This window comes from Pedobacter nototheniae, assembly GCF_004335085.1.
In the GTDB taxonomy this organism is placed as follows: Bacteria; Bacteroidota; Bacteroidia; order Sphingobacteriales; family Sphingobacteriaceae; genus Pedobacter; species Pedobacter nototheniae.
Map to the genome: position 1 here is coordinate 1 of NZ_RQRS01000014.1, position 57671 is coordinate 57671.

52 protein-coding genes and 1 riboswitch are annotated in these 57671 nt (G+C 34.9%); of the genes, 20 read left to right on the forward strand and 32 right to left on the reverse strand.

Annotated features, from left to right (window positions below):
• Positions 1 to 612: 612 nt before the first annotated feature.
• From EHC72_RS13195 to EHC72_RS13205, 3 genes are read right to left on the reverse strand one after another with little or no spacing between them, the layout of a single operon-like run.
• The gene (locus EHC72_RS13195) at positions 613 to 1254 is read right to left on the reverse strand and encodes a peptidase associated/transthyretin-like domain-containing protein (RefSeq protein ID WP_131538181.1); all 642 of its coding nucleotides are present in this window, start codon (positions 1252 to 1254) and stop codon (positions 613 to 615) included.
• Between the two features lie 52 nt (positions 1255 to 1306).
• Positions 1307 to 1552 (reverse strand): NifU family protein, encoded by a 246-nt coding sequence (locus EHC72_RS13200; protein ID WP_131538182.1) that lies wholly within the window; start codon positions 1550 to 1552, stop codon positions 1307 to 1309.
• Between the two features lie 34 nt (positions 1553 to 1586).
• Positions 1587 to 2663, reverse strand: a complete 1077-nt coding sequence (locus EHC72_RS13205; protein ID WP_131538183.1) for an Mrp/NBP35 family ATP-binding protein — start codon at positions 2661 to 2663, stop codon at positions 1587 to 1589.
• 131 nt (positions 2664 to 2794) lie between these two features.
• On the opposite strand from EHC72_RS13205, the gene EHC72_RS13210 reads away from it, so the two are divergent.
• Together EHC72_RS13210 and hpt are read left to right on the forward strand one after the other, a co-directional pair.
• The gene (locus EHC72_RS13210) at positions 2795 to 4948 is read left to right on the forward strand and encodes a transglycosylase domain-containing protein (protein ID WP_131538184.1); all 2154 of its coding nucleotides are present in this window, start codon (positions 2795 to 2797) and stop codon (positions 4946 to 4948) included.
• A 41-nt stretch (positions 4949 to 4989) separates the two neighbouring features.
• A complete protein-coding gene (hpt, locus tag EHC72_RS13215) occupies positions 4990 to 5529 on the forward strand; it encodes a hypoxanthine phosphoribosyltransferase (protein WP_131538185.1) in 540 nt (179 codons plus the stop codon).
• Here hpt and EHC72_RS13220 read toward each other — a convergent pair.
• The 3 genes from EHC72_RS13220 to EHC72_RS13230 all read right to left on the reverse strand — a co-directional run bounded on the left by EHC72_RS13220 (position 5526) and on the right by EHC72_RS13230 (position 9333).
• On the reverse strand, positions 5526 to 8087 hold the full coding sequence (locus EHC72_RS13220) for a carboxypeptidase-like regulatory domain-containing protein (RefSeq protein ID WP_165585825.1): 2562 nt from the start codon (positions 8085 to 8087) through the stop codon (positions 5526 to 5528). The genes hpt and EHC72_RS13220 overlap by 4 nt on opposite strands.
• A gap of 61 nt (positions 8088 to 8148) precedes the next feature.
• Complete coding sequence (locus tag EHC72_RS13225; protein WP_131538187.1) at positions 8149 to 8955, reverse strand: GLPGLI family protein; 807 nt, start codon at positions 8953 to 8955, stop codon at positions 8149 to 8151.
• 102 nt (positions 8956 to 9057) lie between these two features.
• Positions 9058 to 9333, reverse strand: coding sequence for a hypothetical protein (locus EHC72_RS13230; protein ID WP_131538188.1), 276 nt, complete (start codon positions 9331 to 9333; stop codon positions 9058 to 9060).
• 192 nt (positions 9334 to 9525) lie between these two features.
• On the opposite strand from EHC72_RS13230, the gene EHC72_RS13235 reads away from it, so the two are divergent.
• Positions 9526 to 10185 carry a phosphatidylserine decarboxylase family protein gene (locus EHC72_RS13235; RefSeq protein WP_131538189.1) on the forward strand — a complete coding sequence of 220 codons (660 nt, stop codon included), beginning with the start codon at positions 9526 to 9528 and terminating at the stop codon, positions 10183 to 10185.
• Positions 10186 to 10262: 77 nt separating this feature from the next.
• Here EHC72_RS13235 and EHC72_RS13240 read toward each other — a convergent pair whose 3' ends face one another.
• The 5 genes from EHC72_RS13240 to EHC72_RS13260 form a co-directional block, all read right to left on the reverse strand.
• Positions 10263 to 11435, reverse strand: a complete 1173-nt coding sequence (locus EHC72_RS13240; protein WP_131538190.1) for a mechanosensitive ion channel family protein — start codon at positions 11433 to 11435, stop codon at positions 10263 to 10265.
• A 69-nt stretch (positions 11436 to 11504) separates the two neighbouring features.
• Positions 11505 to 11852, reverse strand: a complete 348-nt coding sequence (rplS, locus tag EHC72_RS13245) for a 50S ribosomal protein L19 (RefSeq protein ID WP_131538191.1) — start codon at positions 11850 to 11852, stop codon at positions 11505 to 11507.
• Positions 11853 to 11990: 138 nt separating this feature from the next.
• Complete coding sequence (gene trmD, locus EHC72_RS13250; protein ID WP_131538192.1) at positions 11991 to 12665, reverse strand: tRNA (guanosine(37)-N1)-methyltransferase TrmD; 675 nt, start codon at positions 12663 to 12665, stop codon at positions 11991 to 11993.
• A 35-nt stretch (positions 12666 to 12700) separates the two neighbouring features.
• Positions 12701 to 13228 (reverse strand): ribosome maturation factor RimM, encoded by a 528-nt coding sequence (rimM, locus tag EHC72_RS13255; RefSeq protein WP_131538193.1) that lies wholly within the window; start codon positions 13226 to 13228, stop codon positions 12701 to 12703.
• Positions 13229 to 13411: 183 nt separating this feature from the next.
• On the reverse strand, positions 13412 to 13984 hold the full coding sequence (locus EHC72_RS13260) for a 30S ribosomal protein S16 (RefSeq protein ID WP_131538194.1): 573 nt from the start codon (positions 13982 to 13984) through the stop codon (positions 13412 to 13414).
• Between the two features lie 144 nt (positions 13985 to 14128).
• Between EHC72_RS13260 and EHC72_RS13265 the strand changes: the two genes are divergently transcribed.
• Positions 14129 to 14650: a 5' nucleotidase, NT5C type gene (locus tag EHC72_RS13265; protein WP_233166973.1), complete on the forward strand. Its 522-nt coding sequence runs from the start codon at positions 14129 to 14131 to the stop codon at positions 14648 to 14650.
• 200 nt (positions 14651 to 14850) lie between these two features.
• On the opposite strand, the gene EHC72_RS13270 is transcribed toward EHC72_RS13265, so the two are convergent.
• Entirely contained in the window at positions 14851 to 17883 is a 3033-nt protein-coding gene (locus tag EHC72_RS13270) for a VIT domain-containing protein (RefSeq protein ID WP_131538195.1), read from the reverse strand.
• Positions 17884 to 18108: 225 nt separating this feature from the next.
• On the opposite strand from EHC72_RS13270, the gene EHC72_RS13275 reads away from it, so the two are divergent.
• Positions 18109 to 18435 (forward strand): heavy metal-binding domain-containing protein, encoded by a 327-nt coding sequence (locus tag EHC72_RS13275; RefSeq protein ID WP_131538196.1) that lies wholly within the window; start codon positions 18109 to 18111, stop codon positions 18433 to 18435.
• 124 nt (positions 18436 to 18559) lie between these two features.
• Here the strand turns inward: EHC72_RS13275 and pfkA are convergent, their stop codons facing one another.
• The 4 genes from pfkA to EHC72_RS13295 form a co-directional block, all read right to left on the reverse strand.
• Positions 18560 to 19543 carry a 6-phosphofructokinase gene (gene pfkA / locus EHC72_RS13280; RefSeq protein ID WP_131538197.1) on the reverse strand — a complete coding sequence of 328 codons (984 nt, stop codon included), beginning with the start codon at positions 19541 to 19543 and terminating at the stop codon, positions 18560 to 18562.
• Between the two features lies 1 nt (position 19544).
• Positions 19545 to 21227 carry a protein-disulfide reductase DsbD family protein gene (locus EHC72_RS13285; RefSeq protein ID WP_131538198.1) on the reverse strand — a complete coding sequence of 561 codons (1683 nt, stop codon included), beginning with the start codon at positions 21225 to 21227 and terminating at the stop codon, positions 19545 to 19547.
• 145 nt (positions 21228 to 21372) lie between these two features.
• A complete protein-coding gene (locus tag EHC72_RS13290) occupies positions 21373 to 21822 on the reverse strand; it encodes a protein-disulfide reductase DsbD domain-containing protein (protein WP_131538199.1) in 450 nt (149 codons plus the stop codon).
• A gap of 9 nt (positions 21823 to 21831) precedes the next feature.
• Complete coding sequence (locus tag EHC72_RS13295) at positions 21832 to 22608, reverse strand: biotin--[acetyl-CoA-carboxylase] ligase (protein WP_131538200.1); 777 nt, start codon at positions 22606 to 22608, stop codon at positions 21832 to 21834.
• Between the two features lie 45 nt (positions 22609 to 22653).
• Between EHC72_RS13295 and rsfS the strand changes: the two genes are divergently transcribed.
• From rsfS to EHC72_RS13315, 4 genes are all read left to right on the forward strand, one after another.
• Complete coding sequence (rsfS, locus tag EHC72_RS13300) at positions 22654 to 23028, forward strand: ribosome silencing factor (protein WP_131538201.1); 375 nt, start codon at positions 22654 to 22656, stop codon at positions 23026 to 23028.
• Positions 23029 to 23059: 31 nt separating this feature from the next.
• On the forward strand, positions 23060 to 25165 hold the full coding sequence (gene ftsH, locus EHC72_RS13305) for an ATP-dependent zinc metalloprotease FtsH (RefSeq protein ID WP_131538202.1): 2106 nt from the start codon (positions 23060 to 23062) through the stop codon (positions 25163 to 25165).
• A 93-nt stretch (positions 25166 to 25258) separates the two neighbouring features.
• Positions 25259 to 25903 carry a LutC/YkgG family protein gene (locus tag EHC72_RS13310; RefSeq protein WP_131538295.1) on the forward strand — a complete coding sequence of 215 codons (645 nt, stop codon included), beginning with the start codon at positions 25259 to 25261 and terminating at the stop codon, positions 25901 to 25903.
• A 221-nt stretch (positions 25904 to 26124) separates the two neighbouring features.
• On the forward strand, positions 26125 to 27192 hold the full coding sequence (locus tag EHC72_RS13315; protein WP_131538203.1) for a 3-oxoacyl-ACP synthase III family protein: 1068 nt from the start codon (positions 26125 to 26127) through the stop codon (positions 27190 to 27192).
• Between the two features lie 3 nt (positions 27193 to 27195).
• Here the strand turns inward: EHC72_RS13315 and EHC72_RS13320 are convergent, their stop codons facing one another.
• The 5 genes from EHC72_RS13320 to EHC72_RS13340 all read right to left on the reverse strand — a co-directional run bounded on the left by EHC72_RS13320 (position 27196) and on the right by EHC72_RS13340 (position 31539).
• On the reverse strand, positions 27196 to 28677 hold the full coding sequence (locus EHC72_RS13320; RefSeq protein ID WP_131538204.1) for a tetratricopeptide repeat protein: 1482 nt from the start codon (positions 28675 to 28677) through the stop codon (positions 27196 to 27198).
• A gap of 152 nt (positions 28678 to 28829) precedes the next feature.
• Entirely contained in the window at positions 28830 to 29573 is a 744-nt protein-coding gene (locus EHC72_RS13325) for a zinc ribbon domain-containing protein (protein ID WP_131538205.1), read from the reverse strand.
• Complete coding sequence (locus tag EHC72_RS13330) at positions 29573 to 30670, reverse strand: Nif3-like dinuclear metal center hexameric protein (protein WP_131538206.1); 1098 nt, start codon at positions 30668 to 30670, stop codon at positions 29573 to 29575. The genes EHC72_RS13325 and EHC72_RS13330 overlap by 1 nt, the downstream gene beginning before the upstream one ends.
• Positions 30671 to 30863: 193 nt before the next feature.
• Positions 30864 to 31232, reverse strand: coding sequence for a TM2 domain-containing protein (locus EHC72_RS13335; RefSeq protein WP_131538207.1), 369 nt, complete (start codon positions 31230 to 31232; stop codon positions 30864 to 30866).
• Positions 31233 to 31236: 4 nt separating this feature from the next.
• Entirely contained in the window at positions 31237 to 31539 is a 303-nt protein-coding gene (locus tag EHC72_RS13340; protein ID WP_131538208.1) for a DUF2752 domain-containing protein, read from the reverse strand.
• A 232-nt stretch (positions 31540 to 31771) separates the two neighbouring features.
• Between EHC72_RS13340 and mfd the strand changes: the two genes are divergently transcribed.
• A complete protein-coding gene (gene mfd, locus EHC72_RS13345) occupies positions 31772 to 35110 on the forward strand; it encodes a transcription-repair coupling factor (protein WP_131538209.1) in 3339 nt (1112 codons plus the stop codon).
• 11 nt (positions 35111 to 35121) lie between these two features.
• Positions 35122 to 35340: a DUF3820 family protein gene (locus EHC72_RS13350; RefSeq protein ID WP_131538210.1), complete on the forward strand. Its 219-nt coding sequence runs from the start codon at positions 35122 to 35124 to the stop codon at positions 35338 to 35340.
• Positions 35341 to 35349: 9 nt separating this feature from the next.
• Here the strand turns inward: EHC72_RS13350 and EHC72_RS13355 are convergent, their stop codons facing one another.
• Positions 35350 to 36066 carry a DsbA family oxidoreductase gene (locus EHC72_RS13355; protein ID WP_131538211.1) on the reverse strand — a complete coding sequence of 239 codons (717 nt, stop codon included), beginning with the start codon at positions 36064 to 36066 and terminating at the stop codon, positions 35350 to 35352.
• An 85-nt stretch (positions 36067 to 36151) separates the two neighbouring features.
• Positions 36152 to 38848, reverse strand: a complete 2697-nt coding sequence (locus tag EHC72_RS13360; protein WP_131538212.1) for a M14 family metallopeptidase — start codon at positions 38846 to 38848, stop codon at positions 36152 to 36154.
• A gap of 147 nt (positions 38849 to 38995) precedes the next feature.
• Positions 38996 to 39197: riboswitch (cobalamin riboswitch) on the forward strand.
• Between the two features lie 205 nt (positions 39198 to 39402).
• On the opposite strand from EHC72_RS13360, the gene metE reads away from it, so the two are divergent.
• From metE to EHC72_RS13375, 3 genes are all read left to right on the forward strand, one after another.
• On the forward strand, positions 39403 to 41703 hold the full coding sequence (gene metE / locus EHC72_RS13365; RefSeq protein WP_131538213.1) for a 5-methyltetrahydropteroyltriglutamate--homocysteine S-methyltransferase: 2301 nt from the start codon (positions 39403 to 39405) through the stop codon (positions 41701 to 41703).
• A 107-nt stretch (positions 41704 to 41810) separates the two neighbouring features.
• Positions 41811 to 42197, forward strand: coding sequence for an acyl-CoA thioesterase (locus EHC72_RS13370; RefSeq protein WP_131538214.1), 387 nt, complete (start codon positions 41811 to 41813; stop codon positions 42195 to 42197).
• Positions 42198 to 42267: 70 nt separating this feature from the next.
• The gene (locus tag EHC72_RS13375; protein ID WP_131538215.1) at positions 42268 to 42939 is read left to right on the forward strand and encodes a class I SAM-dependent methyltransferase; all 672 of its coding nucleotides are present in this window, start codon (positions 42268 to 42270) and stop codon (positions 42937 to 42939) included.
• Here EHC72_RS13375 and EHC72_RS13380 read toward each other — a convergent pair.
• The 3 genes from EHC72_RS13380 to EHC72_RS13390 are packed head-to-tail and all read right to left on the reverse strand — an operon-like array spanning position 42936 to position 44897.
• On the reverse strand, positions 42936 to 43745 hold the full coding sequence (locus EHC72_RS13380; RefSeq protein WP_131538216.1) for a phosphatidate cytidylyltransferase: 810 nt from the start codon (positions 43743 to 43745) through the stop codon (positions 42936 to 42938). The two genes, EHC72_RS13375 and EHC72_RS13380, sit on opposite strands and share 4 nt — an antisense overlap.
• 38 nt (positions 43746 to 43783) lie before the next feature.
• Positions 43784 to 43990 (reverse strand): putative signal transducing protein, encoded by a 207-nt coding sequence (locus EHC72_RS13385; RefSeq protein WP_131538217.1) that lies wholly within the window; start codon positions 43988 to 43990, stop codon positions 43784 to 43786.
• Positions 43971 to 44897 carry a CPBP family intramembrane glutamic endopeptidase gene (locus EHC72_RS13390; RefSeq protein WP_131538218.1) on the reverse strand — a complete coding sequence of 309 codons (927 nt, stop codon included), beginning with the start codon at positions 44895 to 44897 and terminating at the stop codon, positions 43971 to 43973. The genes EHC72_RS13385 and EHC72_RS13390 overlap by 20 nt, the downstream gene beginning before the upstream one ends.
• Before the next feature lie 44 nt (positions 44898 to 44941).
• Between EHC72_RS13390 and dusB the strand changes: the two genes are divergently transcribed.
• Together dusB and apaG are read left to right on the forward strand one after the other, a co-directional pair.
• Positions 44942 to 45949, forward strand: a complete 1008-nt coding sequence (gene dusB / locus EHC72_RS13395) for a tRNA dihydrouridine synthase DusB (RefSeq protein WP_131538219.1) — start codon at positions 44942 to 44944, stop codon at positions 45947 to 45949.
• 37 nt (positions 45950 to 45986) lie between these two features.
• A complete protein-coding gene (gene apaG / locus EHC72_RS13400; protein WP_131538220.1) occupies positions 45987 to 46373 on the forward strand; it encodes a Co2+/Mg2+ efflux protein ApaG in 387 nt (128 codons plus the stop codon).
• 162 nt (positions 46374 to 46535) lie between these two features.
• Here the strand turns inward: apaG and EHC72_RS13405 are convergent, their stop codons facing one another.
• Entirely contained in the window at positions 46536 to 47231 is a 696-nt protein-coding gene (locus EHC72_RS13405; RefSeq protein ID WP_131538221.1) for a zinc metallopeptidase, read from the reverse strand.
• 83 nt (positions 47232 to 47314) lie between these two features.
• On the opposite strand from EHC72_RS13405, the gene EHC72_RS13410 reads away from it, so the two are divergent.
• Positions 47315 to 48451: an NAD(P)/FAD-dependent oxidoreductase gene (locus tag EHC72_RS13410; protein WP_211660312.1), complete on the forward strand. Its 1137-nt coding sequence runs from the start codon at positions 47315 to 47317 to the stop codon at positions 48449 to 48451.
• Positions 48452 to 48453: 2 nt separating this feature from the next.
• On the opposite strand, the gene purU is transcribed toward EHC72_RS13410, so the two are convergent.
• Positions 48454 to 49296: a formyltetrahydrofolate deformylase gene (purU, locus tag EHC72_RS13415; RefSeq protein ID WP_131538223.1), complete on the reverse strand. Its 843-nt coding sequence runs from the start codon at positions 49294 to 49296 to the stop codon at positions 48454 to 48456.
• Between the two features lie 112 nt (positions 49297 to 49408).
• Here purU and rmuC point away from each other — a divergent pair, with 112 nt between their 5' ends.
• The gene (rmuC, locus tag EHC72_RS13420; protein WP_131538224.1) at positions 49409 to 50782 is read left to right on the forward strand and encodes a DNA recombination protein RmuC; all 1374 of its coding nucleotides are present in this window, start codon (positions 49409 to 49411) and stop codon (positions 50780 to 50782) included.
• On the opposite strand, the gene EHC72_RS13425 is transcribed toward rmuC, so the two are convergent.
• The 4 genes from EHC72_RS13425 to nadA all read right to left on the reverse strand — a co-directional run bounded on the left by EHC72_RS13425 (position 50779) and on the right by nadA (position 55002).
• A complete protein-coding gene (locus tag EHC72_RS13425) occupies positions 50779 to 51465 on the reverse strand; it encodes a GNAT family N-acetyltransferase (protein ID WP_131538225.1) in 687 nt (228 codons plus the stop codon). The genes rmuC and EHC72_RS13425 overlap by 4 nt on opposite strands.
• 97 nt (positions 51466 to 51562) lie before the next feature.
• Positions 51563 to 52603 carry a thiamine-phosphate kinase gene (gene thiL, locus EHC72_RS13430; RefSeq protein ID WP_131538226.1) on the reverse strand — a complete coding sequence of 347 codons (1041 nt, stop codon included), beginning with the start codon at positions 52601 to 52603 and terminating at the stop codon, positions 51563 to 51565.
• A gap of 104 nt (positions 52604 to 52707) precedes the next feature.
• Positions 52708 to 53937: a dicarboxylate/amino acid:cation symporter gene (locus tag EHC72_RS13435; RefSeq protein ID WP_131538227.1), complete on the reverse strand. Its 1230-nt coding sequence runs from the start codon at positions 53935 to 53937 to the stop codon at positions 52708 to 52710.
• Positions 53938 to 54009: 72 nt separating this feature from the next.
• On the reverse strand, positions 54010 to 55002 hold the full coding sequence (nadA, locus tag EHC72_RS13440; RefSeq protein WP_131538228.1) for a quinolinate synthase NadA: 993 nt from the start codon (positions 55000 to 55002) through the stop codon (positions 54010 to 54012).
• Positions 55003 to 55458: 456 nt separating this feature from the next.
• Here nadA and nadB point away from each other — a divergent pair, with 456 nt between their 5' ends.
• Positions 55459 to 57045 (forward strand): L-aspartate oxidase, encoded by a 1587-nt coding sequence (gene nadB, locus EHC72_RS13445; RefSeq protein WP_131538229.1) that lies wholly within the window; start codon positions 55459 to 55461, stop codon positions 57043 to 57045.
• A gap of 55 nt (positions 57046 to 57100) precedes the next feature.
• Complete coding sequence (locus EHC72_RS13450) at positions 57101 to 57610, forward strand: gamma carbonic anhydrase family protein (RefSeq protein WP_131538230.1); 510 nt, start codon at positions 57101 to 57103, stop codon at positions 57608 to 57610.
• The last annotated feature ends 61 nt before the right edge of the window (positions 57611 to 57671 follow it).

The window sequence follows — 57671 nt, forward strand, 5'->3', positions numbered from 1 at the left end:
TAAGATTAAACACCAAAAAGTGGGAAATACCAAGGTCAATTATAACTATTTAATTCTGTAATAACACACAAAACCAATAATTATATTGCGCAGCCAGTATTTAAAAAACTACATCTTTCATTTTCAACCTTACAAAGGTCTTGTATATTAAAAAACTGTTTAAATTTCAGTAAGCGTTTTACTCCGTCACCCTGAATTTTTCAGTAGCAGTTATTGTTGCTTTTGTCTTCAAGAGGACTACGTCGTTTAGTTCAGGGTCTTTCAAGATAGATTCTGAAACAAGTTCAGAAGGACAATCATTTTTGACAAAATTTAAACCGTTTCTAAAAAGTATTTATAACCTGAGTTAGTATTTTGTATAAAAAATACTTTTGGGCTTTAGAACAACCACCCAATCCTTTGAAGGCATGAAGCCTGCCTGACGGAGACAGGCAATCTTTATCGCTAGTAGACATGGCAAGACAATTCTTTTTCAGCTGCAGCGGGGCTTCTTTCTTTTTGGCATCAAAAGTGCCAGCTCGCAATTTTTCTTTTTAAGGCAATCGGGTGGAGACCACCAAACTAACAGTTCTGGCTGATAAAATCTGAATAAACTAGAAGCCTAATCAACCTCTAGTTATCCGTATTTCTTTTCTTATCGCCGTCGAAGATTTGTTGCATCAATTTACCCCATGCAAAAGGGTTTAACAAAGGATTAGTTTGAACCATGTTCTTATTAATCATTCTGTCGAAATTGTAGCGGTAGTTTTGGCTACCAATTTCCTGCCCATCACGAGGCAGGGTTTGAATTAAACCATCAATAGATGACCTTGAAAGGTTCTTTTTGGCAATAGCCATATCATCATCCGCGAGTTTCATTGTTAAAAACTCACGGGTAAACTCTTCTGTAGTTGCCCAAGGAAAAACCCTTACCGAAGGTAAATTAATTACTTCAGCCTTTAGTTTTACCATGATCGTATACTTACTATCAGGCTGACTTTGCGGGATTACTGTAGAAAATTTTTTGTAACCAATTGCGGTAAATAAAATGGTATCACCTGGGTTTACAATAAAAGTAAAATAGCCACGATAATCTGCAGCAACTCTTTTACTTTTAGCCGAAAGGTTGGTAATGGTTACGTAAGGAATTACGTTTGTACTATCAATATCCGTAATAATACCCGAAAACTGGATAAGTTTATCCTGAACTGGCTTTTGTTGTGCAAAAGCAGTTACCGAAAAAATAAGCAAAAGAAGGGTAATACAATATCTCATTAATACAAAAGTAATTTTATTACTTAAAACTGCCTGTTAAATATTGTTAAAGCTAATCTTGTTCAGCCATGTTGACAGCTACAACCGAGGTAATTTCAGGAACAGCTTTCATAATAGCCTGTTCAATACCTGATTTCATGGTCATAAAGCTCATTTTGCAAGAACCGCAATTACCCAAAAGTTTTAGTTTTACTACATTATCTGATGTAATTTCCTCAACAGAAACATCCCCACCATCAGCAATTAAATATGGTCTTATGGTTTCTAATGCCTGTTCTACCTGCTCTGTTAAATTCATTATATGTTTTTTAAAGTATAAAAATAGTAATTTTTTAGCAATTAGCCGGCAGTGCGTTGTTTATAGATATCTGCTGTGCTATTTTGCCTGCAATATCTCCAAATACAGCATCCAGCAAAGGATTTTGATTCAAAGCCACTGGTTTACCGCTATCGCCTGCTTCTGCAATGCTTTGTATAATCGGAATTTCACCTAAAAAAGGAACATCAAAATACTCGGCAAGTTTCCTTCCGCCACCGTTTCCAAAGATGTAATATTTATTATCCGGCAATTCTGCTGGGGTAAAATAAGACATATTTTCTATTACGCCCAAAACCGGAATGTTTATTCCTGGCATTTTAAACATCGCCAATCCTTTTTTCGTATCAGCCAAAGCCACTTGTTGTGGCGTAGTAACTACCACTGCGCCAGCAATTGGAAAACTTTGGGTAATGGTAATGTGAATATCGCCCGTTCCCGGTGGAAGATCAACAATTAGATAATCTAATTCTCCCCAGTTGGTATCATTAAATAATTGTTTAATCGCATTTGATGCCATTGGCCCACGCCATGGCACAGGTTGATCTGGATCTGCAAAGAAACCTAATGACAATAACTTTATACCGTATTTTTCAATAGGCAAAATCTTGGTTTTACCATCAGCCGTTTCAACAGCGCCCGGTTTTGCGTTAACCAAATCGAACATAGTTGGTACGGATGGACCATAAATATCTGCATCAATTAAGCCAACTTTAGCACCATCTTTTGCCAAAACAACAGCCAAATTACTCGCTACAGTTGATTTACCTACGCCACCCTTGCCAGATGAAACTAAAATAATATTCTTTATGTTATCCAAAGAAGAAGAACTGATAGATTGAGTAACCCTCGAAGTAACCTTAATTGAAACTTCAGCATCTGCCAAAACAAAATGCTTAATGGCATTGGTGCAGGCATTCGTCAACATATCCTTCATTGGGCATGCTGGCGTGGTTAATTCAAGTGTAAAACTAATCTGTTTATCAACGATATGTAAATCCTTAATCATGTTTAAGGTAACCAAATCTTTTTTCAGATCAGGATCTTCAACATTTTTAAGGGCATCTAAAACTTGCTGTGAGCTAATTTGCATTGTATAAATTTAAATTCAAAATTAACAAAACATAGCCATATATACTTTTATTTAGGGTTTTTAACTGTAATTTTAACACGAAATAAACATTTAATTGTTACGTTTAAGCAATTAACCATTTTTACGACTATATGCGGATACCAAAAATTAACATTCCTAAAAAATATTTAAAAATCGGGGCCTGGGTTTTGGGTGTTTTTTTAATTGTTTGCATGGCTTTAGGGGCGGTTGCTTATAGTAAAAGAGAGGCGTTACTAAAAAAAATGATGGCGAAAGCCATTGCAAAGGCTGATAAAGATTATGGCCTGGATATTAAAATCGGTTCTGCTGGCTTCACGGGGTTAAGTACCGTAAAAATGACTCAAATAACAGTTGTTCCGAAGGATCGTGATACACTATCTCACATTAGTGAACTGAGCGTTGGCGTTAAATTATTCCCACTTATTTTTGGCAATGTTAAACTATCCGAAGTAAAATTAAATGATGGTTTTGTAAGCATTGTACTTAAAGACTCCACAACCAATATAGATTTTCTACTCAAAAGAAAAAAGAAAGACAATACTGAAAACAAAGGAAAAGCAGATTTATCTGAAATTGCCAGCAACATATTAAACCAGGTTTTATACAAAATTCCTGACGATATGGATATGAAAAACATGGTTTTTAGGGTTAATGATAATGATACTGCTAAACTTTCTTTTGCTACTACCGCAACAATTGATGGCGGCGATTTAAAATCAAGCATCAACGTTAACAATGGCGAAGCAACCTGGCATGTAGATGGACTGGTAAAACCGGGCAAAAAGAAATTGAGCTTTAGGGCTTATGCTGACGGCAAAAAATTAGAATTGCCTTATTTAAATAATAAACTGCATGCTAAATTAAGCTTTGATACACTGCAAACCGAATTAAAAGATGCAGGTTATAGTGGTGATGATTTTAAAATTTCTGGTTCATGGTCTGTTAAAAATATGCTGATTAACCAGCCCAGAATTGCCAGCAATGATATTATTGTACAAAGCGCTAAACTTGATGCAGATGTATTAGTTGGTAAAAATTATGTGGCTTTGGATAGCACTTCGACTGCCTTTTTAAAAAATGCATCCATCCATCCTTATGTAAAATATACGCTAAGCCCTAATAAAATTTATGAACTGAAATTAAAGGCAGAGGAGCAAGATGCGCAATCTGTTTTTGATGCTTTTCCGCAAGGTTTATTCGAATCTTTGGACGGTTTAAAAGTTAAGGGCAAAATTAAATATAACTTAAACTTTTATTTAGATAGCAAAACGCCAGATAGTGTTCGCTTTAATTCTACATTAACACCGGTGGATTTCAAAATTTTGCAGTGGGGTAAAACAAATCTGCAAAAAATTAACAACACATTTGTATACACACCTTATGAGTATGGCAAACCTATGCGTGATATCACCATTGGCCCGCCAAATCCTAACTTTACACCACTTACCTCTATTTCTTCAAACTTTAAAAATGCGGTATTAACGGCCGAAGATCCTTCCTTTTTTACACACAATGGTTTTGTTGAAGAATCTATCCGAAAATCAATTGCGGTTAATTATAAAGAGAAAAAATTTAAGCGTGGCGGAAGTACTATTAGCATGCAATTGGTTAAAAACGTCTATTTAAGTCGTCAAAAAACACTTGCCCGTAAAGCGGAAGAGATTTTAATTGTTTGGCTAATAGAACACAATCACTTGGTAAGTAAACAGAGAATGCTTGAGGTTTACTTCAACATTATGGAACTTGGTCAAAATATTTATGGTATTGGCGAGGCTTCAAGATATTATTTTGGTAAACAGCCTGCGGATTTAACCATTGGCGAAGGAATATTTTTGGCTAACATTGTACCTAAACCAAAGGCTGCCATGTACAAATTTGGTGGCGATGGGGGATTAAAGCCATACTTATTTAACTATTTCAGGTACATGGGTAATATTATGGCCAGAAGAGGTTTAACTCCTGCAGATACTTCTGGTTATGGTTTTTACAATGTTAGATTGCGTGAGGGATTGCGCAAATATTTAACACCTGATACCGTTGCTATTGATACCAATGCCTTTGATGAGGATGGCGATACACCACCGGTAATTATGCAGGATCATAACAAAAATCTTTTTGATCGTATTTTTGGTGGTGGCTCTAAAAAGGATACTGTGACTAAACAAATCAATAATCCGGCAGATACCACCAAAACTAAAAAACAATTAAGACAGGAGCGGAGAGAGCAACGAAGGAGAGAGCGTGAACAACAAAATGGTGGTTAGTTTACTCGCCTTTTATAAATTATTAAACATTTAAACAAACCATGCATAAGATTCAGGTAGAGGATAAAGAATTTGAGATATTTTTAGAAAATGATAATCTGAATAAGCGTATCAGGTTGCTGGGCATTCAGATGAATGTAGATTATGAAGGCAAATGTCCTTTATTTATTGGCGTTTTAAACGGAAGCTTTCTGTTTATGGCCGATTTAATTAAAGAAATTAGTGGCGCTTGTGAAATCGCCTTTATGCGTGTAGCTTCTTATGAGGGAACGGAAAGTAGTGGAACTGTAAAAGAGCTGATCGGCTTACCAAATGATATTGAAGGCCGAGATATTGTAATTGTAGAAGATATTGTAGATACTGGGCTTACTTTAACCCATATTTTAAAAACCATTAAGGCTAAAAATCCTGCATCTGTAAAAGTATGCTCGCTTTTGCTAAAACCAGCTTCATTAAAACATAAAATAGAAGAACTTGAATACATCGGTTTCGAAATTCCGAATGAATTTGTGGTAGGTTATGGCTTGGATTATAATGGACTTGGCAGAAATTTAACTGACATTTACAGAGCCACGTCTTAAAAATTAAAAATATAATTTATCTGAAAAAAGCGCCCCAATAGCTGATAGCTTGAATTTGCCTCAGTATATGCTGATAGATAATTTGTGCGATAAGATTTTATATTAGCCAGGTTAATTGCTGAGAACGTTAGCTCTTGCCTGGCTTTTGCAAACTTCCAATTTAAATTGGCATCCAAAAATAAATAGTTCGAAGCATTGCTGCTTGTACTTTTATAAAATTGATGCTCAACATTCACTTTAAAAATTACGGGTTTTACAGGCAATAAAACCAATTCCATTTTCTGATTTATAAATGTGTTCATCTGCGCTACTAAATCAAGTGGCGTTGTTTTAGATCTTGTAGGAACATAAGATGCTCCGTATTTAATGTAAAACCAATTATTAAACTTGGTATCTGTGCCTAAACCATAAGTATATACCGTTGTTTTGTATGGTAAAAGTTGCGCATTAAGCACCTGATTACTATAAAATTGCTGCAAAGCAAAATTTGCTTTTAGCGTTGTTTTTAGCTCGAAAATGTATTTATTAGAGTTTCCAATTAACAATAAATTCCTATTGTAATTAATTAACGGAAGCTGCAGTGTTGTTTGATTGAAATTATTAAAATTGATTTGACTTATAGCGTTATTTTCTTTTATACTATACAAACCAAAAACATTAAAAGAGAAAAGACTTATGCTTTTGCTAAAGTTGTAACCTATAGAAAAATTGTGGGTATTGGTTTGAGATAGAAAATTAGCACTGTAAGCATTAAGGGTTCTGTAATTTGATAATATATAGCCCTGATACTGCGTATTGGCATCTCCAAAATCTTTTTTATACTGATATTGGGCTGTCACTCTGTTTTCTCTTCCCTGATTAATTTTAAGGGCTATTTTAGGCTCAAAAGCAAACTTATTATAATCGTGATTACTTTCGTACAAATTATCATTAAAAATAAAATCATTATAATTAACAGGTAGCGCCAGTGATATTTTTACTTTTTCATTTACATAACTAAACGAAGGATTAAATTGAAGCTTATTATATTTCCACTTTAAATTATTCCCCAACTGATTTGAAGAAATATTATTTATGTCCGAATTAATTTCCTTTTCATCATAAGTATGAGAAACTTTATACTCTTGAAAAATTTTGCCACTTGATACTTTTATAGATAGGCTATTATTTATAAATAATTGAGGCGTTTTAATGTGCTGTAATTCATATCCGTTAAAAACAGAAGGAGTTAAATTTAAATTTTGATCATTATTTGATTTACTAATGAAAGAGAAAAATTCTAATGCCTTATCATTTTGAATGGGTTTAATATATTTTGCCTCATTGTAAAACTCGTATGGCTTTATGTTTAAAGCTTGATTTATTGGGTTAGCATTTATCGAAACAAAAGCATTGGTATTTGAGGTTTCATTTTTAAAAACCAAGGTATTACTAAAATAGTACTCCTTTTTATTAATGGTTAAATCGCCTCTAAGCTCAAACCTTTGCGGATTATTGTTTTGGTTCTGATCTTCATAATAGCGAATTGTATCATTCAGAATAATTTGTTGCGTTAATCTGGAGAAAGCACTTTTCTGCATATCTCTAAAATAATGACCAGAAAGTTTTAACTGAACATCATTATTAAGCTTAAACAATTGATTGCTTGTGGCAAGAAACGCCTTGTTAAATAAATATTTGTTTGAGTTTAAATTGGGTGAAGTAATTGTATTTAAATCAATTGTTGGATAGTTTGTATTTCGACCTAAATCTGCATTTTTTTCGGTAAAATTTTGTGCAGTAATTTCTTTGGATAGATCGTAACCATCACTATTGTATTTAATTAAATTTAGAGTTTTATAGCCTTTTTTTAAACTCATTAAATTTGTTTCTTCCTTAAAATGCTCATTTGATCCCAGTCCTAAATTAGCCAAACCTGTAATTTTAATTCTTGCTTTTGGATTTAAAACGAGGTTTAAAGAAACATTATCGCTTGGCGAAATTTTATTAAGCGCTTTTATAGGTTGATGGTTTTCGAAAACTTGCAGTGTATCTACTATCCCTGAAGGAATTGTCTTAGTGCCTAAAGTGTATTTATCATCTAATAGATTATCGCCATCAATAAAAAAACTGGTAATTGATTTACCGTTGTAGCTTATTTTTCCTGCTTCTGTAATTTCAATTCCTGGGATTTTTTTTAAAACGTCTTCCACAACCCGATCTTGAGGAACTTTGTAAAAGGAAAGATCAAAATTGGTTGTATCGCCACGTTTTTGAATAGGAGCTGGCTTACTTTTAACTAAAACTTCGTTTAAAATAAAACTGGAAGCTTTTAGTATAACATTGTACGTTTTTTGTGCTGCCGTTATTATTATTACTTTTTTCTCAAAACCTACAGATGTAAATTGCAGCTGTAAACCCACCACATTGCTGTTTTCTTGCTGTTTAAAGGTGTATTGCCCTTCTTTATTACTTTGAGTATATTTTACAATTACACCATTATTAAGCAGCGCAACATTGGCAAAAGCTATGGGTTTGCTTAATGAATCTGTAACCATTCCATGATATAATCTTGACAAAAGCCCCATGAAATATTAAACAAACTAAATAATAAAAAGAAAAGACTCTTTTTTTGGCGCATTAAGGCTTTAACTCAATAGGGTTATTTTCCGTTTTCTTTGCGTTCTTAAATAAATCGGGGTTATTTGGTGAAAGCCTTACCCCATTAACTTCATTTTGAGCGAAAAAAGCATTAGGATCATTTCTCAACAAATCAATTAATCTGCTATAATCTGCTTGCGTGGCAACTATCGCAGCGGCTGGAATAGTTATAGTTTCAATGGTTTTCGCTTGTTTTAATCCATCAAACATAAACTCTACTTCATGTTTATCATCATACGCTTGTAGAATTAAGCCTGGCAACCCACACAATTTCCAAGGCCCAGTGTTATAAGGTAAATCTGGAGCAAACCAGGCTGTATAGTTTCTGCCTTTAAAAACAGCCTCTGCCTTTTGGCATTTAATTCCTGATAAAGTAAGTGTATCAGTTTTAATTTTCCATTCTATATTAGGATAAGCTTCATTAATGGCATAGGTTTTAATAAGCTTTTCTAAAACAACTATTTTTTTATCGGCAGCATAATTAAAAATCTGTGTACCTATGGTTTTTTTGCGGTTGGCTGTATTGATTACGTAACCGCCTTTGCCATCATCCTGCACAGATGTATTTTTTATAGAATCATTTACTATCTTATCATAACTTTTATAAACAGAAATATTTTTGCCTGCCCATAAAACCATTCTTTCTTTGTATAAATTCGATTTATCCAATGTATCCTTTAAATGGTTAAACTTATAAAAAACAGTTATTAAAGCCTGCTCTCCCTTTTGCGCTTTTACATGGAAAAAAAGAAAACCAGCGATTACAACAAAAAAATATCTTTTCATTACAAGATGAGTATTTACTTATTAATTATTAATAAAGTTATAGCTTTTAAACCTAACCCTTATAAATTAGGTAATTAAACCTTATAAGCAATTGTTAGTTAATTAACCGCAAATGGCATTATCATACATATCACTTAGCACTTCAAATGCTTCTTGTCTTTCTTTGGGTGTTCCCCCTTCACTACACATTGTTTCAAAAAACGTTCCGCAACTGGCATTAATTTGCACAGGGTAGCAATCCATTCTTTTCTTTACCGTTGTCTTTTTAATGGTTTTGACCTTTTTATATTTAATAGAATTTTTTGTGGTTTTACTTTCTTTACTAAAACCTGCAAAAGATATGGCGATGAGAGCCATTAAGATTAGTAGTTTTTTCATAATTGAGTTTTTAGGATTTTGGTTGCTTATAAGGTCTACTCAAACTTACATAAAGTAAGGCTTATCTCATAATTTTTAATGGGATATTCAGTAAGGTAATTAAAAATTAGAGAGAATAATAAAAACCTTTGTTAAGCTTAATATACAGTTTAATTTATTTTTCGCACCTTTGCTCAACAATCAAATAACACAATGACTATACACAAAGAAGGTTATACAACTATAGCTTTAAGCATATTATTTATTTTTATCATTAACGCATTTGTTGATTACAAATATTATGATGTAACGTGGTTACGCTGGTTTGTTTATATTTTTTCAGCAGCATTGTTCATAATTGTTTTACAGTTTTTCCGTAATCCGAACAGGAGTTTTTCTTCTGGCGAAAACTTGGTAATTTGCCCCGCGGATGGGAAAGTAGTTGTAATAGAGGAAACTGAAGAAGGTGAATATTTTAAAGATAAACGTTTACAAGTTTCAATTTTCATGTCGCCAGTAAATGTTCACATTAACCGTAATCCAATTTCTGGAGTGGTTAAATTTTTCAAATATCACCCAGGTAAATATTTAGCAGCCTGGAATCCTAAATCTTCTACAGAGAATGAACGTACAACAACCGTGGTAGAGCACAAAAACGGAACTCCTGTATTATTCCGTCAAATTGCTGGTGCTTTGGCCCGTCGTATTGTATGGTATGTAAAAGAAGGCGATCAGGTGGTACAAACAGAACAATTCGGTTTTATTAAATTTGGATCAAGAGTTGATGTTTTCCTTCCCATTGGAACTAAAGTAAATGTTGCGCTTAACGATGTAGTTAAAGGTGGGATAACCACTTTAGCAGAATTAAGCTAACAACGGCATATAATTAAATAAAAAAGCGATTTGGACTATCCAAATCGCTTTTTTTATGCCTAATTAATGTCTATTTATTAATCTGTAGCATCATTTCCAGGTGCCTTATCAGCTACAGGAGCAGATTTATCACTGATTAATCTTTGCGTTGGGTAAGCAAAATCAGATTTATTGGTCATTACAATTTCCATAATCTTAAAATTGATCTCCTGTTTTATTGCCAGATAATCATTATAAGCTGTAATTGAAACAAAGTAAATCACTTCAATATTTAACGATGAATCACCAAAACCCTCAAAATAAGCATTACCATCGTCGCTTGTATCTGGATGTTGCCTAATGTAAGTTTTTATTTCATCCACAATTCTCTTAATGGTTGGTGCATCTGTTTCATAAGTAATGCCGAAAGAAAACTTAACCCTTCTAAAGTTTCTTAAACTCATATTCTCCAAAACGCCATCAATCATTCCTTTATTAGGGATAGTTGCCATTGTTTTCTCTGTAGTACGAATTAAAGTGCTTCTAAACCCAACTTTTTCTACTGTACCTTCTACACCATCAACTTTTACTAAATCGCCTACGGTAAAAGGTTTATCTAAAAAGATAGTAAATGAACCAATTAAATTTTCAAGGCTTTCTTTGGCTGCAAGTGCAATAGCGATACCGCCAATTCCTAAACCGGTAATTAGCGTAAGCACGTTTACCTCAAAAACAAATCCTAAAAGGGTAAAAAAGCCTATAAATACAACAATTGTTTTAAACAGTTCTTTTAAAAAAGGAACCAATTGGTCATCAGCTTTGCTTTCTGTTAAGGATGCTCTATATAAAAGAACGTGCGATATAAAGTCTATAATCCTCAGGATAATCCAGAAAATGGATAAGATAATCAGAAATAGAAAAATCCGATCAATACAATCTCCTAATGAAACTGGAATTTGCTCTTTTACTTTTCCAACAAGCTTGCTGTAATGAAATACCGTTACTTCAAGCGGGTGCCTAAGTTGGTTTATAGAAAGGTAAAGGGTAGAAAACAGGATAAAAACCTCAATAGGCTTTAACAATAACGAAACGAAAGTATCATCATGTCCTTGCTGAGAAAAGCTTTTAAAAAGCTTAAAAAGGAGCTTACTTAAAAGTTTAGAAACTATTCTTCTAAATATAAGTCCGAGCAGCAATATAGTGCCAAAAAGAAAATACGCCCTAATACTATTCCCCCAAAAAACCTGGTTGAAAAATTCAGAATTCATCATGGCGACAAATATATAAACAAAAAAACCTCCACGAGTAATCGTGAAGGTTATATCTTTTTATAAAGAATATTATTTTCTTAAAGATTTGATACGAGCTGCTTTACCAGTTAATGCACGTAAGTAGAATAATTTCGCTCTACGAACTTTACCATAACTGTTAACTTCTACTTTCTCGATGTTAGGAGAACTGAAAGGGAAGATACGCTCTACTCCAATACCGTTACTCATTTTACGAACCGTAAAAGTTTCGTTAGCACCTGCGCTGTTACGTTGTATAACAACACCCTGGTAAATTTGAACACGTTCTTTATTACCTTCGCGAATTTTATAGTGTACGCTCACTGTATCGCCAGACTTGAACGCAGGAAAATCTTTTTTCGCGATGGCCTGCTCTTCAACAAATTTTACTAAATCCATGATTTTAAGCTATTAAACCGATATTCTTTACCTTGAAAATCGGATTGCAATATTAGGGAAAATTTTTGATATAAAAAAGTCTAATTTAATTTTTTCCACAATCTTTATGAATTCCACATTCGATTATGTTAATTGCTTCTATTTCAAAAGGTCAGGACGACGTTTCTGAGTGCGCTCCAGAGCCTGTTCGTGGCGCCACTCGTTCACTTTTGCTTCGTGACCGCTTAATAAAATATCGGGCACTTTATGTCCTCGCCAATCTGCAGGTCTTGTATAAACCGGAGCATCTAGCAAATCGCCTTGAAAACTATCTGATAGGGCTGAGGTTTCGTCATTTAAAACACCAGGGATTAAACGCACCACAGCATCAACCACAATTGCAGCAGGCAGTTCTCCTCCACTTAAAACATAATCGCCAACAGATATTTCGCGGGTAACAAAAATATCGCGTATGCGCTGATCTATGCCCTTATAGTGCCCACACAAAATAATGATGTTCTTTTTAATGGATAGCTCGTTAGCGGTGCTTTGGTTAAGCGTAACGCCATCAGGACTCATGAATATAATCTCATCATAAGTACGTTCTGCCTGCAATTTTTCAATACAGGCTGCAAATGGCTCAATGCTCATTACCATACCACTACCGCCACCGTATTGATAATCATCTACACTTTTTTGTTTATTTGTTGCATAATCTCGGAGGTTGTGAACAACAATTTCGGCAATACCCTTTGTTTGTGCTCTTTGTAAAATAGAGTGGGCAAAAGGACTATCAAGCAAAGCGGGTAAAACCGTTATAATATCGAAACGCATAAAGTTAAAATTTTGAAATAAGAGAATAAATGGGCTTATTTTTCAAGATATATATCAAGCAGACCTTCGGGTAAATCAAGCGTTAATATTTTTTCTTCGTCATCAATTTCTACAATAAAATCTTCATTAAGCGGAAAAAGGATTTCGGTTTCCTTATATAAAACGGTTGCTACAAACTGTTGTGGGTATTCGTTTACCTCTATAATTTCTCCAAGCTCACCTAATGTTTCATCTGTAGCTAAAAAACCTTTCAAATCTGTGTAGAAAAACTCGTCTTCATCACGCTCTGGCATTTGCGCTAAAGGCAAATAAAGTTTCTTTTTTAAAAGCGGTTGCACTTTATCGATATGATCTGCGTCATCAAAATTAAAATATCCTGTTTTATTTGCTTGCAGTTTTGCCGATGCAACAAAATAAGGAACAAGTTTACCATTCATATCTGCATAAATAATATCAAATTCCAGCTGCTCGTACTCATCAAATTCAAAAAATACCTGAACTTCTCCCTTTAAACCTCTGGTTTTTGTAACGTAACCTATGTAAAATGCTTCTTCGTGTTTCATACATCACTGCCTTATGTTCCTCATTACGAATATGATTTTTAACTGATGTCGCAATCTGTTTGTTTGAACAAATTAGATTGCTTTGTGCTTCGTAATAACGGTACTGAATAAAATTTTCTTTTAAATAGAAATAGCGTTCCGAAAAGTCGGAACGCTATTTTCTGTGCAACAAAATAATTTAAATTATTCTGCGCCTTCTTCTTTAGTAGCTTCTGCTGCAGGAGCTTCTTCAGTAGCCTCAGCCTCAACAGCTGGTGCTTCTTCAGTAGCTTCTTCTTCAACAACTTCTTCTGCAACTGGTGCATTTTTAGCTGCGATTGCTGCTGCTCTATCTTCTTTTTTCTTAGCTTCTGCTGCTAATGCTGCTTTACGAGTTTCAGCTTTTGAGCTTGCTAAACCTTCTGTTTTACCAGAGATTTTACCAGCTTTAGCGTCTAACCACTCCGCAAATTTAGCATCTGCTTGTTCTTGAGTTAAAGCTCCTTTTTTAACACCACCTTCTAAGTGTTTTTTGTATAAAACACCTTTGTAAGAAAGGATAGCACGAGCGGTATCAGTTGGCTCAGCACCACTGTTAACCCAAGCTAAAGTTTTTTCGAAATTAATTTCGATGGTTGCAGGATTGGTGTTTGGGTTGTATGAACCTAAACGCTCAATAAATTTACCATCACGTGGAGAGCGAGAATCTGCTACCACAACGTGGAAAAAAGGTTTCCCTTTTTTACCGAATCTTTGCAATCTGATTTTAGTTGCCATTTTTCAATTGTATTTATGTATTCAACATAGTTCCCGGAGCTTCGTGCTGCGGGCTGCAAAGATAACTAAAATACTGTAAATTAAAAACATAGTTTAATTTCTTTGTTTTAGAGATATTTACGCTAAAATATTTGCTGATACAATATGAAAAGAATTGCCATTGATATGGATGAGGTGATAGCTGACGTTATCCCAAAATTTATTAAACTTTATAACCGCGATTACGGTGTTCCATTAGATTTGGTTATTGAGCCTGGAAATGAAATATATAAACATGTGCCCGAAGATGTAAATCGAAAATGGTTCGACTATATTAATGAACCAGGCTTTTTTAGAGATTTAGAGGTTATTCCAGATAGCCAGCGTGTAATTAAAGCGCTGCAAGAAAAATATGATGTTTACATCGTTTCAGCAGCCATGGAATTTAGAAACTCATTAACTGATAAGTACGATTGGTTAGCCGAGCACTTTCCTTTTATAGATTGGCAACACATTATGTTTTGTGGCAATAAAATTATTGAGGCTGATTTCTTGATTGACGATCGCATTAAGAATTTTACCAATTTTAAAGGCCGTCCGCTTTTATATACTTCTCCGCACAACCTTCTCATTACCGATTACGAAAGAGTAAGCAGCTGGGTAGAAATTGAAGAAAAATTGTTGTAACCAATAGATTTGAAAGCGTAGGCTCCGCAGCTTTTACATTCTGCAGTCGGGCTTTTCGCTAAATTCCCGCTTAACAACAAAGTAAGTTTAAAACACATGAGCTTGCTCCTTTATAAAAGCTAAAAACAATGAAAGCGCATTACATTTAATCCGCTTTCATTGTTTAATAATTAAATTAACGTGGTTGTTGGGTATAAAACTTAATTAAAATTAAATTCTCCAATTAAGTTGCCGTTTTTGTTGCTTGCATCCATCGGCAAAACAATTACTTTTCTTTCTTGCTTCCCTGTTGAATATCGTGTATAAATTTCGGCAGTAACCGTGGTAGGGCCACTAATGTTAATTTGCCTATCGCCGTAATAGTTTACTTCAATTTTATATTTACCCTTTATGGCTTTTTTAATCATAAATTGCTCAGGACCATAACCAGAGGTAAAATCGTTACTAATTCGTCCTCCAATTTTGGTTTTTGGATTGCTATAATATCCTTTTTCACCAGTAGGATCGGTAAGCCATAAATCTATATCGGTATCATTTTTATTCCAGTTTAACACTACTCTAACATCAACTGGCAAAGGAAAAATCATTCTTTTATCAATTCCTCTTACATTCAATTTATCACCGTGGTTGGTAATTAAATTATTAATTTCCGAAATGATAATTTCTTCAATTCCCTGATCTCGATCAGCCGTTTGCGAATTATAACTTTGTGTTAAAACTTTATACAAATAATCGAGCGCTTTTTGATATTGTCCTGCGTCGGCCAATGCCAAAGCGTAGTCTCGGTAACTTTGTGATTCCATTGGGCGCCATTGTAAAACTTTGCCTGCAACAAAAATCTCTTCTGCATAATTGCCTGTTTGCTTAAGCTTATAGGCAAGTGTTTTGTATAAATCAGCATTTTCCAAATCCAAATCGGCAATGTTACTTAAAATGGTTAATGCTCTTGCATCATCTTTTTGTTGATAAAACCAGTTTGCTACATCAAAATAAAACATTGGCGTACTGATGTAATTTGGCCTCATTGAAAGATATTTTTGGTAAGCACTATCGGGTGTTCCGCTCAAATTTTTCATGTAATCTTTATCACTTTTAAATTCGGGAATAACAATAGTTGGCTGCTGAATGGTTTCACCCATTCTAGTCCTTATTTTATCATTTGTTATTTGTAAACCTGCAACCTTTCCTTGTAAACTAACTGAAGCGGCACTCATGTTTCTTTTTTGAACTGCTTGAGAAGATGCTACTACAACTACTTCTTGTAGGGCTTTACTTTCAGATTCTCTTCTACTCGTTTGATTCGCCGCAGCTACAGGCGCAGGCATTCTTATCGCATCAACTTGTGGTGGCGATCCCTGAGGTCTTTCGCTTCTCGATTCACTTACTATAACTCTATCTGCTAAAGGTTCACCATCAACCGTTGGGTATTTCTCTTTTCCTTTAATCTCTTTAACATATTTAAAGTCTGTGTTCCACCAGGTTTTTAATTCCTTAGTCATAACAACCGCAGCATTTATTAAATCATTTTTGCGTTCCAAAATATCTGCACGGCGTTGTTTTATTACGGCATCATAATCTTGTTTTAATTCGGCTGGCGGTATAATGTCATAACGTAGATAATCATCCAGATTTTCCAAAACAATTAAACTGGTATTTCTTGTTACAATACCAAATTGCTTGCTTAAAGCACTAATATCTTCTTTATTGGTGTCATATTGAATATCCATCTCAGCAATCTTTTTTTGCGCCCAAACCCGTCTTACATCAACACTTGTTAAAGTATGTTCTGTGGCATTTAAGCGAATTGGGATTTCTAAAACCACGTTATTTCCAAAACCAAACTGTAGTATAAATGAAGTGTTGAAACCATTTAAAATTCCAGCGAGAGAAAGTTGTCCATCTACATTAACATGCATTGATGGGTAAACTTCTCTTATATCCGCATTATTTTTGATGCCCAAAAACTGCAAATTTTCTTGATTAAGTTGTTTAAAAGCGGTTTCAACCGTGGCGGCATTTAAGTTTATAAATTGTCCTCCGGTTTTTAAACTAATATATTTTAAAGTGCTATAATCAGCCTTTAAAGAAGTATTTACAGTGTGAACAGGTTTTTTTAGACTTACGCTATTTTTACCAAAAGTGGATAAACCGTCGGAAAAGAATAGATACTCATCTGCCTGAAAGGCTTTTTCATTTATGGCACTAAAATTAGTCCCGCCATCGTAAACGATTGTCTCCAGTTTCCTTTTCAATAAATCCCAATTGCCGTTTTTAATTATAAATGTTCCTGCATTTTTAAAATTGTTATTTAAAAGCCCTAATTGGATCGTCAGGTTTTGTTTCTGTTTTACAATTAAATTTAAAAGCTCTATTTCTTTTTTTACATCGCGTTGCAATCCACTTAAAGAGCAATCCCAGACCAAACCTAATTGGTTTGCCCACTGCCTTGGTCTACTTTGTGTTTTAGGAAAAACATTAACCATGAAATAATAGCCTGTTGATGCCTTTTGCATTTGTACCTCTGGCAAATCACTACGTTTTGGTAAACTAATTGTTAATCCATTTTTAGGCTCGTAATTGGTTTTTTTAATTTCACCTACATAGGTATTACCATTGGCTTTAAAATTAAATGTTCCATCAGGTTGCTCCACGAGTTCGGGTTTTATTACGCTTTCAAAAACTGTCGTTTTCAAGGTAAAATCTTCTATAGCTTGGCTGTACCCTAAAGGCAAATGATATTGGAGTGCATTACCATTATTAAAATTAAGTTGTTGCTCATAACCAACAATTATGGTTCTGCTACCCTTAGCTGGTAGTGGGTAAACACGGGTACGGAAATTATTTCCTTCCACCTTTTCAAGCAAACCTGGATCTACCCGACGGCGTTCTATACTTTCAAAAACTTCTGTGGCTTTTGCTTTTTCTACGGGAACAGCCTCACGCATTTTTCCATTAATATCAAGAGCATATCGACTAACGGTTACACCATCGGGCATAGGAAAGGTTAATTCGCCTTCTAAAACCCTATTGCTATTATTATAAAAAGTCATCGTCATAATTGTTGTAGCAACATTTCCGGTAATCTGCACATCAATATTTAACTTTTTTAAGCTAACTGCTTGTTTTTGCGCTTCATTTTCTGCTTGTTGAACTTTAAGTACCGGCATTTGTGCCTGTAAAGTGGTTGCCAGTATTAAAAGGGGCAATAGGAGTATGGCTTTAAACTTTTTCATAACGATGTTTTTTTAATAGGGATGCAGAATTTATACGGATTACATAAATTATTTTTTGTCTTCTGGTTTTAGACTAAACTTTCAGCCTTAAAAAACAAAAAAATTATTGCATAAGATATTACATAAACAACAGCAGTACAGGCGTTACCAAATAAAAACAACAATCAATTTTATAATATTATGTAACTTTTTATATATCTTACGGTCTAATAGAAAAAGAATGCTATGCTGGTAACGACGACGCCATCTGTAGAGGGTAAAAAAATAGTGAAGTACATTGGCTTGGTAACAGGCGAAACCATTATAGGTGCAAATATTTTTAGAGATCTTTTTGCAGGAATCCGCGATATTGTTGGCGGAAGATCTGGTTCTTATGAGCAAGTTTTAAGAGAAGGAAAAGATACAGCAGTAAACGAAATGCAACAATATGCGGCAGCACTTGGTGCAAATGCAATTGTTGGTGTAGATTTAGATTATGAAACAGTTGGTAGTGGCGGTAGCATGCTTATGGTTACTGCAAGCGGCACAGCTGTTGTTATTGAAGATATTTAATATTTTCTCATTAGATGAATTAAAATTCTTCTGATGGGCTTTTATTGCTTATAGCGAAAACTAAGCAAAATAAGAAAGTCCTTCCGGTGCGGGAAGGACTTTTCTTTTTATGATTTTTTCTGAATTAGAAAGAAAGGATATCGATTAACTTTATCCAGGTAGAACTTACCTTTTCCGCATCAATATGTTTTATGGCATGATCGAATGGCGTAAAAACCATTTCACGGTTAATTTGTCCGGCCATAACACCATTTTCGCCTTTAAGCAATCCCTCAACTGCTACAACACCTAATCTGCTTGCTAAAACTCTATCCATACAAGTTGGCTTACCACCACGTTGAATGTGCCCTAGTACAGAAACTTTTGTATCATAATGAGGGTATTTCTTTTCCAAAATTTCACCAACATTGAACGCACCTCCAGCATCATCACCTTCGGCAACAATAATAATTTTTGATGATTTATCTTTACGGCTGTGTTCCAGTTTATGCAAAACATCTTCTACTCCCATATTCGCTTCAGGAATTAGAATTGCTTCTGCACCCACACCAATTCCACTTCGTAATGCAATAAGGCCAGAATCGCGACCCATAACTTCAACGATAAATAATCTATCGTGTGATTCGGCAGTATCTCTGATTCTATCAACGGCATCAATAACGGTATTAATTGCAGAGTCATAACCAATTGTAAAATCAGTTCCAGCTAAATCATTATCAATTGTGCCCGGTAAGCCAATAATTGGGAAGTCAAATTCTTTAGCAAAAACATTAGCTCCTGTAAAAGTTCCATCTCCACCAATCACAATTAGAGCATCAACACCAAGTTTTTTTAAATTCTCATGTGCAGTTTTTCTGCCTTCTACCGTTCTAAAAGCTTCGCTACGAGCCGTTTTTAAAATTGTACCACCACGTTGAATAATATTAGCTACAGATTTACGGTCCATAGCAATATAATCGTTATTGATTAACCCTTCGTATCCGCGAAGAAAACCTGTTACCTCAACATCATAATAAATTGCTGCTCTTACTACAGCTCTAATTGCGGCATTCATGCCTGGCGAATCTCCGCCAGAGGTTAAAACACCAATGTTTTTTATCTTGCTCATTCTATTTTTTCTTAGCAAACTCTGATAATCCTTTATCCAGATATTGCAAATATTTTTCTATGTTAAACTCTACTCCAATCGGAGGAGAAACTAACTCCTTTTCATCCGTGCCCAAAAGTACATAATAAGGTTGCGAAATGGTATTAAATCTTTCAGCTTGTAAATGCTTAAATTTTTTACCTACTGTATTTACCCTGGTTTCTATTGCCTTAGAATCAAATTGCTCTGATTCTGGTAAAGCGGTTTTATCATCGGTATATAAGGAAACAACGATATAATCTTCCTTTAATTTTTTTAGCACACGAGGATCTGACCAAACACGGGCTTCCATTTCACGGCAGTTTACACATCCATGACCTGTAAAATCTAAAAACAATGGTTTTTTTACTTCTTTGGCATAAGCTAATGCTTCTTCATAATCGAAAAACCCATCAATATTATGTGGAATATGCAAAAATTCGGCATATTTTCTTTTAGAGTGTGATGTGGTTTTAGATTGAGCTCCACTACCACTATCTTGCCCGATTACAAAATCTTGTGTAGAAAGAGGAGGAACCAAGGCGCTAACCGCTTTAAGAGGCGCTCCCCATAAACCAGGAATTAAATAAAATGCGAAAACAAAGGCTGCTCCGCCCAAAAACAATCTTGGAGTAGAAACATAAGGGACATCACTATCGTGCGAGAATTTTATTTTGCCAAGCAAGTAGAATCCTAAAATAAAAGCAATTACTATCCAAATAGATATAAATACTTCACGATCTAAAATTCCCCAGTGATATGCAAGATCCGCTGTTGATAAGAATTTGAGTGCCAGAGCAATTTCAATAAGTCCTAAAACAACTTTAACAGAGTTTAACCAACCGCCAGATTTTGGCAAAGAAGTCATCCAGCTAGGGAAAATTGCAAAAACAACGAAAATTAAAGCTAAGGCTAATGAAAAACCAAACATTCCCATAATTGGAGCAAGGAAACCTCCGCTTTGGCCAACAGTTACTAATAATGTTCCGATTAGGGGCCCTGTACAAGAAAAAGATACAACCGCCAATGTAGCGGCCATGAAAAAGATTCCCGTTAAGCCCTTTGAATCCGATTTGGAATCCATTTTATTTACGAAAGAACTTGGTAGTGTAATTTCAAATGCTCCTAAGAAAGATATTCCAAAAACTAATAGAATTAAGAAAATAAATACGTTGAAAAAGCCATCAGTTGCTAACTCATTTAATGCACTTGCACCAAAAATGATTGTAATTAATAGCCCTAATACTACATAAATTACAATAATGGAAACGCCATAAATTATAGCTCCTTGTATCCCTTTTCCTTTTGTTTCGGCTCTTTTTGTAAAGTAGCTAACGGTTAAAGGTACCATTGGAAAAATACAAGGAAGAAGAAATGCAATTAAGCCAGCGATAAAACCAGCTGCAAAAATTGAAAGAAGTGTTTTAGACTGTCCTGTTTCGGTTTTTGCAGAATCAACTTTAGCTGTAGAAACTGAATCTTTCTTTACCGAATCCTTAACAATATTATTTGCTGCGCTATCTTTTGCTGAACCTATTTCAGTAAATTCAAGATCATTGGGTGGGGCGGTAGCAGTGGTATCCTGTACCACTACTGCGAAACTTTTAACGGCTGGCAATGCTATAAACATTGACGCCATTAGTAACAATAATAAAACCTTTTTCATTTGTGTGTTTTGTGTGTGTTTGAAAGTGTGAAATTAAGCATAATTTTATAAAGGATTAATTTTTAAACCCCTACAAGGCTTAGATTTTACTTTAAACAGAAACAGCCACCCATAAGAGCAGCTGTTTTATAAAGTTTTTTCAATTTTATTTTACGGGAATGCTGAACTCAACTTCTTCCGGTGGAAGACATTGTTTATCGTTACATACCATAAACTCAACTTTACCTTTAATGGTTGTAGTAGCTTTATTTAACTTAACTTTTTGTTGGAAGATCACCTGCTTTTCGAAATAACTAACATTCATTTTGAAAGTAGATTCGTATTTTACGATTGCTTTTGGTTCAATTGTTTTACCAACTAAACTAAAATCTTTAGACGGAGTAAAAGTAAATGTTGTTTTTACAGGGCCACCATCCTTAACATTTTGAGAATAGATATGCCATCTATCATCAATTGTTGCTTTTAAATATAGAATGGCTTCAGTTTTACTTACTTTTTTGGCTACGTAAGCCCATGTTACTGGTTTTTCAATTTGTGCGAAAGCACCCACAATTGTAAAGAGCACAAGGGATAGTGCTAATGTGATTTTTTTCATTCTGTGTGTTTATTTTGTGTGTATAAATTCAATCTCTTTAAAATTGAAAATAGTGATGCCCTTTTCCGTTTCCATAATTAAGCGCCCATTATCTTCAACTCCTTTTATAATCCCTTCAAAAACCTCTCCATTTTGCTTGTAAATGGCAGGTATATTAAAGTTATATAACCTTGTAAGGTAATTGCTTTGTAAAAAATCATATTTACCTTCTCTCAAATTTAAATAGTATTTCTCTATATATACGAATATTTTCTCTAATATGATTTCTAAAGGAGTTTCCTTTTTAATAATTTGAAGCAGTGAAACCGCCCTTCGAGTGATTTCAGAGCTAAAATATTGCTGATTAATATTTAAACCAATGCCAATAACGGATGATTTTATAAATGCACCTGTCAGTGTATTTTCAATTAGAATACCACCCATTTTTCTTCCCAAATAATAAATATCATTTGGCCACTTAACCTCAATTGGCTCATCAATAAATTGAGATAAAGCATTGCTAACGGCTAAGCTAACAGCGATATTTAAATAAAACTGTTTATTTATTGGCAAAAAAGAAGGCCTTAAATATATACTGGTACTAATGTTTTTACCAGGTTCCGTTTGCCAAACACTTTCTTGCTGGCCTCTACCTGCAAACTGATTATCTGCCATAATTACAGTTCCTTCAGGTAATGGCTCGGAATTTGAAGCCAAATTCTTTAAATAGTTATTGGTAGAATCAACTTCTTTTAATTTGATTAAATTTTGACCAACAAATAGTGTCGAAAAAGTGTTATTTTGCAAGTGTTGAATTTATATTTATTGTAATCTCAAAATTAAAGCATTTTAATGGTAAAAAAGAAAATAGTAGCCCTTTCTACATACCTTTCCGAATTAGCCGTACATGGCATACAGGAAAAAAAAGGAGAAGATATAGTGCGGTTGGACCTTAGAAATATTCATTCTTCAGTAGCAGATTTCTTTATTATTTGTAGCGCCAACTCTGGCACACAAGTAAAAGCTATTGCAGATAGCGTAGAAAAAGAAATTTATAAAAACACTCAGTCCGATCCAAGACACAAAGAAGGTTTTGAAAGCGCCGATTGGATAATACTCGATTATTTTGATGTGGTTGTGCACATCTTTAAAACAGAAAAACGCCATTTTTATGGCATAGAAGAACTATGGGGAGATGCTGAAAGCACAAACTTTCAAAGCGCTTAACCTGTAAAATCATACCTTTTGAACGAGACAAATGAACGATAATCAAAATACAAACGACAACAAGAAACCGGGAAAACGTTTGCCAAACATCCCTAAAAAGCCACAAAAAGGATCAAAGTTTAATGTTTTTTGGGTTTATGCAGCCATTATAGTAGCCATTTTTGCTGCTCAGTTTTTCTTTACCGGAGAGGGAGGAAAAGAAGTTACCTACCAAACATTTGAACAGAAAATGTTATTAACGGGCGACGTTGATAAAGTGGTTGCTTATAAAGCTGATGACCTTGTAAAAGCTGAGGTTTACATTAAAAAAGATAGTATAAACAAACCACAATATAAAGCTTATAAAAGCACAAGTTCTTTAAACATGTCTAATTCTGGACCTACAGTTTATTTTAACTCAGGTACAATGGACGGCTTGGATAAGCAACTTGCAGATTCTCAAAAAGACTTACCAGCTACACAACCACGTGTTTTGGCAGAAAAAACTAGTCGTAGCAATCCATTAGCAAGTTGGTTCTTAAGCATTATTTTACCAGTATTGTTATTAATAGGGTTCTGGATTTTCATGATGCGTCGTATGGGCGGTGGCGCAGGTGGTGGCGGTCAGATTTTCAGTATTGGAAAATCTAAAGCCACGTTATTCGATAAAGAGAGCCAGGTAAATATTACTTTTAACGATGTTGCTGGTCTTGAAGAAGCAAAGCAAGAGGTTATGGAAATTGTAGATTTCCTTAAAAACCCGAAAAAATACACAAACCTAGGTGGTAAAATCCCGAAAGGAGCTTTATTAGTAGGCTCGCCGGGTACAGGTAAAACATTATTGGCTAAAGCTGTTGCCGGTGAGGCGCAAGTTCCTTTCTTTTCATTATCAGGTTCTGATTTTGTGGAGATGTTTGTGGGTGTAGGTGCTTCTCGTGTACGTGATTTGTTTAAACAAGCTAAAGATAAAGCGCCTTGTATCATCTTTATTGATGAGGTGGATGCAATTGGACGTGCACGTGGAAAAAATAGTGTAATGGGTGGTAACGATGAGCGTGAAAACACATTAAACCAATTGCTTGTTGAAATGGATGGTTTCGGAACAGATTCTGGAATTATTATTTTAGCCGCAACAAACAGACCAGATGTACTGGATTCGGCTTTATTACGTCCAGGTCGTTTTGACAGACAGATTTCCATTGATAAACCAGATTTAGTTGGCCGTGAGCACATTTTTAATGTTCACTTAAAACCAATTAAAACCTCTGCAGAAGTTGATGCAAAGAAATTATCTGCACAAACTCCGGGTTTTGCAGGTGCAGAAATTGCAAATGTTTGTAATGAAGCTGCTTTAATTGCTGCTCGTCGTAATAAAGAAAGTGTTGATATGCAAGACTTTCAAGATGCGATTGACCGTGTGATTGGCGGTTTAGAAAAGAAAAATAAAATCATTTCTCCAGAAGAGAAACGAATCGTTGCTTACCATGAAGCAGGTCACGCAATTGCAGGCTGGTTCCTGGAACATGCAGATCCATTGGTTAAAGTATCAATCGTTCCTCGTGGCGTTGCGGCGTTAGGTTATGCTCAATACTTACCAAAAGAGCAATTTTTATACACTACAGAACAATTAATTGATGGTATGTGTATGACAATGGGTGGTCGTGTTGCTGAAGATCTTACTTTCGGTAAAATTTCTACAGGTGCTCAAAACGATTTAGAGCGTATCACCAAATTATCTTATGCCATGGTTACTATTTATGGTATGAATGAAAATGTTGGTAATGTTTCTTTCCACGATCCACAAAACGAGTATAATTTTAACAAACCATATTCTGAAAAAACTTCAGAGTTAATTGATATTGAGGTTCGTAAATTAATTGGTGATGTTTACATTAAAACAAAACAATTATTAACGGATAAACGTGATGGTTTAGAAAAATTAGCTCAAAAACTACTGGAGAAAGAAATTTTATTCCAGGCAGATTTAGAAGAGATTTTAGGAAAACGTCCGTTTGATTCTCGTACTACCTATGATGAATTTGTAAATGGTACAGGCGATCAAACTCCTGCTGCAGAAGGCTTAGTGCACGATGGAGTTGGAGATGCCGATATCAATCAGGAAGTTACAGGATTAAATCCTTCTTCAGAAAAAGAGTAAAAACACATTATGCGATAAATTGCATATAAACACAATTATATATAAGTTTGAAACCTTGGACGTAAAAAATTCAAGGTTTCATTTTTTTAGATGATGAAGGATAATACGACAGCGAAAGAACAGATACTAAAAAAGATAAGAAAAGCGCTTTTAGAGAAACGCGAAAGCCCTTATCCAAATTTAGAAGAAAGCCCATTGTATAAGCAAAATACAGAAGCGCTGGAAATATTATTTGCAGAACAATTAACGGCAATATCAGGCAATTTTATTTTTTGCGAGGACGGCATCGACTTTATCGAAAATATGCTCCAGCTAGCTGATAAGTTTAAATGGCGCAAAATTTATTGCTGGGAACCTGAATTACAGGAGTTTTTAGCTAAATATGAATTTCCTTTTTATCAAACAGATAAAGATTTTGATCAGGCTGAAGTTGGCATTACTCTGTGTGAGGCGTTAGTTGCCAGAAATGGCAGCGTAATGGTTACCAATGAAGGCGGCGCAGGCAGAAGATTAAGTATATTTCCGCATCACCATATTGTAATTGCCCGTACCAGTCAACTTGTATTAGATTTAAAAGACGCTTTTCAGCTTCTAAAAAATAAGTATGGCAATCAGATTCCATCAATGATTAGCAATATTACCGGACCGAGTAGAACTGCTGATATTGAAAAAACTTTGGTTCTTGGTGCCCACGGGCCTAAAGAACTTTTTGTTTTCTTAATTGATGATTTTAGTTAATTGTCTTTCATTAAGACTCAAAAAAGCCCTAAAACATTATAATTTTGGAATTAAATCAATAAATCTTCGCCAATTTTTTAACCATAGGTTGATGACAATTGCTAAAAAAACAATTTTAACTTCGTAGCTTTTTTTAAACGATTATTTTTAATTTCGATTAAATTATAATATTTTTATACCCAATACCGTTTTGGTATGCAGTATTAGTTGATTCGGATAACATGATAAATACCATAATTACAGGCACGGGTAGCTATATTCCTGAGAACATTATTTCAGGCAATGAGTTTATGGAGTCTACATTTTTTGAAAACGGTAATCGTTTGGAAAAAGAAAATACTGAGATTATTCATAAATTCTCAGAAATTACAGAAATCGTAGAAAGGCGCTATGTTTGCCCAGATCAATTAAGCAACCATATTGGTGCAAAAGCGGCGGAAAAGGCGATTGAAAATGCAGGGATTGACAAAGAAACTTTAGATTATATTATCTTCTGCCACAATTTTGGCGATATTCCGTTAAATAGTAATCGTACAGATGTTTTGCCTTCACTGGCAGCAAAAGTAAAGCAGCAATTGGGTATTGTTAATCCCGACTGCGTTGCGTATGATTTAATCTTTGGATGCCCGGGCTGGGTTCAAGGTTCTATACAAGCAGATTATTATATTAAAAGTGGCGATGCAAAACGCGTAATGGTGATTGGAGCAGAAACACTTTCAAGAATTATAGATCCGCATGATCGTGACAGCATGATTTTCTCTGATGGGGCTGGTGCTGTAATTTATGAAGCTGCTGAACAAGATGATAAAATTGGTATCCTTGCTCATAAAACAGAAACTTACGCGGTAAATTATGGCAATTTACTTACCATGGGCAAAGGTTCACACCCTGATGAAACTAGTGGTAATTACTACCTTAAAATGAACGGACGTAAACTTTACGAGTTTGCAGTTGTTCAGGTACCACAAGTGATTAAAAAATCGCTAGATAAAGCTGGTTTAAGCGTAGAAGATGTGAACATTGTATTTGTGCACCAAGCAAATGGTAAAATGGATACCGCCATTATGAAACGTTTATTTAAACTTTATAACATAGATACTGTTCCTGATAACTTAGTGCCCATGACGATTTCTTGGCTCGGAAACAGCTCTGTAGCTACTGTACCAACCTTGCTAGATTTGGTTCTGAAAGAACAGGTTAAAGGTTACAAAGTTAAAAAAGGTGATATAGCAGTATTTGCATCGGTAGGGGCAGGTATGCACATTAATGCCTTTGTTTATCGTTTTTAAACTTTAAATTCTTTTTAATCCAGCCTTAGCCTGACTTTCGATGCTGCTTTCATATTCATGATTTTTCATTGAAATAGCGGTATTATAAGCTTCTTTAGCTTTGGCTGGATTTTTCTTTTTCTCATAAATTTTGCCCATTTGCAAAGCCGCATTTGCTGCAAAATAATACTTCAAATTTTTACCTTGATTTACCGCTGCCTGATAAGCCAATAACGCTTGATCGTCTTTTCCTAAATCATCATATACACGGCCCAAACGATAATTATATTCAGTTTTATCCTTATCAGAATCATAATCTGCAGCTTTAGAAGATTCTAAAATTTGCTGAGATTTAGTTAAGTATCCACCATCAAATAAAAGACGAGCCTTTAAAAGATCTGTGTTTGGCACTGGCGCCGCTGCTTCATTTAAAGCCTGTTTATCCTTTTCATTGTATGTGTAGCCGCTTTTGGCTGCTTTGGAGGCATAAGTTGTATAACCTGTTTTATCCCCTTTTAATAAAGCAATCCAAGCCAAATGCAGGTTTGCATCTTTAATGTAATTTACACCCTTATTGGTTTGTAAAAACTTATTGAAATATGCCGATGCAGTTAAATCTAATTTATTTAAGTGTGCAACCCCTTCCAAATATTCTAGATAAGGGAATGGTTGATAAACACCACCTTCAGGGCGAGATTTTAAAATGTTTATCGCCTCATCATTATGTCCGTTTTTAATGCACACATAACTTTGAAGGTAAGATTTTAGTAGGCTCGTATCGGCAATTCTTTCCGTGTACTTCATCGTTTTAGCATAAGCAGAAGGGCTGTGCGCAACATCTGTTAAAACATATGCGTAGTAAAAAACTACTTCTTCATAAAAAGGTTCATATGATGATTTCGGCAAATTATCCGCTAGTTTTTCGAACATGGAAAGCCCGCTTTGTAAATTACCTCTGATGCCAAAAGTAGATAATGTACTTTTCAAAGCGCCATCTGGTAAATTACCCAAAACCGCATTTATTAATCCAAGACCTTTTAAGTTTAGATGAAAATCGGGGAATTTCTTTGCGTTCTCCTGCAGTAAATTATTAGCCCGTTTAATTTCCATTGCTGCGTTGAAATATTCTCCGTAGCGCCCTCTAATTAACGCCCATTGCAAATTAATTTCTGCCTGTGCATATAAATAATAGGGAGATTGCTTATCATCATCGCTAATTTTATCCAACCTGGCCGATTTATTTCCTTCTAACCGATCAAAATCAGCTTTATTTTCTGAAGTTAATAGCGTAAAATAATCTACATAATTCTCCAATAAAGGGATGATAGCATTGTTTGGCCTAAGTTTTTTTTCAGTAGAGATATAAGCTTTTGCGTTGCCGAGTTTCAGCTCAAAAATACTTTTATAGGCGTTTAAGCAGTTGGCATTAAAATCGAAATTGGCAAATAATGAAAGTGGTGAAACCAGAAGAAAGAGCGCTGAAAAAAAACGTAGTCTTTTAACCATTGAGTTGAATTCTAAATTTTGCCTGGAGATTAGCGAGGCAGCAACAAATTAATAAATATCTAACCTTAACGCAAAATATTAGTTCTTGTTTTACCTTAAACAAAAAACGTCTCGGTTTTGACCGAGACGTTTTTAAAAAATTTAAGATTTGATTATCCTTCAGCTACTTCATGAGTAAGAGCTTCATCAACCAAAATACGACCACAGTGTTCGCAAACGATAATTTTTTTACGTTGACGAATATCTAACTGGCGTTGAGGTGGAATTTGGTTAAAACAACCCGAGCAAGAATCACGGTCGATAGTTACTACGGCTAAACCATTTACAGCATTTTTGCGTAAACGTTTGTAAGCAACCAATAAACGCTCTTCGATAAGTGGCTCAGATTTATCAGCTTTTTTCTGTAAATCTTGCTCTTCTTTTTCAGTTTCTGCAGTAATTACATCTAATTCAGCTTTTTTAACATCTAAGTCTTTTTTTCTACCTTCTAGTTCTGCTTTAGCAGCTTCGTAGATTTCAGTTTTAGAAGTGATTTCAAAACCGTGTTCTTTAATTTTTTTCTCAGAAACCTGAATATCTAATCCCTGAATCTCAATTTCTTTAGTTAAAGCATCGTATTCACGGTTGTTTTTAACTTCTTTTAATTGAGTATCGTATCTTTTGATTGCTGCCTGGGCATCTTTAATCGTGTTTTTACGGGTTACGATAGAATCTTCCAGATCATCAAGTTCACCTTTAATTTTCTGAATTCTCGTTTCTAATCCTAAAACATCATCCTCAAGATCAGCTACTTCCATTGGTAATTCGCCTCTTACCTGACGGATTTTATCAATTTTAGTGTGGATGTTTTGTAATTCGTATAAAGCTTTTAGCTTTTGTTCTACGGTTTGTTCCATTAAAACAAGTAATTTATGGGGTTTGTATTTTGCTCCGTTAAACGGATTGCAAAGTTAGCAAATTTTTTCTGAATAATTTCAACCAATAAATTTGAGGTAAATTGTTCAGTTTCAAAGTGTCCGATGTCGGCAATGATCAATTTTTCTTCAGCATCAAAAAACTCATGATATTTGAAATCGGCAGTAATAAAGGCGTCGGCGCCAGCTGCAATTGCTTCCTTTAAAAGAAAACTTCCTGAGCCACCACAAACGGCCACTTTTTTAATCCTTTTTGGTAAAACTTCGGTGTGCCTTATCACTTTAGCTTGCATTCTATCTTTAACCAAATGCAAAAAATCATAGGCATCCATGTCGTATTCTAACCAACCTAACATGCCCGAACCAACCAAGTCGTTTTTATTTTCCAGTTTATAAATATCGTATGCAACCTCTTCGTATGGATGGTTTTCGAATAAAGCGACCAATATTTTCCTTTCAGATTGAGCTGGATAAACGGTTTCTATTCTAACTTCAGCTTCATGATGCCTTCTTCCTCTTTCCCCAACAAACGGATTTGAATCTTCATTTCCTTTAAAAGTACCAAAACCTTCGGCATTGAAACTGGTTTCGCTATAATTACCAATATTACCTGCTCCTGCGTAAAAAAGTGCTGATCGCAATTGTTCTGCCTGTGCGTGCGGACAGTAGGTAACCAATTTTTTTAACAAACCAGTTTTAGGTAAAAGAACCTTAGTTCCTGTTAAGCCCAAGCGCTCACAAATTCGAGCATTTACGCCGGTATGCACACTATCCAAATTGGTATGAATGGCGTAAAGTGCAATATTATTTTTTATAGCTTTAAGCACCACACGTTCCACGTAATTTTTGCCATTAAATTTCTTTAAGCCTTTAAAAACAATGGGGTGATGGGTAATAATTAAATTGCAACTGGTACGAATGGCTTCATCAACTATTTTCTCTATACAATCCAAAGCAACCAAAGCACCATGAATTTCCATATTTGGATCGCCAACAATTAAACCCGAATTATCGTAATCTTCCTGATAATTAAGCGGAGCTATGCTTTCTAAATAATTGGTAATCTCTGATAATTTCATTTTATAAAGATAGAAATTTTGATGTTTTGTAAGTAGCAGAAATAATTAATGTATTTAATGCTCATTAAGAATAGGCTTATAAAACGACAAGCCCGCTAACACGATTTTTCATCGGTTGCGGGCTTGTAGATTATGGAGGAACTGCGTTGTAATTGCTTTCCTAAAAAATATGTTGTTATTAAAAAGAAGAAACTTATTGGAATCCGCCCATTCTAACCATTTGCAAACTTTCGAAAACCATTTTCTGATTGTATTCAAAAGCCAGGTTTTTATGGTTTACAACATCAACAATTGATCCGATGAAACATAATCCTATGGTTAAAAGATATAATATGCCCATTCCAACCTGACCAACAATAAACCTTTGCAAACCTGGCACCACAAATAAGCCGATTAAACAGAAGATCAACATATCTGATGCGCTTTTTCTTTTACTGCTGTAAACCATCAGGAAATTTCTTAATTGTTGCTCGCTTAAACCTGCGGTTGCTTGTTGTAAATATGAGTATTCCTCTGGAGTTATACCTGGTAACGACATTAGAGGTGATTGAAAGATATCCATGACTTTATGTATTAAGTGGTGAAATTTTAAATTGTTTTTTATTTTTTATCAATGTGTAAATTCTATAAAATATAATCAGCAAAGCTGGAAAACCGAACCAGTGTTGTTTAAAACTCTGACTAAATTCGCCATGAAATATTTGGCTTATCGACCTGCCTAAGCCACAACCAGGACACCATTGCTCAAAACCCAAATTTGCTAAAGGGCACAGCGTAAAATGATGTTCATGACTGTTAGCGGTTGCCAATAACACTAAAGCAATTATCCAGAAAGAAAGTTCTAGCGGAAAGCTTTTAATGTATTTCATGTTTCAGTTTTTATATATTTTAGAGGTTATCAAAAAAGCTTTGTTACAATAATATGGGTTTATTCGACGAATAGGAGCAAATATCCGACAAATTACCGTATTCCACCGAAGAAAAATAGCACAGCTAGAATTATAACAATCAAAAAAACCTTTATCACAATTTAAGGTTAATTTAATACCAAGATTACAATTCAAAAAAAATCAATTCAGAAATAAACATTAAATTTGTGCCTTGAACATTCGCGATTTAATAAACAGATATAAAACAGACGATAGAGTAGCCGCATTTAACAAGGTGCTCAACAGTTCTAAAAACCCTAAAGTACAATTAAAGGGGTTAGTAGGTTCTGCTGATGCTGTTGTTGCCCTATCATCATACTTTTTACTTCATAAACCATTGCTTTTTGTTTTTCCCGATCGGGAAGAGGCTGCTTATTTTCAGTCGGATTTAGAAAGCATTTTAGATAAACAAGTATTACTTTTTCCTTCCTCTTACCGTAAATCTTTTGATTTTACACAAGTTGATACAGCCAATGTTTTAGCTCGTGCCGAAGTTTTAAATGAACTTAATCACGATTCTGAATACGGAAAAATTGTGGTTTCTTATCCTGAAGCCATTGCAGAAAAGGTTATTGATCGTTCTGCCCTTGAAAAAAACACTTTAGAAATTAGTATTGGCGCTAAACTTGGAATCGATTTTATTAATGAATTTTTAATTGATTATGATTTCGATCGCCGAGACTTTGTTTATGAACCAGGCCAATTTTCTATCCGTGGTGGTATTGTAGATATTTTTTCGTTCTCATCTGATTTACCATACCGAATTGAGTTTTTTGGCGATGAGGTAGAAAGTATCCGTAGTTTTGAAATCGAAAGTCAACTTTCTGTTAATGATGTAAAATCACTAACAATTGTGCCTAACGTTCAAGCCAAATTTTTAACAGAAAGCAATATTAGTATTCTCGATTACATCGATCAGGATACCCAGCTTTGGTTTAAAGATGTAGAGTTTACGCTAGATATTATAAAAGCTGGCTACAAAAAAGCGGTAGAACTTTGGAAAGCTTTGCCCGCAGCTGATAAAAGCCAAAACCCTGAATGGATTGATCCTAAGTTTGCCTTTACTGATGAGAAATTACTTGGCGATCATTTACAAGATTTTCCATTAATCGAGTTTGGTAAACAATTTTTCTACCAAACAGATAATCGCTTTGAGTTTGAAACTAAACCGCAGCCATCATTTAATAAAGATTTTAACTTACTGATTCATAATTTAAAAGAGAATGAAAAGGCGGGTATTGTAAATTTCATTTTCACGGATTCGGTTAAACAGATTGAGCGTTTATATGCCATTTTGGATGATATTGATAAAACGGCGAAGTTTACTCCAATTAACAGCATGCTGCGTGAGGGTTTTGTAGATCCTCAAATTCAAACGGCATTTTATACCGATCATCAAATTTTTGATCGTTACTATAAATACAAGCTTAAAAAGGGCTATCAAAAAAGCCAGGCCATTACCTTAAAAGATCTTCGCGAACTAAAATCTGGAGATTATGTTACCCACATTGATCACGGTATTGGAAAATATGCCGGTTTAGAAAAAGTAGAGGTAAATGGCAAAACCCAGGAAATGATTCGTTTAGTTTATGCGGATAACGATTTGCTCTATGTAAACATTAACTCCTTAAATCGCATTGCGAAATATAGCGGCAAAGAAAGTGGTGTGCCTAAAATGAATAAATTGGGTACTGATGCCTGGGACAAGCTAAAAAAAACAACTAAAAAAAAAGTTAAAGATATTGCCCGCGACCTGATTAAGCTTTATGCTTTACGTAAAACACAGGCCGGAACAGCTTTTTCTCCCGATGGTTATTTACAAACAGAATTAGAGGCTTCATTTATTTATGAAGATACTCCCGATCAGTTAAAGGCCACTCAGGATGTAAAAAAAGATATGGAAGCGCCACATCCAATGGATCGTTTGGTTTGTGGTGATGTAGGTTTTGGTAAAACAGAAATTGCCGTTCGTGCAGCTTTTAAAGCTGTTGCCGAAGGTAAACAAGCCGCCATATTGGTACCTACAACCATTTTAGCGCTCCAACATTTTAAAACCTTTTCTTCGCGATTAAAAGATTTCCCGGTGACGGTAGATTACATTAACCGATTTAAAACAAATAAGCAAATTAAAGATACACTTGCCGAAGCTGCAGCAGGAAAAGTTGATATATTAATTGGTACACATCGCCTATTAAGTAAAGATGTGAAGTTTAAAGATCTCGGCATCATGATTATTGATGAAGAACAGAAATTTGGTGTAACGGCAAAAGAAAGGCTTAAAGCTGTAAGGGTAAATGTTGATACCTTAACTTTAACGGCAACGCCTATTCCAAGAACTTTACACTTTTCATTAATGGGTGCCCGAGATTTATCCATTATTAGTACGCCACCACCAAATAGGCAGCCTGTTAGTACTGAATTACATGTTTTTAATGATAAATTAATTAAGGAAGCGATACAATTTGAACTGGATAGAGGTGGTCAGGTATTTTTTATTCATAACCGCGTTAACGATTTAATGCAATTGGGTGGTATGATCCAAAAGCTGGTTCCTAAAGCACGCATTGGTATTGCCCACGGACAGTTGGACGGTGACGCATTGGAAGATGTAATGCTTGACTTTATCAATGGCGAAAAGGATGTTTTGGTTGCAACTACGATTATAGAGGCTGGTTTGGATATCCCAAATGCCAATACCATTATTATTAACCATGCGCATATGTTTGGGTTGAGCGATTTGCACCAAATGCGTGGCAGGGTTGGCCGAAGCAACAAAAAAGCCTTTTGTTATTTGCTTTCTCCACCATTATCAACCCTAACTTCTGAAGCAAGAAAACGTTTAAGTGCTATTGAAGAGTTTTCTGATTTGGGAAGTGGCTTTAATGTAGCCATGCGAGATTTGGATATTCGTGGTAGCGGAAATTTATTAGGTGCTGAGCAAAGTGGTTTTATTGCTGAAATTGGTTTTGAAATGTACCATAAAATTTTAGATGAAGCCATACAGGAATTAAAAGATGCTGAATTTAAAGGCTTGTTTGAAAATGAACCACAGCGCCCATTTGTTGGGTTTACTCAAGTTGATACAGATTTAGAACTCTACATTCCTGATGCCTATATTACCAACATAACCGAGCGTTACAATCTTTATACAGAGTTATCAAAGTTAGAAAACGAGGAAGAACTGGAGCGTTTTGAGAAACACCTTGCCGACCGTTTTGGTCCTGTTCCTCCGCAAGTAAAAACCATGTTAAGCGTGGTGCGTTTACAATGGCTAGGAAAGAAATTGGGCTTTGAAAAAATAAGTTTCAAAAAGAATAGTTTGCGGGGTTACTTTTTAAGCGATAAGCAATCGGCTTATTTTGATTCGAATACGTTTACCAAAATTTTAACTTTTGCTCAGAACCATCCGCGGATGTGTAATTTAAAAGAGGTTAAAAATACTTTAAGAATTGCTTTTGATAACGTTAGCACAGTAGAAGAGGCTATAGAAACTTTAGAATTAATTGACTAATTGCTGAACTATTGGACCCAACCTTATTGCTCGATCTTGTAAAAATGCAAATGCCCTACGGAAAGTATAAAGGCTATTTAATTTGCAATATTCCTGAAAGTTATTTGCTTTGGTATAAAGATAAGGGCTTTCCGAAAGGTAAATTAGGCGATTTAATGGCTACCATGTTTGAAATACGGGTAAATGGCCTCGAATATTTATTAACGCCGTTGAAAAATCAACAGCGTTAATAAATCAGTCTATATTTCGCAGCCATTTTCATCACAAATGGCATCATCATTCTTATTTAATGATTTCAATGATGTTTTTGGTTGTGTTTCTTTCCACTCTTTAAAACTTTGGGTTAACGCTTGTTCAAAAGCTTGAACAGGTTGTGCGCCAGAAACCGCATACTTGCGATCTAATACAAAATAAGGAACTCCTCTAATGCCCAGGTTTTGGCTTTCATAAATGTCATAACGTACGGCTTCTGCAAATTGTTCGCTATTTAAAACCTCTTCGGCTTCAGTTTTATCAAGACCTATTTCGGTTGCTATTTCTGCTAGTATATTTAAATTATCAATATCTCTACCCTGAATAAAATGTGCTTCAAAAAGTTTTTCTTCGGCTAAATCCTGAAGATTATGTTTCGCCGCCAAGTGAATTAAACGATGCGCATTAAAAGTATTAGCCGGAATATTTTTTCCGAAATTAATGGTTAATCCTGCATTTGCAGCCATATCTACAACTTGTTGCGTCATTTGTTTGGCTTGTTCAACAGGCATTCCTTTACTTCTCGATAAATAATCGAAAACGGTTTCATTATTGGTGTTATGATACTCAGGATTTAGTTGGTAACTTTTCCATTCCACCTCAATTTCATCCTTAAAGGGCAAGGTTTCTATAGCTTGTTCGAAATGTCTTTTACCAATATAGCAAAACGGACACATTACATCCGACCAGATTTCTACTTTCATAATACAAAATTAAAGCTATTAAAATGAAGCCGAGTAAGCTAAAAGTAAAAAGCCGCTATCGTTAAGGATAGCGGCACATTTTTTCTTATTTATACAATTGATTAAAAATCAGTTTAAATGTTCCATGTGTTTGCGCTCTAAAAGCAACTTCAGGCCCAAAGGCAAACAATTTTCCTTTACCTACATTAGCCTGGAAAGCCGTAACGCCATCTTGTAAATAGGCCTGGCCCCAAGCCCAACCGCTACGCAAAGGTTTCGCAGAATCAAACCACATCAACGGCTTAATTTTTCCTGTTGCTATGGCGTCTCCTGTTAGCTTAAAAACGGGGCTGTTATCAAAGTAAATATCTGCTTCTTTTTCCATACCCCATGTTGCAGGTACAGACAAATCTACACCAACATTTAAAACACTGCCTGGTACATAATATTTCTCATCTGGCAATTTTTTCTCGTTCCCATTTACAATTTCTACCATCGCATTGCGAACCGGAAGATTTAATTGATAAGCCAGATTTGTACTACTTCCTATGGTTACAATATTTCCACCTTCCTCTAAAAACTTTTTAAGTTGTGGGACAGATTTTTCTGTCGAAATTCTACCTAAACGACTTTTATATTCGTCTGGAGTATCTTCTGGTTTTGGCCCAAACGATCTTCCATTAAAACCACCTGTTTGCATGGATGGGATAGCACCACCAACAAAAACTATAACATCATATTTCGATTTTAAATTTCCAGCATCTATATCTGCCGGGTAAATAACCGTTGCGTTATAATGATACTGTTCCATCATCCATCTTACCCAACCAGAAGCCATAGAGCCACCATAAGTATCCCAAAGGGCAATTCTTGCTGGTGCAATTTTAACTTTTGCTTTAGGTGCCAAAGCTGATTTTAACTTAACATTTGCCTTCTCTAAAATGGCTTTTGCTTTGCTAGAAGCCGAAACATAAAAATCTCCATTTTCCGTATTGCGATAAACCTGTTCGTTTTGTTTTAAGAGATCATTTACTGCCGTATAAGAATCGTTCTGTGCTGCGCTTAACAAATATTCGGATCCTGATACAACTTTGTTCTGTGGCGTTAATAATTGACCATAAGGATTTCTTTCAAAAGGTCCAGAAAAATCATCTTGAATACGATCAAATTTTACATCCATTAAATACGCTAAGGTCCAGCCAGCTGCGTCGTACGGCGGAATAGGCGCTCCACCTTCTGATTTAAAATCATTCGGGTGATCCTGTGGTTCAAACATATCCAAAACATGTGGTCTGAAAGCCTGATCGGTTTTTACAACATAACTTCCCGGTGGATAATTTTTGCCTGCAACCGTAAAAGCAGCTGTTGCTTTTTGTACTACAATGCCAGTTCTAATTAAAGCGTTTAAAAATTTTATTGCAGTATTAAAATCAGGTTGGTCAGCAGATAAAATATAGCCCCTCGGATCGCGATTTGCCGGTGCTTTCATTACCGTATCAAAATACTTAATATTCATTTGCCTAGAACTAAATTCTGAATCTGCGCTCGTTGTTGTTACTCTATCTTTTTTAGCTGCGCTATTAATGGCTTCTATCTTTTTAGGCGAGAAAGACCAAGTATCTTTCTTTCCTCTTTCAATAGAGTTTCTTCCCATTTGGTAAATATTGTACAATAACTCATCACGATATCGTTGTGCATAGCCCAAAACAGCATAATTTAAGGAAACCGAATAATCTATAGAGTTTTTGAAATACCATTTTCGTGGTGTAACCGGATTTGGAGAATCACTGTTGGGCAATAATCTTGATGGCACTAAAGGAATATCTGATGGCGTAGGACTGCCTACAATTTCGGTAAGTAAACCAATCATATTATGGAAATAGGTTGTGGTACGCAAACCTCCATTATACCAGGTAGAAAAAACCGAACCACCTCTTTGGGTATAACCAGGCTTACCCTCCACATTCATTCTGTTGTGCATGGCTGCGCCAACAGCATCCAAACTGGTTAAAAGTGTTGCATCAAACACATAGTTAAAAGGATCGCGGTATGGCGGACCAGCTACAACGGTACCAGCCGGCCCAGCTTGATGATGGTTGTACATAATCTGCGGAATCCACTCTACAAAAAGCTGACACCCGATATTTTGAGTTTCCTTTAAATTAAGCATAAAAAAATCGCGGTTATTATCGTGTCCAGCATATTTTTCATACAATCTTGGAATATTGGATAGAGATCTCTTCTTTGGATCTTTTTCTCTCATATACCAATTGCTTACCAACTCTTGCCCATCAGGATTTGCATGAGTAAACAAAATAATTACGTTATCTAATATTCTTAAAGTTTCAGCATCTGTTTTTGAAGCAAATTCATAAGCCGTTTCAATCAGTTGGTGTGCACCTACAGTTTCGTTGGCGTGCAAGCCTCCATCAATCCAAACCACAGCTTTTCCTTCTTGTGCGAGTTCTTTTGCCTGCTCTGGTGTAATTTCTGCATGTGCTAGTTGTTGCGAAATTTCTTTATACCGATCTAGCTTTTTCAAATTTTCTGGCGAAGAAACAATAAGCATATACTGCGTTCTGCCTTCTTCGGTTTTACCAATATCAACCAGTTTAACCCGTTTAGAGGTTTCAGCAAGTTTTTTAAAATAAGCTTCTGTTTGCGTATAAGTAGCGAGTTGGTAATCATCACCAATATTAAATCCGAAATGTGATTTTGGACTTGGTACATCTTGAGCATAAGCGATGGTGCTGCCAAGAACTAAAAAGGCGAGAAAAAGCTTTTTAGCGTAAATTTTTATCATAATATGAATAGTTTGTAGGGTTAATTCAAATATAAAATAGAAAAAGATTTCAAATGTGCTTGCTGTAAATTTGTTACAGTCAATCATCCTTTCATTTCCTCGTGCTTATTAACTACATTTGCTGCCGATGTAAGTTCTTAACTTTATTTTTCATCAACCGATAGTGGTCTCCGGTGTAATATCGGAGTTAATAGGGAATCGTGTGAAAATCACGAGCTGTCGCGCAACTGTAAGTTCTGCTTTTAAAATGAAGCAACAATTTTATCATTTATGCCACTGTTCCATTTGGAATGGGAAGGCGATAAAATTGGGAATAAGTCAGGAGACCTGCCAATATTGAATTGACGATGCTTTCGCGTAATAAAGCAATTGGTCAGGTCTGATTTGTACAACAATAAAATGAACCGTTTTATTAAAATTTGCTTTAAGCCGTTTTGGCCGGGAAATTAATTGTTTGCGCCCATACCTTTCCTTTTATTTATTCTTAAAAAGCATTGTAAAATATAGTATAAAGAGCTTTTAAACGATTTATTTACATTAATCTTTAAAAGAAAATGCTAACGCAAAATTTGGGCTACCCGCGAATTGGTAGTCACCGCGAATTAAAAAAAATCTGCGAAAACTATTGGGCAGGTAAAACTGGGTACAAAAACGTACTTCAGGTAGGAAAAAACATCCGTAACGAAAACTGGTTAATGCAAAAGGAAGCTGGAATTGATATTATTCCATCAAACGACTTTTCGTTTTACGATCAGGTGCTCGATCACTCTTTAACTTTTGGAGCCATTCCAAAACGATACAATGAGGTAATCCTTAAAAAAGGAAATACCGAGCTGGATCTTTATTTTGCTATGGCTCGTGGCTATCAAAAAGAAGGTTTGGATGTTGTAGCCATGGAAATGACCAAGTGGTTTGATACCAATTACCATTATATTGTACCTGAGTTTTATAAGGATCAGCCATTTAAATTATTTTCAACCAAAATTATAGATGAGTTTTACGAAGCCAAACAGCTCGGCATTATAACTAAACCTGTATTAATTGGTCCGGTTTCTTACCTTTTATTAGGAAAAGAAAAGGAGGCTGGCTTTGAAAAAATCGATTTAATCAAAAATCTTTTACCCGTTTATCTGGATATTTTAACACGGTTAGATGCTTTAAACGTAGAATATGTTCAGTTTGATGAACCGTTTTTAGCATTGGATTTAACAGAAAAGGAGCAAAAAGCTTTTGAATATGTTTATAAGGAAATTAGAAAAGCATTTCCCCGCTTAAAAATCATATTGGCTACTTATTTCGAAGGGCTAGGTAATAATTTATCCTTGGCAACATCCTTACCTGCAACCGTTTTACATGTTGATTTGGTTCGTGCTCCAAAGCAAATTGATGAAGTAATTGATGCTTTAAATGCCAAAACTATTTTGTCTTTAGGTATCGTTGATGGACGCAACATTTTGAAAAATGATTTCGAAAATTCACTCTCCATTATAAAAGATGCTGAAAATAAACTGGGTACAAACCGAGTTTGGATTGCACCATCTTGCTCGTTAATTCACACACCTGTTGATTTGGATAATGAAACCAATGAACAAAACTTATCGGCTGAAGTTAAGCAATGGCTAGCTTTTGCAAAACAAAAAGTTGCAGAAGTTGTAACCCTTAAACAGTTAGCATTAAGCGAAAATGCTGCAATTGCCGAACGAAAATTTGCAGAAAATAAAATTGCCCAGCAGAATAGAAAAACTTCCGTATTAATTCATAATAACGCAGTAAAAGATCGTGTTAAGGCAATTGAGGATAAGGATGCCGAACGTTTAAGTAATTATTCATCAAGAAAGGTTAAGCAAAAAAAATTAAATCTACCCGCTTTTGCAACCACCACAATTGGTTCTTTTCCACAAACGGCTGAAGTTAGAAGCTGGAGAGCGAAATTTAAAAATGGAACTTTCACCGCCGAAGAATATGATACTTTAATTGCCGAAGAAACCCTAAAAGCGGTAAAATGGCAAGAAGAAATTGATCTCGATGTTTTAGTTCATGGCGAGTTTGAACGTAACGATATGGTTGAATATTTTGGTGAACAACTTGATGGTTTTGCCTTTTCTAAAAACGGGTGGGTACAAAGTTATGGATCTCGTTGTGTAAAACCTCCAATCATTTTTGGCGATGTATCTCGTCCAAACGCCATGACCGTAAAATGGACTGCCTTTGCGCAATCGCTTACCTCAAAATACATGAAAGGCATGTTAACGGGCCCAGTAACGATATTACAGTGGTCTTTTGTGCGTAATGACCAGCCAAGATCTGAAACTTGCGCACAAATTGCTTTGGCAATTAGAGATGAAGTTAACGACCTTGAAAAAGCAGGAATTAAAATTATTCAAATTGATGAACCTGCCATTAGAGAGGGCTTACCGCTACGCAAAGCAGATTGGCAAAACTACCTGAATTGGGCTGTTAAAGCTTTCCGGATTTCTGCAAGTGGGGTGCAGGATGAAACTCAAATCCATACGCACATGTGTTATTCGGAGTTTAATGATATTATTCAAAACATTGCCGATATGGACGCCGATGTAATTACAATTGAAACCTCAAGATCGCAGATGGAGCTATTGGATGTATTTGCTGATTTTAAATATCCGAACGAAATAGGGCCCGGGGTTTATGATATTCACTCACCTCGTGTACCAAAAAGGGAGGAAATGATTCAGCTACTTAAAAAAGCAAAAGCGGTAATCCCTGCTGAGCAACTTTGGGTAAACCCAGATTGTGGATTGAAAACCAGAGGATGGGACGAAACCAAAAAAGCTTTAATTGAAATGGTTGAAGCCGCAAAAGAAATGCGTAAAAACTAAAGCTTAACTTTGTACAAAGTAATTTTGCCACGGAAAAACAAATACATCGAATTTTATTCTTTTAACTCTGTTTTCCGTGGTTTATTTTACCAGAAAATATTTATAAAATGACATTAGAAGAAAGAATTGCAACATCAAAAACAAGCATTTTTAAAGCTGTTTTCCCAAACACAACTAATCATTACGATACTCTTTTCGGAGGCACAGCCATGCACATGATGGATGAAGTGGCTTTTATTACCGCCACACGTTTCAGTCGTCAAATTATGGTTACAGTTAGCAGCGATAGAATTGATTTTAAGAAATCGATACCAGCAGGAACCATTGTTGAGCTAATTGGCCAGGTAACAAAAGTTGGTAATACCAGTTTAAAAGTTAATGTTGAGATTTATATTGAGCAAATGTATGCCGAGGGAAGAGAACTAGCTGTGCACGGAGATTTCACTTTTGTTGCTATTGACGAAAATAAAAAACCTGTACAGGTGATTAAGTAAACTTGAAAATATCGTAAATTTTTTATGAAATGATGTAAAGCATTCCGCTCATTAATTAATAATTTGCAAGATGGAAAATCAACATTCAGAAAATGATCTAAAAGAGGTAGCCTCACAATTAGGCTGCCCACAAGGCGAAAAGGGCTTAAAAACTGCCGCCATGATGAATGTAAGCAATAAAGGCATGACAAAAAGTGCTATTTCCGCAATGGCACTTCAGGATGGAAATCAGATTTTAGAAATAGGTCCGGGCAATGCTAATCACTTGGAATATCTGCTTCAGCAAGCCAACCATTTGGTATATACTGGTGCAGATATTTCTCCTTTAATGGTAGCAGAGGCCTCTAAAATTAATGTTTCATTTATTAAAAATAATCAGGCAAAATTTACACTAACTGATCCTGATTTACTTCCTTTTAGTGAGGCTGCTTTTGATCACATATTTACTGTAAATACCATTTATTTCTGGAAAAATCCTGAACAGTTTTTAAATGAAATAAATCGCGTTTTAAAGCCTGGGGGAGCATTCACTTTATGTTTTGCCGATAAAAGCTTTATGGAAACGTTACCTTTCACGCCTTATGGTTTTCAACTATATAATGATGATACTACTATAGAATTACTTGTAAAATCAAACTTTGATATTAAGCAAACAGACTCCTTTACCGAGAATATTTCCAACAATATTGGCCATTCTGTTATCAGAAAGTACTACGTAATAAAGGCAATAAAAAACGATTAATAAAAAATTAGATACAAATAAGCGTATACAACTGGGGCAGCAAGCAATAATCCATCAAAACGATCAAGTAAACCGCCGTGCCCTGGCAATAAACCACCGCTATCTTTCGTATCTAAACTTCTTTTAAGCATAGATTCTACCAAATCTCCAAGTGTGCCAAAACATGAAATTAGTACAGCCATACCGGCCCATACCCAAGCCTGGCTTTCAGTAAAAATAAAGGATAAACCTATAGCGACTAAAACAGAAGTAAACATTCCTCCGAAAAAACCTTCCCAACTTTTTTTAGGCGAATGGCGTTCGAACAACTTACTCTTACCATATTTTACGCCAAAAAGATAAGCACCAGTATCATTTGCCCATAACATTAATAAAAAAGCCAATGGTAAATGGAAATTATAGGTGTTCCAATCCTTTAAAAAGCCTAATGCATGAAAAAAACAAAACGGAATGGTTACATAAACAAACCCCACAAACGTATAAGAAATGTTTGCAAATGGAATTTTGTTCTTTTTATATAATTCCGTTATAAAAACCGAAAAGATTAAGGGTATACAAAGCAAAAGATATTTTACATCGTACTTTAAATAATGTAAACCTGCTGCCATTAAAAAAATTAAGGCGCCAGCAACTAAACCAATATTACGGTGTGGTCTTATTCCTGAATTTTTAATAAGCTTATAAAACTCAAAAAGTGATAAAACACTCAGAATAAGATAAAATATAGAGAAAGTATAGGATCCTAAAAATATGGAGCCCAACATTACGATGGTAAAAAAGAATGCGGTTATTGCACGGGTTTTCATTTCGAAAAAGCTAAAATTGAAATTTAAAGAGGTTCGCGTTATTCTATTTCGTTTTGAACGATGTATTCAATCGCCTTATCAAAATCTTGCTGACTCACCATAACATTTACCTCACCAAAATTATAGGCTGCCAATTGTTTACTAATGGTTACCGCTGGTATTCCAGCTTCAGTTAGGCCTTGCTTTAACACTTCTGCCGCAAAGGCATCGCCTGTTGTATATACTTTAACCCAGTTTTCGCTCACGTTGTGCTATATCTTTAAAAAATTTAAACAAAGCTATGGTAATTATTGCACTAATTACATATCCATACCACGGAAAACCAATAGGTTCATCGGCTTTATTTAATGGCATATTGTGTTTTTGCATGTAAAAAGCTGCACAAACGGCGTAGGCATTGTTTATAAAATGAGCTGTAATGGCGTACCAAATGTTGCCGCTGTAATAATATAAATAACCAAAACCCGCTCCTAAAAGCATTCTGGGTATAAAACCATAAAACTGAACGTGAATTGCACTAAATATAATTGCCGAAATCCAAATGGCTGCGTGCGGGTTATTAAACATCTTATTCATCGATCGTTGCAAGCCACCCCTAAACATTAATTCTTCTCCAATTGCTGGCAAAACAGCAATCATTATCAGATTAACGATAAAATCGAAGTTATTTCTGGCAGTAATCAATTGAATTGTCATTTGCATTGCTGCATCTTCCTTTTCCTTCATCCAACGCTCAATGCCTTTCAAAAATTCTGGTAAAACCATCTTTTGGTTACTCACAGCAATCCATTCCATAAAAGGCATACTCACTATCATAATCCCTAAAACAATAATCAGCAGTAAGAATTTTGGTGTTATAAAACCATAAAATGACGATAGCTTCTTCTTCACAGTCAGCGCAAGTATTACTGGCGGTAAAATAAATGTACCTATTGAACTTAAAATCTGAATAACCTTTAATCCATCAACATATTTAGGATCGGCAGACATTAACAGGTTTATCTTATCAACAGAATATATTCCGTGCATGACACAGGCAATTACTAAACCTATAACCGAAAAGATAAGCGCACCAGCAATCGCGTAAGCTAAAAGTAAAAGAATTTGAAAGAAAGGGTTGATTTCCTCCTGTTTAGGTGTTACAAAATTCATTATTTGTACCTTTGTATGTTTTATTAAAAGTTTGAAGATAGAAAATGTCTGTTAAGATAGGAAATATAGATTTAGGAGAGTTCCCATTATTACTGGCTCCAATGGAGGATGTGAGCGATCCGCCTTTCCGTTTTGTATGTAAACAAAATGGTGCTGATATGATGTATACTGAGTTTATTTCTTCTGAAGGGCTAATTCGTGATGCAGCTAAAAGCCGTCAGAAACTGGATATTTTTGAATACGAACGTCCAATAGGTATCCAAATTTTTGGTGGCGATATCGAGCATATGCGTGAGGCGTCGGAAATTGCTTCTCAAGCAGGGCCTGATCTTGTAGATATTAACTACGGTTGCCCAGTAAAAAATGTGGTTTGTAAAGGCGCCGGATCAAGCTTATTGCAAGATATTGATAAAATGGTTAAAATGACCGAAGCCGTTGTTAAGGCTAGTCATTTGCCTGTTACCGTTAAAACCCGTTTAGGCTGGGATGATAATACTAAAAATGTTTACGAAGTTGCTGAAAGGCTTCAAGATGTTGGTATACAAGCATTAACAATTCACGGGCGTACACGTGCGCAACTTTATAAAGGTAGTGCTGATTGGTCTTTAATCAGGGAAATTAAACGTAACCCACGTATTAAAATTCCAATTTTTGGAAACGGTGATGTAGACAGCCCCGAAAAAGCCGCTAACTGGCGTATGGAATATGAAGTGGATGGAATTATGATTGGTCGTGCTGCTATTGGATATCCATGGATTTTCCGTGAGATAAAACACTTTTTCAAAACGGGTGAGCATTTAGCTGGACCAACCATTGAGGAAAGAATTTCAGTTTGCCGTACGCACTTGGATAAATCTTTGGAATGGAAAGGACCTAAAACTGGCATTTTTGAAATGCGCCGCCATTATGCAAACTATTTTAAAGGTTTGCCAGATTTTAAACCGTTCAGAATGCGTTTGGTTGCAGAACCAGACGTAAATAATATTTACAGTATTTTAGACGAAGTGGCAGAAAAATTTGCCAACTACGACCCAACAAATGTACTGGCTTGATTTTTGAAAAGCTTTTTGTAGATTCGTATAAATCACCATGGTTACAGCAATTACAGATGGAGTAAAAGTTTCAGTAGAAACCATTTACCAGCCAGAATATTCAAATCCGGCTAACGAGCATTTTATGTTCGCTTATCGCATAGAAATTTCTAATCTTTCAGATTATGCTGTACAGCTTATGCGCCGCCAATGGTTTATTTTTGATTCAAACAGCAGCCGTCGCGAAGTGGAAGGAGAGGGCGTTGTAGGCATTCAGCCGGTGATAAACCCTGGCGAAACACATGTTTATGTATCTGGCTGTAATTTAAAAACAGATATGGGCAGCATGCAAGGAAAATACCTAATGAAACGCTTAATGGACGAAGCTGAATTTGAAGTAGATATCCCTGAATTTACTTTAATTGCTCCTTACAAACTGAATTAACCCTGCCATTTTTATTCAAATACTTTTAAATCATTATATTTTGTTAAAATTTTAGCACTCAGATAATGAAAAAAATGTGCACACAAACTAACTGGTTTTAAATAAACAAAGCGGTCAGAACTAAATCTAAACCGCTTTTTATTTTCTATAGATAGATATTTATTAATCTCTGCTTCGTCCAAAAAGCATTGATGCATAGTAAAGTAAATTGGCTAAAGCACCAACAGCAGCAACCACATAAGTCATAGCAGCCCACCACAAGGCATCTTTTGCCTGTACATTTTCTTCTTGTGTTTGCATTACGCCACTATTATTTTTTAACCAAATTAAAGCCCTGTTACTAGCATCAAACTCTACAGGTAGGGTAATTATACTAAAAACTGTAACTAAAAATAAGCCCACAACGCCAATTGCCAAAACAATTGGGGTTACAGAGAATACCAAAAGCATTACACCAATTAATAAAACCCACTGCAATAAATTGGAGGATATGCTAACTATTGGCACCATATTGCTTCTTAAATTAAGCCAGCTATATGATTTTGCATGTTGTACAGCATGGCCACACTCATGCGCAGCTACTGCAGCTGCCGCTACACTTCGGCTATAATACACATCTGTACTTAAATTTACGGTTCTATCTGACGGATTGTAATGATCTGTTAGTTGTCCTTCTGTACTCATCACTTTCACATCGTATATTCCGTTGTCGTGCAGCATTCGCTCTGCCACTTCCTTGCCCGATAACCCAGAGCTTAGTTGCATTTCTGCGTACTTAGAGAATTTATTCCTAAAGCGCCATTGTACAAACATGCTCAGCAATAATACCGGGATTATTAAAATTAAATAAAATCCCATTTTCTTATGTATGTTTTTCAAGATGACATATATCAAAAAGCGTTCCCTTATTAATTTCATTTTAAATTATATTACTTTTAAGTATGAATATGGAACAATCTTATTGGGAAAAATCATCATTCTTTAATTTTGATTTCATTATTATAGGCAGCGGAATTGTTGGTTTAAATGCAGCTATCCATCTTAAAAAAGACAAGCCAAATGCTCGTATTTGTATTTTAGAAAGGGGCTTTTTACCGACAGGAGCTAGTACAAAAAACGCTGGTTTTGCATGCTTTGGAAGTATTTCTGAACTGATAGACCAGGAAAGTATTTGTGGAACGGATAAACTCTATTCTCTAATTGAAAGAAGATGGAAAGGCCTACTAAAATTAAGAGGTTTATTAGGTGATAAAAGGATTGACTATCAGTGCTTAGGTGGCTATGAATTATTTAAAAAAAATGAAGAAAACCTGACGAATAATAGTGTATCTAAAATTGAACATTATAACACCTTAATTAAAAATATAATTGGAAATAATGCTTTTAGCCTACAAAATAAAAAGATACAAGATTTTGGCTTTAAGAATATTCAAAATTTAATAGCTAACCAATACGAAGCTCAAATAGATACGGGAAAAATGATGTTCGCATTAGTGCAATGTGCACAAGAAATTGGTGTATTTATATTTAATAACTGCGCTGTTAATTCCCTAGAAAATGAAAATAACGGTATAAGCTTACAAACAGATAATGGAGTATTTAAATGTAAAAAAGTAATTGTCGCTACAAATGCTTTTACTGAAACGCTTTTACCAAACTTAAACATAACACCTGGTCGTGGACAGGTTTTAATTACGAAACAAATTAAAAACCTTAAGGTAAAAGGTAGTTTTCATTATGATAGAGGTTATTATTATTTCAGGAACATCAACGATCGCATTTTGCTGGGAGGGGGTAGAAATTTGGATTTTGATACGGAAACGACAACCCAATTTGGCCAAACAGATTTGGTTCAGCATGCTTTAGAATCTTTATTATCTAATGTAATTTTACCAAACACTGATTTCGAAATTGACATGCGATGGAGTGGTATTATGGCATTTGCGAAACAGTTGGAACCCATTCTTATAGAAGCTAAACCAAATATTTATTGTGCTGCCCGTTGTAACGGAATGGGCATAGCAATGGGAGCTCAAACAGGAGAAGATATTGCTCAATTACTAATAAATAGCCCTTAAGTTTATCTAAATACAATTGTTTTATTTCCGCTTATAAACACACGATCTTCAAAAATGAGATGAAGTGCCTCTAAAAGCACGGCTTTTTCTATTTCTTTACCAGATCTTACCATTTCTCTTACTCCAAAAGTATGATCCACATGTGTTGTATGCTGTGTTACAATCGGTCCTTCATCCAAATTATTGGTTACAAAATGTGCTGTTGCTCCAATAATTTTTACGCCACGTTCAAAAGCTTGCTTGTAAGGATTTGCACCAATAAATGCTGGTAAAAACGAATGGTGGATATTGATAATTTTTGTTTCATAATCTTTTACAAAATCTGCTGATAATATCCGCATAAATTTAGCCAGCACAATATAATCTACATTAAACTGGTTTATAATGGATTTAATTTCGGTTTCAAATTGCGCTTTATCTTTTCCTTCATGAGAGATGTGGTAGTAGGGAATCCCTAGCTTTTCTGTAAAATCTCTAAGCGATTCGTAATTTCCAATTACACATTTTACATTCGCTCCTAACGTTTTAAACTGGTTTTTAATAAGTATTTCTGCCAAACAATGATACTCTTTAGTCACCAAAACAGCGATATCCTTTTCTTGTTGACCGATCAAATTTACTTGAGCCGCATTTGGTAAATTTTCTAATAATTTTATCTTCAGTCCATCAGGTTCGGCTAATTTTCCGGTACAGGCAATTCGCGTAAAAAATGTTTTGTTTTCTTCATCAACAAATTCCCGCATTGCAATAATATTAAGTTCGTGTGCCGCCAAAACCCTTGTAATATTGGTTACCAAACCCACTTGATCGGGGCATTGTATAAGAATCGTCAATTCGTTCATCATTAAATACTAAAGTTCAATTATAAATAATTTTTGATCAAACATAGTATATCCTGACTAAAATTTTTTGGTATATCTGTTTTAAATCTTCATTTTTGCTAAAATTTTTATCATTATGGAAATCGCTGCTATCGCTTTACTAATTATAATTTTAATCGTTTTAATATTTCTCTTGCTTAAAAAGCCACAAACAAATTCGGATATAATCTCTTTGGTCGATCTTGAAAAGTTAAAAGTAGAACACCAACAATTGAAGATTTCTTTAGCCAAAGCCGAGGAACGTGTGCATGGATTATCAGTAGAAAAAGAGAACATTACAGCACTTTTAAAAGAAGAACAGCAACGCTTAATTGATGAATTACAGGCAGAACGCGACCGTTTAGCAGACGCTAACCGAGAGTTGGAAAGTACCCGATCTTTTTATTTGGCTGAAAAGGAAAAATTAGTTGAGCAAAAAAATAATATGCAACAGTCTCAAGAGAAATTGAATAAAGATTTTGAATTGATTGCAAATAAGATATTGGAAGAAAAATCAACCAGATTTATTGAGCAAAATAGAACAAATCTCGACCTTATTTTAAATCCACTTAAAGAAAATATTAAAGCTTTTGAAGAAAAAGTAGAGAAGGTTTATAAAGCAGAATCCGACGAACGAAACATTTTAAAAGGCGTAATTTCTGAGTTACAGATTCAGAGTAAACTTATACAGGAAGATGCTAATAACTTAACCAAAGCTCTTAAAGGTGATAATAAAAAGCAAGGAAATTGGGGCGAAATAATTTTAGAAAAGGTTTTAGAACGCTCTGGTCTTGTCAAGGACCAAGAATATCGCATACAAGCTAGTTTAACTTCTGCAGAAGGCGGCCGTTTGCAGCCCGATGTGGTGATAGATTTACCAGATGACAAACACATTGTAGTAGACGCTAAGGTTTCTTTAGTGGCTTATGAACGCTTTATATCCGCCGAAGCAGATGAAGAGCGTGAAAGCTATATAAAGCAGCATTTAGCCTCAATTAAAAACCACATACAAGAATTATCTTCCAAAAATTATCATGATTTGTATCAGATTAATTCTCCAGATTTTGTTTTACTCTTTGTTCCTATTGAATCTTCATTTAGTATTGCCGTTCAAAAAGATGCAGAACTATTTAATTTTGCCTGGGATAGAAAAGTTGTAATTGTAAGTCCTTCTACTTTACTGGCTACTTTAAGAACCATTGCGAGCATGTGGAAACAGGAACGTCAAAACCGAAATGTAATGGAAATTGCCCGTTTAAGCGGTAGTATGTATGATAAGTTTGTTGGGTTTATTGCTGATATGGAAAATATAGGCCGTTATGTAAAACAAAGTCAAGATGCTTATGATAAAGCACTTAACAAGCTTTCAGTTGGCTCTGGAAATTTAACCAACACTTCAGAAAAGATTAAAAAATTAGGAGCAAAAGCCACTAAACAAATTGATACAAAATATTTAGATGGAGAAGTTTAATTCTCCATCTTCAATAAATTCCAAAAACTCATCTTTCTACGGGTTGCAAAACCTATTTTTTCATACAATTTTATTGCTCCAATATTAGTTTCAGCAACGTGTAGGTAAGGGATTTTTCCCTCCGCAAAAATTTTATTTGCTGTATAAGCAACCAGTTGTTTAGCTAATCCTTTTCCAGTAAACTCAGGGTGAGTAACTACGGCACTTATTTCGGTGAAAGCATTCATTTTCATCCTTTCACCCGTAACTGCTATCAGTTTATGGTCTTTATAAATGCCATAGTAACTTCCTAATAAAGGTGTTTTATCTTTGAAATAACCAGGTTGTACTAAATTAACCAGTTCTATTAAATCAGCTTTTTTATCGGTATTAAGTTGAATAATTTCTTCAGATATTTCTATTTGAATCTTATCTACTAACACCATTTGATTGCATACCAATTCCTTATTCAATTTCAAATTTTTATTGAAATCTGGTTTTTCACCAACAACATAAAAATTTGCTGTTTCATTTGCATAATTTTCTATACCGACTGCAATATTTTCTTGATTTATAAAACCTCCAAAAGGGCAATAGTCAGGATGATAGAATTTTATATTTCCGTATTCTAGGGCAAATTTTTGGTGCACTTCATTTAATGAAAACCAAACAGGATTATCTAATTTTTCTTCGTCTTTAATCATCGGCTTATAACGTTTAGTAATTGTTTTTCACAAAAAAGATCTGTAAAAAAGTACTTCCTTTCCTACAGATCTCTTTAAATTCAGAATAGATTCTTAATTATTTTTTAAAGGCATTCCATCCTTGCGCTTTTAATTCGTGTACATTATTAGATTTTGAAACCATTTTACACCCAGAATTTTTATCAGTAACGTGTCCAATAACTGTAATATCTACGTCGTGTTTCAATTTTTTGTAATCTTCCTGACTAATCGTAAATAACAATTCATAATCTTCACCTCCGCTCAATGCGCAAACTGTTGGATCAATTCCAAGTTCACGTGCAGTTTCATAAGTCATTGGATCTAAAGGAATTTTCTCCTCGTATATCGTAATTCCTTTATCACTTTCGGTAGCCAAATGCAAAATTTCTGAAGCCAAACCATCCGAAACGTCAATCATTGAGGTTGGTTTAATCCCTAAATCTTCTAATAAAGCAACAATATCCATCCTGGCTTCAGGTTTCAATTGTCTTTCAATAATATAATCTTTTCCTTCTAAATCCGGCTGAATTTGAGGATTTTCCAGGTAAATTAATTTCTCTCTTTCTAATATTTGAAGGCCAACGTAAGCACCACCCAAATCTCCAGAAACACAAAGCAAATCGTTTTCTTGAGCACCATTTCTGTAAACCACTTTATCAGCATCAGCGTAGCCAATACTTGTAATGCTAATTACCAAGCCTTGTTTGCTTGAAGAAGTATCACCGCCAATTAAATCAATATTAAACTTATTGCAAGCCAGCTCAATCCCTTTATAAATTTCTTCAACAGCTTCTAAAGGAAATTTACTTGATAAACCTATCGAAACCGTAATTTGACTTGCTGTACCATTCATCGCATAAATATCACTCAAATTTACTTGTACAGCCTTGTAACCCAAGTGCATTAAAGGCACATAAGCCAAATCAAAATGGATGCCTTCCAGCAGTAAATCTGTAGAAATTAAAGTTTGTTTTCCTTTAGAATCCAAAACTGCAGCATCATCGCCAATTCCTTTTACGGAGTAATCATTTCTAATTTTAAAATTAGTTGTCAGGTGTTTAATTAACCCAAATTCTCCTAATTCATTTATATCTGTGCGTTCTTTATTTTCAAACATAATCTATTTGTAATGTAGGGGCGAAGCCCCGATTTTTATTTTTTAATCCTTTTGAGCCTAATTTAATTAGAACATTTGCTTAAACGAATTAAGTGTAATATTTTTTATAATTTACTTTCCATCCAATTTTTACCCTCTGTAAATCTGGCAATTAACATGGCAGCAACGTTATCTCCGGTAGCGTTTAAAAGAGTTGCCATAGGATCAACCAATGTACCAATTATCATCGCTGGTGGTAAAGCTTCTGGCGGTAATTGATAAGCAGAAATCATTAATAGTTCTCCTATATAACCACCATTTGGAATGCCACCCTCAACAATACTCACCAAAACAGTAATTCCTAAAGCGATTAAAATTGTATCAATATGTACTAAATCCTTGCCAAAAATCGCAAAAACTACGGCAATTTTTATAATCGAACTTATACTGGATCCATCTTTATGCAAAGTTGATCCCAATGGAATCGTCACATTTGCAATATATGCAGGAACACCCATTTTTGCTGCTCCATCTAAATTAGCGGGTATAGTAGCAATGCTGCTGCAAGTACCAACAGAGGTTAATGAAGGCACAATATTATTTTTCCAAAATATTTTAATGGCTTTAAAACCTCCTGATATAAAGGCATATAAAGTAAAAAATACGACAAAGTAAAATGCTCCAACTCCGTAATACAAGCCCAATGCTTTGGCATAAGTACCAAATAATTGTGGTCCAAAAACTCCTACCTGATACGCAAAATATGCACCTAAACCAACTGGTCCTAATTTCATAATCAGGATAATTAGTTTTTTCATTACCTCATTTCCGGATAGTAAAAACTTTTTAAAAGGTTCACCTTCTGATTCTGCATAGAGTGTAGAAAAACCAACTAAAACAGAAAAAATAATTAATGCCAGCATATTCTTCCGGCTTCCGATTTCAAAAAATTCTCCAACGGTTAAAAGTTGTGTCATTTGTTCGCCTACAGATTGAATTTTTTCAGTTTCGGTAGGTAATGAGGCAGAAGATAATTGTTGATGAATAGGGAAAATCCAGGTGGCTACAATCGTTAAAAATGCTGATATTAAGATGGTTGATAAGAAAACCATCACCATAATCATCATTAATTTTCCTAATTTCTTTGATCGGTCAATATTGGCAATAGCTGAAGAAACCGCAAAAAATACCAGAGGAATAACGGCTGTAAACAACAGATTTAAAAATATATCGCCTAATGGCTTTATACTTTCAATCTTTTTTCCAAAAATTAAACCAGCAATACTCCCGGCGATTATTCCTGCCAAAAGCCATAATAAGCCAGAATAATTTTTTAGAATATTGTTTTTTTCCATTTTTAACCTAATTCTTTTAAAAAAATGTCACGCCCAAATAATTCAACAATATGATCGCTTTATTTTAAATTCCTATAATCCCAAGTCTGCAGAAATATCTAACATTCTTTGAATCGGTTTCCGTGCCTGTTCTATAATATGTTCTGGTACAGTTACTTCTGGTGATCCATTTTTTATACATAAATACAATTTTTCAAGCGTATTTCTCTTCATGTACGGACAATCGTTACATGCACAGCTGTTGTTTGGCGGCGCAGGAATAAAAGTTTTTGTTGGATTTGCTTTCTCCATTTGGTGAATAATTCCGCTCTCAGTAGCAACAATAAACTCTGTAGCCGAATCATTAATCGTGTATTTTAGCAAACCGGTTGTAGAACCTACATAGTCGGCCATTTTTAAAACCACTTCTTCACACTCTGGGTGCGCAATAAATTTGGCTTTTGGATGGCGTTCTTTAAGCTTGGTAATTTTCTCCTGAGAAAAAATTTCATGTACCATACACGCACCATTCCACAATACTAAATCACGACCAGTTTTTTTTGCAACATAAGCACCTAAATTTCTATCCGGACCAAAAATAATTTTCTGGTCTTTCGGTAAACTTTCTACAATTTGAACAGCGTTGGTACTTGTACAAACAATATCACTTAAAGCTTTCAATTCTGCCGTACAGTTTACGTAGGTAATCACCAGGTGATCTGGATATTTTTCTTTAAATTTCTTAAATAAGTGCGGAGGACAGCTGTCGGCAAGCGAGCAACCAGCCTTTACATCTGGCAATAACACCTTTTTTGCAGGCGATAAAATTTTTGCTGTTTCTGCCATAAAGTGCACACCAGCAAATACAATCACATCTGCATCCGTTTTAGCGGCCTCTTGTGATAATCCTAAACTATCTCCAATATAATCGGCAATATCCTGTATATCAGGTTCTTGATAATAATGAGCTAGTATAATTGCATTTTTTTCTTTTTTCAGTTTTTCAATTTCCGCAAAAAGATCTAGTGTTGGATCAATTTCTTCTTCTACAAATCCCTTGATATTTATTTCTGCTAAGGTATCCATGTTCATTTTAAAAATATTTCTTCTATTGATTTTGAAGCTGGCTCAAAGATAGGAGTTTCCACAGCTCAATAATTAATAAGTATTTTAATTAAATAAATCTTTAATGTTTATTAGTGTGTTAGTTTTGTTGGCAAGTTTCAAAAAAAAGTTCTTTTAAATAAGTTGTTAATTGTTTACTAACATTCGGATGATATTTATTTAATATTATAAATCTGATTTACAGCTATATTGAAAAACCGCATAAAAATTGTCAATACTCGAATGTTAATTGTTTATAACCTACCAAAAAGTTAATTACTTCAACAAAAGTGCTTATAAATTGGTGAAAAGATTGTGGCAAATTGTCTTTTTAGCTTAGCTTTAAACATTCAAATTTAGTTGTTAGAATAATTTAGACATAAAGTTAACATTATTAACACAGTTGTTAACATCGTGTATAATTAAAGGTTTTTATTGATGAGAAAAGTAGATTTCCTGGTAATTGGTTCAGGTATAGCAGGTTTAAGTTTTGCACTTAAGGCTGCAAAGTTTGGTAAGGTTTTAATCGTTACTAAATCAAATGAGGATGAATCTAATACAAAATATGCCCAGGGTGGCGTGGCTGTTGTTGTGGATAAAGATGATTCTTTTGAAAAACATATAGAAGATACTTTGATTGCGGGCGATGGTTTGTGCGACGAAAAAATTGTAGAAATAGTTGTAAAAGAGGGACCTAAGCGTATCCAGGAGATCATTGATTACGGTATAAACTTCGATAAGGATAATGCTGGTTTTTATGATTTAGCCAAGGAAGGAGGCCATTCTGAGCACCGTGTTTTGCACTATAAGGACATCACAGGATATGAAATTGAACGGGTGTTACTAAAGGAAATTCATGAAAATCCGAACATAGAGATATTAACACATTACTTTGCACTGGAGTTAATTACCCAGCATCACCTAGGTAAGTTTGTGGATAAACGTACCGAAGATATTAACTGTTATGGTATATATGCCTTTAACACAGAGCTTAACGATGTGGAAAAGATATTAGCAAATGTGACTATCATGGCTTCAGGTGGTGCCGGACATGTGTATTCTGCCACAACAAATCCTGTAATTGCAACAGGTGATGGTATGGCAATGGTTTATCGCGCTAAAGGAAAAGTTAGAAATATGGAGTTTATTCAGTTCCATCCAACCGCTTTACATCATCCTGGTGAGTATCCTTCTTTTTTAATATCTGAAGCTGTTCGTGGTTTTGGTGGCGTATTAAGACGTAGAAATGGTGAAGAATTTATGCAGGAATATGATGAACGTAAATCTTTAGCACCAAGAGATATTGTTGCAAGAGCTGTAGATGCTGAAATGAAAAAATCTGGTGATGATTTTGTGTATTTAGATATTACAATGCGAAGCAAAGCTGATATATTAAAGCATTTTCCCAATATATATGCTAAATGCTTATCTATAGGTATAGATATGACTAAAGATTTTATTCCAGTTACGCCAGCTTCTCATTATATGTGTGGTGGCGTACTGGTTGATGAATATGGTCGTTCTTCTATTAAAAATTTATATGCTTGTGGCGAATGTTCTTCTACAGGTTTGCATGGTGCTAATAGATTGGCTTCTAACTCTTTATTGGAGGCAACAGTATTTGCTCATCGTATTTTTCAGGATGCTATAGAGAATTTTAAAAATAATGTAATACCTGATAATATCCCAGAATGGAATACACATGGTGTTACACAAAGTAATGAAGATATTTTAGTAACCCATAATTTACGTGAAACTCAAAAGATAATGAGCGATTATGTGGGGATTGTGCGTTCTGATTTTAGATTGGAAAGAGCTCACAGACGTTTATTTTTACTTTACCAAGAAACTGAAGAGTTTTATAAAATGAATAAGGTTTCAGTAAAGCTTTGCGAACTTAGAAATGTAATACAGGTAGCTTATTTAGTTATTAAATCGGCTATACAGCGTAAAGAAAGTAGGGGTTTGCATTATACTACTGATTATCCAAAACACGCGGATGAATTGGTAGATACTGTATTTTAAATAAATTGTAATAACAAACATGCTGAAATAAATTCAGCTTAACTAAATTTTAATTATGCCTTTGATACTTCCAGTAAAAGGAAAAAGTCCAGAAATAGGAAAAGATAATTTTATTGCTGAAAATGCAACTATAGTTGGTGATGTTGTGATTGGAAACAACTGTTCGGTTTGGTTTAATGCAGTAATTAGAGGCGATGTAAACGCTATTACCATTGGAAATGAATCAAACATACAAGATGGTGCAGTAATTCATGCTACGTACTTAAAAGCATCAACTCATATTGGTAATCGAGTTTCAGTTGGGCATAATGCAATTGTACATGGTTGTACAGTAGAGGATAATGTTTTAATTGGTATGGGCGCTATTGTAATGGATCATGCTATTATAGAACAATATTGCATTATTGCTGCTGGCTCTGTTGTGCTCGAAAATACAATTTGCGAAACAGGTTATTTATATGCTGGAACCCCAGCAAAAAAAGTAAAGCCCATTACTGAAGAGCAAAGGGCTTTATTAAATAAATTACCAGATAATTATATTATGTATTCAAGTTGGTTTAGCTAATAGAACATAATTACTAATGCTAAACTTCGTTAAAGTGGAATTACCATTTATAGCGATTAGA

Coding starts and splice junctions, on each gene's coding strand:
- EHC72_RS13195 (WP_131538181.1), bottom strand. CDS start 1,254: ATGAGATATTGTATTACCCTTCTTTTGCTTATTTTTTCGGTAACTGCT.
- EHC72_RS13200 (WP_131538182.1), bottom strand. CDS start 1,552: ATGAATTTAACAGAGCAGGTAGAACAGGCATTAGAAACCATAAGACCA.
- EHC72_RS13205 (WP_131538183.1), bottom strand. CDS start 2,663: ATGCAAATTAGCTCACAGCAAGTTTTAGATGCCCTTAAAAATGTTGAA.
- EHC72_RS13210 (WP_131538184.1), top strand. CDS start 2,795: ATGCGGATACCAAAAATTAACATTCCTAAAAAATATTTAAAAATCGGG.
- hpt (WP_131538185.1), top strand. CDS start 4,990: ATGCATAAGATTCAGGTAGAGGATAAAGAATTTGAGATATTTTTAGAA.
- EHC72_RS13225 (WP_131538187.1), bottom strand. CDS start 8,955: ATGAAAAGATATTTTTTTGTTGTAATCGCTGGTTTTCTTTTTTTCCAT.
- EHC72_RS13230 (WP_131538188.1), bottom strand. CDS start 9,333: ATGAAAAAACTACTAATCTTAATGGCTCTCATCGCCATATCTTTTGCA.
- EHC72_RS13235 (WP_131538189.1), top strand. CDS start 9,526: ATGACTATACACAAAGAAGGTTATACAACTATAGCTTTAAGCATATTA.
- EHC72_RS13240 (WP_131538190.1), bottom strand. CDS start 11,435: ATGATGAATTCTGAATTTTTCAACCAGGTTTTTTGGGGGAATAGTATT.
- rplS (WP_131538191.1), bottom strand. CDS start 11,852: ATGGATTTAGTAAAATTTGTTGAAGAGCAGGCCATCGCGAAAAAAGAT.
- trmD (WP_131538192.1), bottom strand. CDS start 12,665: ATGCGTTTCGATATTATAACGGTTTTACCCGCTTTGCTTGATAGTCCT.
- rimM (WP_131538193.1), bottom strand. CDS start 13,228: ATGAAACACGAAGAAGCATTTTACATAGGTTACGTTACAAAAACCAGA.
- EHC72_RS13260 (WP_131538194.1), bottom strand. CDS start 13,984: ATGGCAACTAAAATCAGATTGCAAAGATTCGGTAAAAAAGGGAAACCT.
- EHC72_RS13265 (WP_233166973.1), top strand. CDS start 14,129: ATGAAAAGAATTGCCATTGATATGGATGAGGTGATAGCTGACGTTATC.
- EHC72_RS13270 (WP_131538195.1), bottom strand. CDS start 17,883: ATGAAAAAGTTTAAAGCCATACTCCTATTGCCCCTTTTAATACTGGCA.
- EHC72_RS13275 (WP_131538196.1), top strand. CDS start 18,109: ATGCTGGTAACGACGACGCCATCTGTAGAGGGTAAAAAAATAGTGAAG.
- pfkA (WP_131538197.1), bottom strand. CDS start 19,543: ATGAGCAAGATAAAAAACATTGGTGTTTTAACCTCTGGCGGAGATTCG.
- EHC72_RS13285 (WP_131538198.1), bottom strand. CDS start 21,227: ATGAAAAAGGTTTTATTATTGTTACTAATGGCGTCAATGTTTATAGCA.
- EHC72_RS13290 (WP_131538199.1), bottom strand. CDS start 21,822: ATGAAAAAAATCACATTAGCACTATCCCTTGTGCTCTTTACAATTGTG.
- rsfS (WP_131538201.1), top strand. CDS start 22,654: ATGGTAAAAAAGAAAATAGTAGCCCTTTCTACATACCTTTCCGAATTA.
- ftsH (WP_131538202.1), top strand. CDS start 23,060: ATGAACGATAATCAAAATACAAACGACAACAAGAAACCGGGAAAACGT.
- EHC72_RS13310 (WP_131538295.1), top strand. CDS start 25,259: ATGAAGGATAATACGACAGCGAAAGAACAGATACTAAAAAAGATAAGA.
- EHC72_RS13315 (WP_131538203.1), top strand. CDS start 26,125: ATGATAAATACCATAATTACAGGCACGGGTAGCTATATTCCTGAGAAC.
- EHC72_RS13320 (WP_131538204.1), bottom strand. CDS start 28,677: ATGGTTAAAAGACTACGTTTTTTTTCAGCGCTCTTTCTTCTGGTTTCA.
- EHC72_RS13325 (WP_131538205.1), bottom strand. CDS start 29,573: ATGGAACAAACCGTAGAACAAAAGCTAAAAGCTTTATACGAATTACAA.
- EHC72_RS13330 (WP_131538206.1), bottom strand. CDS start 30,670: ATGAAATTATCAGAGATTACCAATTATTTAGAAAGCATAGCTCCGCTT.
- EHC72_RS13335 (WP_131538207.1), bottom strand. CDS start 31,232: ATGGATATCTTTCAATCACCTCTAATGTCGTTACCAGGTATAACTCCA.
- EHC72_RS13340 (WP_131538208.1), bottom strand. CDS start 31,539: ATGAAATACATTAAAAGCTTTCCGCTAGAACTTTCTTTCTGGATAATT.
- EHC72_RS13355 (WP_131538211.1), bottom strand. CDS start 36,066: ATGAAAGTAGAAATCTGGTCGGATGTAATGTGTCCGTTTTGCTATATT.
- EHC72_RS13360 (WP_131538212.1), bottom strand. CDS start 38,848: ATGATAAAAATTTACGCTAAAAAGCTTTTTCTCGCCTTTTTAGTTCTT.
- metE (WP_131538213.1), top strand. CDS start 39,403: ATGCTAACGCAAAATTTGGGCTACCCGCGAATTGGTAGTCACCGCGAA.
- EHC72_RS13370 (WP_131538214.1), top strand. CDS start 41,811: ATGACATTAGAAGAAAGAATTGCAACATCAAAAACAAGCATTTTTAAA.
- EHC72_RS13375 (WP_131538215.1), top strand. CDS start 42,268: ATGGAAAATCAACATTCAGAAAATGATCTAAAAGAGGTAGCCTCACAA.
- EHC72_RS13380 (WP_131538216.1), bottom strand. CDS start 43,745: ATGAAAACCCGTGCAATAACCGCATTCTTTTTTACCATCGTAATGTTG.
- EHC72_RS13390 (WP_131538218.1), bottom strand. CDS start 44,897: ATGAATTTTGTAACACCTAAACAGGAGGAAATCAACCCTTTCTTTCAA.
- dusB (WP_131538219.1), top strand. CDS start 44,942: ATGTCTGTTAAGATAGGAAATATAGATTTAGGAGAGTTCCCATTATTA.
- apaG (WP_131538220.1), top strand. CDS start 45,987: ATGGTTACAGCAATTACAGATGGAGTAAAAGTTTCAGTAGAAACCATT.
- EHC72_RS13405 (WP_131538221.1), bottom strand. CDS start 47,231: ATGGGATTTTATTTAATTTTAATAATCCCGGTATTATTGCTGAGCATG.
- EHC72_RS13410 (WP_211660312.1), top strand. CDS start 47,315: ATGAATATGGAACAATCTTATTGGGAAAAATCATCATTCTTTAATTTT.
- purU (WP_131538223.1), bottom strand. CDS start 49,296: ATGATGAACGAATTGACGATTCTTATACAATGCCCCGATCAAGTGGGT.
- rmuC (WP_131538224.1), top strand. CDS start 49,409: ATGGAAATCGCTGCTATCGCTTTACTAATTATAATTTTAATCGTTTTA.
- EHC72_RS13425 (WP_131538225.1), bottom strand. CDS start 51,465: ATGATTAAAGACGAAGAAAAATTAGATAATCCTGTTTGGTTTTCATTA.
- thiL (WP_131538226.1), bottom strand. CDS start 52,603: ATGTTTGAAAATAAAGAACGCACAGATATAAATGAATTAGGAGAATTT.
- EHC72_RS13435 (WP_131538227.1), bottom strand. CDS start 53,937: ATGGAAAAAAACAATATTCTAAAAAATTATTCTGGCTTATTATGGCTT.
- nadA (WP_131538228.1), bottom strand. CDS start 55,002: ATGGATACCTTAGCAGAAATAAATATCAAGGGATTTGTAGAAGAAGAA.
- nadB (WP_131538229.1), top strand. CDS start 55,459: ATGAGAAAAGTAGATTTCCTGGTAATTGGTTCAGGTATAGCAGGTTTA.
- EHC72_RS13450 (WP_131538230.1), top strand. CDS start 57,101: ATGCCTTTGATACTTCCAGTAAAAGGAAAAAGTCCAGAAATAGGAAAA.